The sequence below is a fragment of the Thermoflavimicrobium dichotomicum genome, assembly GCF_900114055.1.
Taxonomy (GTDB): Bacteria; Bacillota; Bacilli; order Thermoactinomycetales; family Thermoactinomycetaceae; genus Thermoflavimicrobium; species Thermoflavimicrobium dichotomicum.
This window is the reverse complement of record NZ_FORR01000003.1, coordinates 1-57,671: the sequence shown is the minus strand read 5'-3', so window position 1 is coordinate 57,671 and position 57,671 is coordinate 1. Positions and strand designations below refer to the sequence as shown.

At 42.0% G+C, this 57,671-nt stretch carries 50 protein-coding genes, 9 tRNA genes, 1 rRNA gene, 1 pseudogene and 1 riboswitch (1 of these 62 running past the window's edge); of the genes and pseudogenes, 12 read left to right on the top strand and 49 right to left on the bottom strand.

What is annotated here, in order from left to right; all coding sequences use genetic code 11:
- The 3 genes from BMZ78_RS04690 to BMZ78_RS04680 all read right to left on the bottom strand — a co-directional run.
- Positions 1–90 carry the beginning of a lysoplasmalogenase gene (locus BMZ78_RS04690; protein ID WP_093228393.1) on the bottom strand. Its footprint begins 543 nt before the window's first position, so only the first 90 of its 633 coding nucleotides appear in the window; the start codon lies at positions 88–90; the stop codon falls past the left edge of the window.
- Positions 91–225: 135 nt separating this feature from the next.
- Positions 226–1,263, bottom strand: a complete 1,038-nt coding sequence (gene cobT, locus BMZ78_RS04685) for a nicotinate-nucleotide--dimethylbenzimidazole phosphoribosyltransferase (protein ID WP_245739736.1) — start codon at positions 1,261–1,263, stop codon at positions 226–228.
- 130 nt (positions 1,264–1,393) lie between these two features.
- Positions 1,394–1,957, bottom strand: coding sequence for a biotin transporter BioY (locus BMZ78_RS04680; RefSeq protein ID WP_093228391.1), 564 nt, complete (start codon positions 1,955–1,957; stop codon positions 1,394–1,396).
- A gap of 196 nt (positions 1,958–2,153) precedes the next feature.
- Here BMZ78_RS04680 and BMZ78_RS04675 point away from each other — a divergent pair, with 196 nt between their 5' ends.
- The gene (locus BMZ78_RS04675) at positions 2,154–2,855 is read left to right on the top strand and encodes a S1C family serine protease (RefSeq protein WP_093228390.1); all 702 of its coding nucleotides are present in this window, start codon (positions 2,154–2,156) and stop codon (positions 2,853–2,855) included.
- 228 nt (positions 2,856–3,083) lie between these two features.
- Here BMZ78_RS04675 and BMZ78_RS04670 read toward each other — a convergent pair whose 3' ends face one another.
- The 6 genes from BMZ78_RS04670 to BMZ78_RS04650 all read right to left on the bottom strand — a co-directional run bounded on the left by BMZ78_RS04670 (position 3,084) and on the right by BMZ78_RS04650 (position 8,327).
- Positions 3,084–4,619 (bottom strand): MATE family efflux transporter, encoded by a 1,536-nt coding sequence (locus BMZ78_RS04670; protein ID WP_093228388.1) that lies wholly within the window; start codon positions 4,617–4,619, stop codon positions 3,084–3,086.
- Between the two features lie 215 nt (positions 4,620–4,834).
- A complete protein-coding gene (locus BMZ78_RS04665; protein ID WP_093228386.1) occupies positions 4,835–5,158 on the bottom strand; it encodes a spore coat protein GerQ in 324 nt (107 codons plus the stop codon).
- Positions 5,159–5,170: 12 nt separating this feature from the next.
- The gene (locus tag BMZ78_RS04660; RefSeq protein WP_093228385.1) at positions 5,171–5,599 is read right to left on the bottom strand and encodes a cell wall hydrolase; all 429 of its coding nucleotides are present in this window, start codon (positions 5,597–5,599) and stop codon (positions 5,171–5,173) included.
- A gap of 21 nt (positions 5,600–5,620) precedes the next feature.
- Positions 5,621–5,770 (bottom strand): hypothetical protein, encoded by a 150-nt coding sequence (locus BMZ78_RS18685; RefSeq protein ID WP_175482292.1) that lies wholly within the window; start codon positions 5,768–5,770, stop codon positions 5,621–5,623.
- 122 nt (positions 5,771–5,892) lie between these two features.
- Entirely contained in the window at positions 5,893–7,500 is a 1,608-nt protein-coding gene (locus BMZ78_RS04655) for an amidohydrolase (protein ID WP_093228383.1), read from the bottom strand.
- Positions 7,501–7,520: 20 nt separating this feature from the next.
- Complete coding sequence (locus BMZ78_RS04650) at positions 7,521–8,327, bottom strand: hypothetical protein (protein WP_093228381.1); 807 nt, start codon at positions 8,325–8,327, stop codon at positions 7,521–7,523.
- Positions 8,328–8,524: 197 nt separating this feature from the next.
- Between BMZ78_RS04650 and BMZ78_RS04645 the strand changes: the two genes are divergently transcribed.
- Complete coding sequence (locus tag BMZ78_RS04645) at positions 8,525–9,754, top strand: DNA polymerase IV (protein WP_093228379.1); 1,230 nt, start codon at positions 8,525–8,527, stop codon at positions 9,752–9,754.
- The gene (locus BMZ78_RS04640) at positions 9,751–10,095 is read left to right on the top strand and encodes a YolD-like family protein (protein ID WP_093228377.1); all 345 of its coding nucleotides are present in this window, start codon (positions 9,751–9,753) and stop codon (positions 10,093–10,095) included. Before BMZ78_RS04645 ends, BMZ78_RS04640 begins: the two co-directional genes overlap by 4 nt.
- Positions 10,096–10,259: 164 nt before the next feature.
- Here the strand turns inward: BMZ78_RS04640 and BMZ78_RS04635 are convergent, their stop codons facing one another.
- Positions 10,260–10,562, bottom strand: a complete 303-nt coding sequence (locus BMZ78_RS04635) for a hypothetical protein (protein WP_093228375.1) — start codon at positions 10,560–10,562, stop codon at positions 10,260–10,262.
- 292 nt (positions 10,563–10,854) lie between these two features.
- Here BMZ78_RS04635 and BMZ78_RS04630 point away from each other — a divergent pair, with 292 nt between their 5' ends.
- Entirely contained in the window at positions 10,855–12,177 is a 1,323-nt protein-coding gene (locus BMZ78_RS04630) for a helix-turn-helix domain-containing protein (protein ID WP_093228374.1), read from the top strand.
- Positions 12,178–12,537: 360 nt separating this feature from the next.
- On the opposite strand, the gene BMZ78_RS04625 is transcribed toward BMZ78_RS04630, so the two are convergent.
- From BMZ78_RS04625 to BMZ78_RS04580, 10 genes are all read right to left on the bottom strand, one after another.
- The gene (locus tag BMZ78_RS04625; protein WP_093228372.1) at positions 12,538–16,848 is read right to left on the bottom strand and encodes a PolC-type DNA polymerase III; all 4,311 of its coding nucleotides are present in this window, start codon (positions 16,846–16,848) and stop codon (positions 12,538–12,540) included.
- A gap of 283 nt (positions 16,849–17,131) precedes the next feature.
- A complete protein-coding gene (locus BMZ78_RS04620; RefSeq protein ID WP_093228370.1) occupies positions 17,132–17,617 on the bottom strand; it encodes a GNAT family N-acetyltransferase in 486 nt (161 codons plus the stop codon).
- A 346-nt stretch (positions 17,618–17,963) separates the two neighbouring features.
- On the bottom strand, positions 17,964–18,971 hold the full coding sequence (locus BMZ78_RS04615) for a fumarylacetoacetate hydrolase family protein (protein WP_425263915.1): 1,008 nt from the start codon (positions 18,969–18,971) through the stop codon (positions 17,964–17,966).
- A gap of 22 nt (positions 18,972–18,993) precedes the next feature.
- Entirely contained in the window at positions 18,994–20,118 is a 1,125-nt protein-coding gene (locus BMZ78_RS04610; protein WP_175482291.1) for an MGDG synthase family glycosyltransferase, read from the bottom strand.
- Positions 20,119–20,450: 332 nt separating this feature from the next.
- Entirely contained in the window at positions 20,451–20,726 is a 276-nt protein-coding gene (locus BMZ78_RS04605; protein WP_093228367.1) for a small, acid-soluble spore protein, alpha/beta type, read from the bottom strand.
- Positions 20,727–20,916: 190 nt separating this feature from the next.
- Positions 20,917–21,531, bottom strand: a complete 615-nt coding sequence (locus tag BMZ78_RS04600) for a superoxide dismutase (protein ID WP_093228365.1) — start codon at positions 21,529–21,531, stop codon at positions 20,917–20,919.
- A 98-nt stretch (positions 21,532–21,629) separates the two neighbouring features.
- On the bottom strand, positions 21,630–22,787 hold the full coding sequence (locus BMZ78_RS04595; protein WP_093228364.1) for an HAD family hydrolase: 1,158 nt from the start codon (positions 22,785–22,787) through the stop codon (positions 21,630–21,632).
- 624 nt (positions 22,788–23,411) lie between these two features.
- The gene (gene nadA, locus BMZ78_RS04590) at positions 23,412–24,518 is read right to left on the bottom strand and encodes a quinolinate synthase NadA (protein WP_093228362.1); all 1,107 of its coding nucleotides are present in this window, start codon (positions 24,516–24,518) and stop codon (positions 23,412–23,414) included.
- Complete coding sequence (gene nadC, locus BMZ78_RS04585; RefSeq protein ID WP_093228361.1) at positions 24,518–25,366, bottom strand: carboxylating nicotinate-nucleotide diphosphorylase; 849 nt, start codon at positions 25,364–25,366, stop codon at positions 24,518–24,520. Before nadC ends, nadA begins: the two co-directional genes overlap by 1 nt.
- An 11-nt stretch (positions 25,367–25,377) precedes the next feature.
- Positions 25,378–26,886, bottom strand: coding sequence for an L-aspartate oxidase (locus BMZ78_RS04580; protein WP_093228359.1), 1,509 nt, complete (start codon positions 26,884–26,886; stop codon positions 25,378–25,380).
- Between the two features lie 473 nt (positions 26,887–27,359).
- Here BMZ78_RS04580 and BMZ78_RS04570 point away from each other — a divergent pair, with 473 nt between their 5' ends.
- Positions 27,360–28,523: a cysteine desulfurase family protein gene (locus BMZ78_RS04570; protein ID WP_093228356.1), complete on the top strand. Its 1,164-nt coding sequence runs from the start codon at positions 27,360–27,362 to the stop codon at positions 28,521–28,523.
- A gap of 18 nt (positions 28,524–28,541) precedes the next feature.
- Complete coding sequence (locus BMZ78_RS04565; RefSeq protein ID WP_093228355.1) at positions 28,542–29,237, top strand: hypothetical protein; 696 nt, start codon at positions 28,542–28,544, stop codon at positions 29,235–29,237.
- Positions 29,238–29,282: 45 nt separating this feature from the next.
- Here the strand turns inward: BMZ78_RS04565 and BMZ78_RS04560 are convergent, their stop codons facing one another.
- On the bottom strand, positions 29,283–29,825 hold the full coding sequence (locus BMZ78_RS04560) for a helix-turn-helix domain-containing protein (protein ID WP_093228353.1): 543 nt from the start codon (positions 29,823–29,825) through the stop codon (positions 29,283–29,285).
- Positions 29,826–29,945: 120 nt separating this feature from the next.
- Between BMZ78_RS04560 and BMZ78_RS04555 the strand changes: the two genes are divergently transcribed.
- Positions 29,946–31,436 (top strand): L-lactate permease, encoded by a 1,491-nt coding sequence (locus BMZ78_RS04555; protein ID WP_175482290.1) that lies wholly within the window; start codon positions 29,946–29,948, stop codon positions 31,434–31,436.
- Positions 31,437–31,558: 122 nt separating this feature from the next.
- Here BMZ78_RS04555 and pepV read toward each other — a convergent pair whose 3' ends face one another.
- The gene (pepV, locus tag BMZ78_RS04550) at positions 31,559–32,974 is read right to left on the bottom strand and encodes a dipeptidase PepV (protein ID WP_093228350.1); all 1,416 of its coding nucleotides are present in this window, start codon (positions 32,972–32,974) and stop codon (positions 31,559–31,561) included.
- A gap of 405 nt (positions 32,975–33,379) precedes the next feature.
- Between pepV and BMZ78_RS04545 the strand changes: the two genes are divergently transcribed.
- Both BMZ78_RS04545 and BMZ78_RS04540 read left to right on the top strand, forming a co-directional pair.
- On the top strand, positions 33,380–34,285 hold the full coding sequence (locus BMZ78_RS04545; RefSeq protein WP_093228349.1) for a zinc dependent phospholipase C family protein: 906 nt from the start codon (positions 33,380–33,382) through the stop codon (positions 34,283–34,285).
- Positions 34,286–34,314: 29 nt separating this feature from the next.
- The gene (locus BMZ78_RS04540) at positions 34,315–35,325 is read left to right on the top strand and encodes an aldo/keto reductase (RefSeq protein ID WP_093228347.1); all 1,011 of its coding nucleotides are present in this window, start codon (positions 34,315–34,317) and stop codon (positions 35,323–35,325) included.
- 169 nt (positions 35,326–35,494) lie between these two features.
- Here BMZ78_RS04540 and BMZ78_RS04535 read toward each other — a convergent pair whose 3' ends face one another.
- The 9 genes and pseudogenes from BMZ78_RS04535 to BMZ78_RS04495 form a co-directional block, all read right to left on the bottom strand.
- Positions 35,495–36,682, bottom strand: coding sequence for a type III PLP-dependent enzyme (locus tag BMZ78_RS04535; protein ID WP_245739735.1), 1,188 nt, complete (start codon positions 36,680–36,682; stop codon positions 35,495–35,497).
- Positions 36,676–37,923: an MFS transporter gene (locus tag BMZ78_RS04530; RefSeq protein WP_093228346.1), complete on the bottom strand. Its 1,248-nt coding sequence runs from the start codon at positions 37,921–37,923 to the stop codon at positions 36,676–36,678. The genes BMZ78_RS04535 and BMZ78_RS04530 overlap by 7 nt, the downstream gene beginning before the upstream one ends.
- A gap of 4 nt (positions 37,924–37,927) precedes the next feature.
- Positions 37,928–39,994 carry an IucA/IucC family protein gene (locus BMZ78_RS04525; RefSeq protein WP_093228344.1) on the bottom strand — a complete coding sequence of 689 codons (2,067 nt, stop codon included), beginning with the start codon at positions 39,992–39,994 and terminating at the stop codon, positions 37,928–37,930.
- Positions 39,995–40,009: 15 nt separating this feature from the next.
- Positions 40,010–41,863 (bottom strand): IucA/IucC family protein, encoded by a 1,854-nt coding sequence (locus BMZ78_RS04520; protein WP_175482289.1) that lies wholly within the window; start codon positions 41,861–41,863, stop codon positions 40,010–40,012.
- A gap of 146 nt (positions 41,864–42,009) precedes the next feature.
- Entirely contained in the window at positions 42,010–43,005 is a 996-nt protein-coding gene (locus BMZ78_RS04515; protein ID WP_093228342.1) for an inorganic phosphate transporter, read from the bottom strand.
- Positions 42,998–43,621 (bottom strand): DUF47 domain-containing protein, encoded by a 624-nt coding sequence (locus BMZ78_RS04510; RefSeq protein ID WP_093228340.1) that lies wholly within the window; start codon positions 43,619–43,621, stop codon positions 42,998–43,000. The genes BMZ78_RS04515 and BMZ78_RS04510 overlap by 8 nt, the downstream gene beginning before the upstream one ends.
- A 262-nt stretch (positions 43,622–43,883) precedes the next feature.
- Positions 43,884–44,213, bottom strand: coding sequence for a hypothetical protein (locus tag BMZ78_RS04505; protein ID WP_093228339.1), 330 nt, complete (start codon positions 44,211–44,213; stop codon positions 43,884–43,886).
- Positions 44,214–44,219: 6 nt separating this feature from the next.
- Positions 44,220–45,722: a VWA domain-containing protein gene (locus tag BMZ78_RS04500; RefSeq protein WP_175482288.1), complete on the bottom strand. Its 1,503-nt coding sequence runs from the start codon at positions 45,720–45,722 to the stop codon at positions 44,220–44,222.
- A 223-nt stretch (positions 45,723–45,945) separates the two neighbouring features.
- Positions 45,946–46,889, bottom strand: a pseudogene (locus BMZ78_RS04495) (TrkH family potassium uptake protein).
- A gap of 106 nt (positions 46,890–46,995) precedes the next feature.
- Here BMZ78_RS04495 and mnmA point away from each other — a divergent pair.
- Positions 46,996–48,090: a tRNA 2-thiouridine(34) synthase MnmA gene (gene mnmA, locus BMZ78_RS04490; RefSeq protein ID WP_093228335.1), complete on the top strand. Its 1,095-nt coding sequence runs from the start codon at positions 46,996–46,998 to the stop codon at positions 48,088–48,090.
- 66 nt (positions 48,091–48,156) lie between these two features.
- Here mnmA and BMZ78_RS04485 read toward each other — a convergent pair whose 3' ends face one another.
- The 7 genes from BMZ78_RS04485 to BMZ78_RS04455 all read right to left on the bottom strand — a co-directional run bounded on the left by BMZ78_RS04485 (position 48,157) and on the right by BMZ78_RS04455 (position 51,123).
- The gene (locus BMZ78_RS04485) at positions 48,157–49,446 is read right to left on the bottom strand and encodes a nucleobase:cation symporter-2 family protein (protein ID WP_093228334.1); all 1,290 of its coding nucleotides are present in this window, start codon (positions 49,444–49,446) and stop codon (positions 48,157–48,159) included.
- Positions 49,447–49,466: 20 nt separating this feature from the next.
- Complete coding sequence (locus BMZ78_RS04480; protein WP_093228333.1) at positions 49,467–50,039, bottom strand: xanthine phosphoribosyltransferase; 573 nt, start codon at positions 50,037–50,039, stop codon at positions 49,467–49,469.
- An 86-nt stretch (positions 50,040–50,125) separates the two neighbouring features.
- A riboswitch (purine riboswitch) is annotated at positions 50,126–50,226 on the bottom strand.
- Positions 50,227–50,544: 318 nt separating this feature from the next.
- Positions 50,545–50,621: transfer RNA gene (locus BMZ78_RS04475), tRNA-Arg, on the bottom strand.
- A 92-nt stretch (positions 50,622–50,713) separates the two neighbouring features.
- Positions 50,714–50,790, bottom strand: a tRNA-Arg gene (locus BMZ78_RS04470).
- Between the two features lie 81 nt (positions 50,791–50,871).
- A tRNA-Arg gene (locus tag BMZ78_RS04465) sits at positions 50,872–50,948 on the bottom strand.
- Positions 50,949–50,951: 3 nt separating this feature from the next.
- A tRNA-Leu gene (locus tag BMZ78_RS04460) sits at positions 50,952–51,039 on the bottom strand.
- 10 nt (positions 51,040–51,049) lie between these two features.
- Positions 51,050–51,123: transfer RNA gene (locus BMZ78_RS04455), tRNA-Cys, on the bottom strand.
- 59 nt (positions 51,124–51,182) lie between these two features.
- Between BMZ78_RS04455 and BMZ78_RS04450 the strand changes: the two genes are divergently transcribed.
- The gene (locus BMZ78_RS04450; RefSeq protein ID WP_093228331.1) at positions 51,183–51,605 is read left to right on the top strand and encodes a YugN family protein; all 423 of its coding nucleotides are present in this window, start codon (positions 51,183–51,185) and stop codon (positions 51,603–51,605) included.
- 6 nt (positions 51,606–51,611) lie between these two features.
- Here the strand turns inward: BMZ78_RS04450 and BMZ78_RS04445 are convergent.
- From BMZ78_RS04445 to BMZ78_RS04405, 9 genes are all read right to left on the bottom strand, one after another.
- A tRNA-Trp gene (locus BMZ78_RS04445) sits at positions 51,612–51,685 on the bottom strand.
- Between the two features lie 9 nt (positions 51,686–51,694).
- Positions 51,695–51,770: transfer RNA gene (locus BMZ78_RS04440), tRNA-Thr, on the bottom strand.
- A 7-nt stretch (positions 51,771–51,777) separates the two neighbouring features.
- Positions 51,778–51,853 (bottom strand) — tRNA-Phe (locus BMZ78_RS04435).
- Between the two features lie 50 nt (positions 51,854–51,903).
- A tRNA-Ser gene (locus tag BMZ78_RS04430) sits at positions 51,904–51,998 on the bottom strand.
- A gap of 185 nt (positions 51,999–52,183) precedes the next feature.
- Positions 52,184–52,468, bottom strand: a complete 285-nt coding sequence (locus BMZ78_RS04425; RefSeq protein ID WP_093228330.1) for a hypothetical protein — start codon at positions 52,466–52,468, stop codon at positions 52,184–52,186.
- Positions 52,469–52,810: 342 nt separating this feature from the next.
- The gene (locus tag BMZ78_RS04420) at positions 52,811–53,326 is read right to left on the bottom strand and encodes a GAF domain-containing protein (RefSeq protein ID WP_093228329.1); all 516 of its coding nucleotides are present in this window, start codon (positions 53,324–53,326) and stop codon (positions 52,811–52,813) included.
- Positions 53,327–53,404: 78 nt separating this feature from the next.
- Positions 53,405–54,442: an S-adenosylmethionine:tRNA ribosyltransferase-isomerase gene (locus BMZ78_RS04415; RefSeq protein ID WP_093228327.1), complete on the bottom strand. Its 1,038-nt coding sequence runs from the start codon at positions 54,440–54,442 to the stop codon at positions 53,405–53,407.
- The gene (locus BMZ78_RS04410) at positions 54,439–55,164 is read right to left on the bottom strand and encodes an SDR family NAD(P)-dependent oxidoreductase (protein WP_093228326.1); all 726 of its coding nucleotides are present in this window, start codon (positions 55,162–55,164) and stop codon (positions 54,439–54,441) included. The genes BMZ78_RS04415 and BMZ78_RS04410 overlap by 4 nt, the downstream gene beginning before the upstream one ends.
- Before the next feature lie 239 nt (positions 55,165–55,403).
- Complete coding sequence (locus tag BMZ78_RS04405; RefSeq protein WP_093228324.1) at positions 55,404–55,712, bottom strand: hypothetical protein; 309 nt, start codon at positions 55,710–55,712, stop codon at positions 55,404–55,406.
- A gap of 239 nt (positions 55,713–55,951) precedes the next feature.
- On the opposite strand from BMZ78_RS04405, the gene BMZ78_RS04400 reads away from it, so the two are divergent.
- A complete protein-coding gene (locus tag BMZ78_RS04400) occupies positions 55,952–56,596 on the top strand; it encodes a hypothetical protein (protein ID WP_093228323.1) in 645 nt (214 codons plus the stop codon).
- A gap of 167 nt (positions 56,597–56,763) precedes the next feature.
- Here the strand turns inward: BMZ78_RS04400 and BMZ78_RS04395 are convergent, their stop codons facing one another.
- Together BMZ78_RS04395 and rrf are read right to left on the bottom strand one after the other, a co-directional pair.
- On the bottom strand, positions 56,764–57,264 hold the full coding sequence (locus BMZ78_RS04395) for a hypothetical protein (protein WP_093228321.1): 501 nt from the start codon (positions 57,262–57,264) through the stop codon (positions 56,764–56,766).
- Between the two features lie 164 nt (positions 57,265–57,428).
- A 5S ribosomal RNA gene (gene rrf / locus BMZ78_RS04390) occupies positions 57,429–57,545 on the bottom strand.
- Between the last annotated feature and the right edge of the window lie 126 nt (positions 57,546–57,671).

The following is a 57,671-nucleotide window of genomic DNA, read 5'->3' as shown; positions in this document are numbered from 1 at the left end:
TAAATACTTCCACCATGTCCATTCCTTTGCAACCGCTACCAAATAAGCGATTCCAGCGATCCCAACACACGCAGACAGAAATATCAGCATCGTATCCCTTTTCCTTTCCAGTCATCTATACTGAATGAATCGATGGTGGGGATCGTGGGTCACTCATGTAGGGCGAAGCCGATGAAACCAGACAGAAACGGATCCCCACACAGTCAAAATCCTGTTCACAACCTATCATTTGGGACTCGGTAAACCTAAATCCGCAAATGTAGCCATCTCCCGTACAATGGCAACAGCGGCATCAAACATGGGGAATGCCAGCGCTGCTCCGCTTGCCTCCCCCAAACGCAATCCAGCTTGAATGATCGGCTGCAAACCCAACGCATCCAATAACACAGCATGAGCGGGTTCGACAGATAAGTGGGAAGCAAATAAATAATTTCGTACCGATGGTTCCATTTTTACTGCCAGTAATGCAGCCACGGTAGAGATGACCCCATCGACCATCACAGGTATACCTGCTGCTGCCGCTCCTATATACACTCCCGCCATCCCAGCCACCTCCAGCCCGCCAAGTTGTGATAATACACGAAGTGGCTGATCGGGATTGGGCTGATGTCGCTCTAGAGCTGCCTCAATCACTTCTATTTTCTGTTGCAAGGCATGATCATTAATACCTGTTCCACGTCCTGCCAACTCACTAACGGACTTTTGTGTAAATACTGCTGCCAGGGCTGTGGCAATCGTGGTATTGCCGATCCCCATTTCTCCTACTGCCAGTAATTGCACGCCTTTTTGTTTTAGTTGTTCCACGACTTCGATTCCAACTTCGATAGCCTGGATCGTTTCCTCTTCCGTCATGGCTTCTTCTTCTGCAAAATGTCTTGTTCCCTTCCTGACTTTCTTATTGATTACCTGTTTTGGCACTTCAGACAGATAACTTCCTACATCTACCACATGAACTTCTGCTCCAGCTAAACGAGCCAATACATTAATGGCCGCTTTTCCCTGGACAAAGTTATGAATCATCAAACCGGTGACCTCTGGAGGATAAGCACTCACTCCTGAACGGGCCACTCCATGATCACCACACATAACAATCACAGCTTTACGAGATACATCTGGTATTTTCTTTCCCTGAATTCCAGCCAGGCGAATGGCTATCTGTTCCAGTTGTCCAAGACTTCCCAGTGGCTTTGTCAATTGATTGACATGCTTGGTGGTTTCTTCCATTGTTTCTACATGTAATGGTGGAATCTTTGGTAGCTTCACAAGAATACTCCTTATCTCTTAAATTTTTTACTCTATTCTAACACAAAAATATTTTCCTTTTGGATGAATGAAAAAACATCTGATCCTCTCTACAGAGAGGCCAGATGTTCGAAGAATTCACTATGATTCCTTATTTTTGCATCTGGAGTGTTGGCATTGCTTTATAAAGAGCCTTTACCACTGCTGTAGCTACAAATGCTTTCGCCAGATCTCCTGGTAAAAAGATCAGGAAAGCTCCCATAAACGCTTCATGGAGTGGCATGTGGGTTGCCGCAAGGAGCCAGGGAAAACCAATCGCATGCACTAAAATGATTCCACCAACAATATGGGCGACAGTTAGTTGCCATGCCTTGATCTGACCGCCTTTTCCCCATTTCTCAACCATCCAACCGATCAGAAAAGCAGCTACCGGCCAGCTAAACACATATCCACCTGTCGGGCCAAGCAAAACAGCCAAACCGCCTTTCCCTCCTGATAAAACAGGTGCACCTGCTGCGGCCAAGGCGACAAAAACCAGTAGACTGGCTGCTCCCCAGCGTGCTCCCAGGATCGAGCCAGCCAACATTAAAAATAAGGTCTGCAGTGTAATGGGAGCAGGGGTCAATGGAATACTTATTTGCCCTCCCACTGCCACTAAAGCAACAAATAAAGCAGCTAAAATCATATTTCGTAAAGATGAAGCCCTCGATTTCATAGAAAATAACCCCTTATTTAGAAGAATATACTTATAGGTTAAAAGCACAATTTATAATTGTCAACACATAAAACAACTTTAGTTTACATTCTGCTGTTAGGCAAAATGTTCAGGTATTTCGCCCTGTTCGGATCCACTCCCTCTTCATACGATATATCATTAATCAGATCGGATCTTTAGTGACAGGAGTGAAAACATGAACGGACGAAAAATGCGCCTCCGTACGAAAAATTACACCGCTGCTTCCCATCCAGTCAATCATTTTGTGTCTGTTGTCCGGCAAGTTCGGGATGGTGTCGTTTCTTTGCTTACGCAAAAATCTCCTCAGCCTCATTTCTTTCATGAAACCATTTGGAGCCAACTCTTCTCTAATCAAAAAAGCCCAGCTATTCGCCAATTTGGTTCAGGTTTCGTCGTTCATCCTGCTGGATATATCTTAACCAATGAACATGTAATTGCTGACGTGGATACCATTGCTGTCAAAGTATCAGGATATGATCAACTTTTTCCTGCCAAGATTGCGTGGTCTGACCCGAAAAGCGATCTGGCAATCATTCGCATTTATCCTCCCAATCGTCTCAAAGCTTTACCTCTTGGCACTTCTACTACCCTAGAAGTGGGAGAGTGGGTGATTGCCATGGGAAATCCTTTTGGACTTGAACAAACGGTCACAGTTGGCGTCGTGAGTGGCAAAAATCGTCCTCTGCAGGTAGGTGACCGTACTTATCAAAGCGTCATTCAAACGGATGCTGCCATCAATCCTGGAAACAGCGGCGGGCCACTGATCAACATGCTGGGAAAAGTAATCGGTATCAACACATTCGTTATTTATCCATCACAAAGTATTGGTTTCGCAATTCCGATCGAAAATGTGAAGCCGATTTTAGCCAAATTATAAAAAAACGGATTTATTATAGAATGAGTAGAGGATATTGAAAAAGTCGCCTTTTGGCGAAAGGGGGATCCTTGTCCATTTTCGCTTCTGTCGCTAAACCTAAGCAAAAGTCGCTCAATAGGAAAAGGATCCCCTAAGTTTGTCAACAATCTCAGTTTTTTTATCTGGATTATGGGTAATGAACAGGCCTTTAGACATGGGGATTGGTCAAGAATTCACTAATTACTGGTTTCACTTCGATCCCAGTTTCTCTCCGCTTCGATCCATAAACAAGCTTTTATGTTGTTTGGTTCGCCAGAACCAGCGATAATACGTATACTGTGCGAGTGCGGAACAAGTAAAGGCAATCGGATAGGCAGCCAAAATTCCTTCCAAGCCGATCACATGAGACAAGAAATAAGCAAGGGGAACCTGTACACACCAGATCGAAAGGATCCCGATCAGTGTTGGCCAAAAAACCGTTCCGCTTGAACGCATCATCCCTGCCAAAATAATGCTGTTGCCAAAAATGAGATAAGCCCATAAGACAAGAAAAAGCATTTTTTGTGCAACTTCCAGGGTAGCTTTTTCGGCCAGAAACAGTGAAAGCAGGGAATGACTAAAGAGATAAACAATCATGACCAATATTCCACCCATGATATAGTTCATCCACACCGCACTTTTCAATAAATCTTTCAAACGGTTCGGCTGTCCAGCACCGATCAGCTGAGAGCCAAAAATACCTGTGGCCATTCCCAGACTTAATGCCGGTAACTGTACATAGCTAATGATTTGGATCACGGCACCATAAGCAGCTGCAGCTTGTGCACCAAAACGATTGACAAACGAAACAACAGCGATCATCGATAACGAGACAAATACCATCTGAATGCCTGTTGGTATTCCTATTTTAATCATCAGCTTCAGAATTTGCAGATCCATGCGCAAGCTTTTAAAAACAGCAAGGTCCAAAGCCAAAATATGTTTTGTCTTATACAAATACACAAACAACAAGATCATGGAAATCAAAATCGCCATTGTATTGGCTAAAGCTACACCTCTCATGCCTAAAACGGGTATGCCAAACCATCCAAAAGCCAATACAGGACATAGCGCAATAGACAAAATCGTACTAATAACCAAAAAATAGAAAGGGGTTTTCGAATCACCTGTTCCTCGTAAAAAGGTTGTATAACTAATATAGATAAACTGAATGGGAAGTGAAATAAATAAAATCTGTGCGTAACTGCTTGCCAGATCCATTACACCTGGTGGAGTTTTGACGATTTGTAACAACTCACGGGTAAATAAAAGTCCAACTGCCGCCATCACCAATCCAAATAAAAAAGAAAATTTCAACGAAGTATTCACGGTTTCTTTTAATCGTTCGATTTGCCGACTGCCATATGCTTGTCCAATCAATACAGAACTCGCACTTCCCAAGCCAATGATCAAAGAAATAAGAAAGAAGACCATCGACATTACTGAACTGGCAGCAGCAAGCGTACTCTCTCCCAAACCTCTTCCCATAATCATCATACTGATGGTACTTCCCAGTGATTGCAGGGCATTACTTAAAATCATCGGAATCAGGAAAACGAACAGGGATCGCCAAATCGCTTGATTTTGCCTGAGCAAGTCTGACTGGGCGATTGGAGATTGCCCCTGCCTCGAATATCCTCCATTTTTCTCCTCTATCTCCTCTTTCGATGCATGGGTCTCTGCCACATCTACACTGGATACGCGCATTTTTTCTTCCTGTTGTCTTTCCTTGAAGTCACGCATCATTTTTGGCTCCTTCCTAATGGGAGTAACAAAAAGAAAAACCGGATATTCCGGTTCAAATCTCAACGATTTTATTTCCCATCGTTATGTAGTTACAAATAATGATTTGCTGATAAGATCCATATTCCCTGCTTTACTCAATATATTCTACTTTAAATATAAAAAAATAGACAATTTTAGTATACATTTTCCCCTGTCTTCCATCCATCTTTTTCTTGCTAATCCGTTTCTTTTATTACCGCTGGTTTATCCTCAAAAACAAAATAGTCAAGATTAATATTCAAAAACATATGATCTTTTCCTGTAACTTGGTCTCGTATGACAAAATAGTCACGTCCCACCGCTCGTAAAGTTCCTGTTATTTTTTTGGCATTCCATTGAGTATTTTCTTCAAAGGTAAGATAAACCGTCACTTTTCTCCCGATATTATTTTGCAAAAAATCCTCGGAAAACACCCTGTCGCGATCTCTTTGTTGCGACACTCCCATCTGTTGAGGTTGTGATTGTTGGGAGACATTAGCATAAGGATAATACCAATACATGTGCCTTTCCTCCTAATACAAGAAAATTTTTTTACAATCTCCATAAGATGGCGAATAAAAACAATGACTCTTATAACGTCCACTGTGAGGCTGACCAAACCATCTTGCTGGACAGTCCTCAACCGGTCTGAAAAACCACAAAGAATGTTTGCCTGGATGATAACGCTCTCCCTGCACGGCTCTTCTGGCGAGGCGAATATCGCGAGATCTGGCTCTCTGATAGAAATAAGGTTTTTGTACGGCTTCAAATCCCCCAGGCGATTGGAACACCATATCCCTAATCGTACGAATGCCTCTAAAATCGAGACAGTCACCCAAAACACGATTGACACCTACATTTCCTACCATCATCATTCCCAGTTTTCCTTCACCTTCTGCTTCTGCTCGCATTAATCTTGCCAATAATTTGATATGCTCAGGTGTATGACGGATGATTGCCATGGTATCACCTCTTGCTGATATTTATGTAAAAAAATAAAAAAAAGAACCAATCCATTGGATTCGTTCAGAGGCTATCTTGAAAATTTGGATACGTTTCTCTCGCGCTTCGGGATGGGTTCCTTTCTCCGTAACGACTTCTGTACCATCACAGCCAATCCATAAGGAACCCATCCCTCCGCTTTATAGAAAACCATCCCTCTGACGGTGTTGCCCGGCAACATGAGGGACTGTTGACAAACCGGGATATAACGGATACTTTGTCAACGGTCTCAGAACTAGCCCATTGGATTCGTTCAACTTCTTTGATAAGCAATCTGCCCATTTACGACTGTCATTAACGTTTGCGCTTCAAGCAATTCATTGGCCGGGGCAGAAAGAATATCCCGATCAAATACAGAGAAATCGGCCCACTTTCCAATAGAGATACTTCCCCGCTCATGTTCCTCTTCCGCAGCATAAGCACTTCCTTTGGTAAACAATAACAAGGCCTCAATCGCCGTTAACTTTTGCTCCGGGAAATAACCTAAATGCTCCCCTTGGTCCTCTGGATGCTTACGCGTCATCGCCGCATGCATGCCCCATAGTGGTTCAATGGGCTCAATCGGAGCATCACTTCCAGCCGCACAAGGTATACCTGCTTCCAATAATGTTTTCCATGCATAAGCATAACGTGCCCGTTCTTCGCCAATTCGCTCCAATACCCAAGGAAAATCACTAACCACAAATCGCGGCTGGATATCCACTACGATTTTCATGGCTTGTAACTGTTGAATTAGCTCTGGACGCAGGATCTGTCCATGAATCAACCGATGACGTAAACGTTTCTTTTTTTCACTCATTCGGTTCGCATACATTGCTTGAATCGTTTGTTCAGCTGCTTTGTCTCCAATCGCATGAACAGCAACAGGAAAACCACGATGAGCGGCTTGAGAGACCAATTCCTTTAATTCTTCTGGCTCATGAATCGCCAATCCATACTGATCAGGTGCATCTGCGTATGGCTGGGACAACCATGCCGTCCTTCCTCCCAGCGAGCCATCTGCAAAAATTTTAATGGCTCCCAAAGTGATCCACTCATTCCCAGCACGAAACGCTTCATTCAACTTCTCAATTTCTGGGAGAAAAGGATGATATAACAAATGGTGTGTTCTTAAATAGACTCCTTCCTCGACCAACTCATAAAAGATCCGCTTCATCTCAGACACACTGCCAATGTAGCGTAAATCTTCCGTATGTACAGCTGTCAGTCCACAAGCAAGAGCAGTTTTCATCGCTGTGCGAATGGTTTCTTTTTTTTCATCATAAGTTGGCTTGGGTTGAGCCTCAAAAAAAGATTGCGAAGCATTTTCATAAACCCAACCATTCCATTTACCAGACTCATCTTTTCCCAAAGCACCTGCACTTGTGCTGGCCTGCTGAACATATGGCTGCGCCTGTTTCCATGCCTGACTATTGGCCAGATGAACATGATGACAAATACGGGTGAGAAAAACAGGATGGCAAGGAGCTACTTCATCCAACTCAGCCAGCGTCGGCATACCCCCAACCATATTCTTCTCATCCCAACCACTTCCCAGGATCCACTCTCCTGTCTTGGCTCTTGCGACTCGCTCACGAATCGCTTGCAGCAGCTCCCCCTTTGAATGATAAAGACCTAAATCCAGCTTTCGCAGCTTCTCACCCAATAAAGACAAATGCATATGACTGTCCGCAAAACCTGGATACATATAGCTGCCTTGCAGATCGAACTTTGTTACCCCTGTTCGTCCTGCTTGCAGCAATAGATCTGCTTTATCTCCCATCGCAACGATCCGGCCATTTTCGACGTAAACAGCTTCGACTTGTGGATGATCCGGATCCAATGTAATGATCTGCCCACCATAAAAAATCGCCTTTTCCATCCACCGTCTCCTCTATTCTTCTATGTACACTGCCATAAGAATTTTCCAGCTGGTTGATGTGGGTCTGGATTTACAAACAGATAACCGATACCGGTATCACCAAAGCTAGCAAATTCTACATTGTATTTTCGTTCACCTGTCTTTTCATTTTCAATGATATAAACAACAAACGGCTGGCCTATTTCAGGCGAAACCTCATAAAAACGATATCCGTTCTTTTCCTGTTCTGCCAACTGCTTGTCCCCCTCAGGGATTTCCACAGTTAACCCTGAATCAAACTGTCCAGCAAAGTAATAAGGTTTTGGATACCCTTCTGGCCACTGAACCCATTCCGGGAAACCACCCAACTTGGTTGTTTCCAATCCTTCGGGCAGGTCTCCATCGATATACCATTGATGATACATATCTCCATCCAAAAAATGTTCCTGCCAATCCACTGGCACACCATCATCTTTTGCATTCCATTTTACTACTCGCGCTTCTGGCAAAATCCATGTTTTCTCTGATGGAGGAAGTGTAAGATGATCCTGTATTTGCTCCGGCTCCAGGATAATAACAGCATTTGCCCCACTTTCAGCTTCCCATGTGGCACAACCTTGCATGGATTCACACTGGAATAAATATAACACTCTGCCTTCTTTCCCCAATGGGAGCCGCTCAGGATGGTGCTGAAATTGAGCGAGCATGGTCATCGGCTCTCCACATTCGGCACAGATTGGCCAACGCTCAACAGGCAATCCCCAGGGAACCCCTCCGTATTGCTCGACAAATTGCTTCGGTTCAGGCAGAAAAGCACCTAACTGCAAATCAGGAACAAAATAACGCATCTACACTCCACCTCGCCTCAAGTTTTACATGCTTCCGTTTATTTTCGCTTATTTTCCACTTCGTGACAACACCATTTATTACTCCGTACACTTCTCATTTTACATCATTTCCCACTACTAATAGAACATGTATTCTCATATAATACAGTTGAAGGATAAGCAATCATACGTTCGCACTATCGGTGAGGTGAATAACAATGGATTCCATCATTTTGCTTGTGGATATTCAATCCTTTTATGCCAGTGTAGAAAAAGCTCATGATCCAACTCTTCAACATCTCCCTGTAGCCGTATCTGGAGATCCACAGCGCCGTAGTGGAATTATCTTGGCTGCTTGTCCTATTGCCAAATCGTATGGAATTCAAACAACCGATACCTTGTGGGAAGCAAAGAAAAAATGTCCTGAGCTTGTTGTAGTCCGTCCACGTATGCAAGTCTATCTCGATACCTCCATACAACTTACCCAAATTTTGGAACGATTTAGCGATCAAGTGGAACCCTATTCAATCGATGAACAGTTTATCGATATCAAAGGAAGCGAGAAGTTATTTGGCCCACCGCAAACCATCGCCAAAAAAATTCAAGAAACGATTCGTAACGAACTTCGCCTACATGCCCGAATTGGAATGGGTCCTAATAAAGTTCTTGCCAAAATGGCTTGCGATAACTTTGCCAAAAAACTGGAAAATGGGATCTTCTGGTTAACTCACCACAATATGAAACAATACCTTTGGCCCTTACCCATTGAAAGGATGTTTGGAGTGGGAAGGCGTATGTCCCGGCATTTACGGCAAATGGGGATTCGAACCATTGGCGAACTCGCCACTTTTCCTGTCGAACGTTTAAAAAAGCGCTGGGGCATCCATGGAAATGTTTTGTGGATGACGGCGAATGGAATTGATTTATCTCCTGTTTCACGAACTACTTTTTATCAACAAAAATCGATCGGTCATCATATAACACTGCCACGAGATTATCGTACAGCCGATGAAATTCGTGTGGTTTTGCTCGAACTCAGCGAAGAAGTATGCCGTCGTGCCCGAACTCAACACCTGATGGGGCAAACCATTCATGTTTCTTGCCGAGGAGCCAATTTTGACATTCCAACCGGTTTTCATCGTCAATCGACTCTACCTTATCCAACCAATCAAACGATGTTTGCTTTCCAACACGCATGGGATTTGTTTCTGCGACATTGGGATGAACAGCCGATTCGTTCACTTGGTATTCACTTGAGTAAATTGGTTTCGGATCACAAAATGCAGCTTCATCTCTTCGAACAAGAGAACAAACGCATGAAGATCGGCTACGTGATGGATGAGATCAAAAGACGTTTTGGTGACACTGCCATCTTACGCGCCATTTCACTGACTCCTGCTGGGCAAGCTCTGGATCGCGCCAAAAAGATCGGAGGTCACTACAAATGAGCATCTTATATCGCAAAAATATGTTATGGGAAGGAAGCCGGATGTTTCTACCCGAACATCGCGAGCAGCTGCTCAAACATTACAAACAGCAACAAACATTTACTCCACCCATCCTTACTGAAGAGGCCTGGCAAGAAATAAACCGTTTGATTCTGGAAGGCTTAGAGGGAGAATTTCCACTGCTCATTCAATATGTTGAGCACAAAAGACCTCAACAGTTTTGTGGTTTTATCGAAAAAATTGACCCCCATGAGCGATGGATCAAAGTAGTCAATGGACAGCTTATTCGTATCATCCATTTCGACCAAATCTATGGAGTAGAATCTCCATCCTCCGAATAAAAAAATACCTCCTATTCTCTAGGAGGTTACTACATTCATCCGCTTCAACAACAAAAGAATCAATCCAAAATACCAAGAATCATCCATTGAGACCAACCTTTAACTAATCAGAAGAAAAAGTCAGGAAAATTCCGCTCATAACCCATTTTCAAAAACAACACCCATCAGCTAAATACGTCATATACCTTGCCACTGATCAACGTAATATGATCTCCCATTTTCACCACCTGACCATCCAACAAACAAATCTCACATTCCTTATTGTCTGCCGTGGAAATTTTCACAACCAACTCATCTCTTCGAGTGGGGCTAAACTCCAGATTGGCAAAAGCAATCGCTTCATTTTCGTGATTAATGTGTTTATAGATCTCAGTGGTATACTCCACTTTATACTGAGGGTCTGACTGTACATGATTTATGAATGTATGTACCTCGAAAGGTGACCCCATCACACGCAACTTCAGCATCTGAAAATTCCCCCTTGGTAATTTTCTAAAACCAATTGCTTTAGTCATTATTATTATAATTTATTCAGAACATTTGGTAAATATATCAAATTTTTAAGTCCCATTCACGCATTCTGCAAATAAAACCTATAAATAAGCGAATTTCCCCCCTATTTGTACATTTTTGCAAAAATATTTTGCAAGAAATTTAATCCGGGAAATTTCGATAAAAAAAACACTTTTTTTTGCAGGAAATTTGTTTTCACTATCATATTACCTATATATAGCTTATGCAAATATGAGGTGACCACCTTTGAACTATTCTGATCGAAAAAAGTCAGGAGAAATGCTTCGCCGCATACGAAAAGATCAAGGTTTTACCATTGAGAATCTAGCAGATGATTATATATCCGCTTCAACGATCAGCAATATTGAACGGGGAAACCCCTATGTGAGTATAGAAAAAATTAATTACTATGCAAAAAAATTAGATGTTGGTTTAGAAGAACTATCTAATTTAACAACAGAAGAGAAGAAGAATGAAAAAAAATACCGCCTACAACTGATGTCGATTGAAAACATGATTGATTTGGTCGATCCCAATGCAGGACTTGCCAGATTACGACAATTGAACAGTGGTCACTTCTCATGTTGCCCTGGTATGATCAACTACCTGAAGGGAAAAAGTTACTACCGAAAAAACAAAGAAAAAGCGGAGACTTATTTCCTGAAAGCCATTCAACAGGTAGATCAGCATCCCAATCTGGAAAAATCCAATATCAAATCCATTTGCTACAACGAACTGGGTACTATCTACTTTTACAAAAATGAACTCGAACAAGCTCTTCATTACACACAAAAAGGAATAGATGCCTTTGTTCCCGATGGAGAACGAAGTTATGTAAAATCCATGCTACTGGCCAATAAAGCGATTTACCTTGAAGATTTAGGGCGATTGGAGGAGTCCATTCAAACCATTGAACAGCTGCGTTCCCAACCAGAAGAATTTAAAAGTACCAACAGTACCCTCAGTATTTATGTATTGCAGGCTCGCATCTATCATCGGAATAAACTTTATTCGCAAGCGATCGCCTGTACCGAAACCGGGATCGAACTTGCACGAATCAACCGCATGTATGAACGCTCTTCGGAGCTTTGGACATTACTTGGTAATATCCATTTCAGTTTGCAAAAGTTGGAAGAGGCTGAAATTTGCTACTTGACAGCTTTAGACATAAAAGAGAAAATCAGAAAAGAACATTTGTTAATTACTCCCTATACACAACTCGGACTTTTATACCTCGAACAAAACAAATATACACAAGCTCAACAAGCTTTGGAGGAAGCCGTTAAGATCGGCGAAAGAAGTGATCACATTCTCCCCTATATTGGTGCCTTAATCGCTCTCGGCAATTTTTACTTAAAGCAGAAAAAATACTACCAGGCGATCCAGCCTTTTGAGAAAGCCTTAACCTTGGCTCAAAAACACAATTCGACTGATCGTGAAGAAGAAATTGTGGTCAATCTATGTTACTGCTATGAACAAATTGGAGATATAGAGAAATTCCAAAATTACTCCAAGCGCTTGGTAAAAGTGAAGTTCCGTAATAATCAAAAAGGAATAGAATGCATTTAGAAATAAATGTATTCTTTTTTAAAGCCCATACATTCCATTTTTTCCCTATTTTGTATAAATAGCAATATTAAATTTCAGTTAAATTTTATTTATTAGAAAAATGATTCTATATTCTATTATGAAAAGGAGGTGAATGGATATGTTTTTCCGCATCCCAGATCCAACCACTGACTTCATTCCTGATCCAACCAACGACTAAGAATTTCTTTCACTCTTCAATCAAATCTTGGCCTTTTGTATTCTTTTCCCGTAAATGATTACATATATACGTATAAATCAAAAAATTAGACCATTTTCTCCTCTTTACTTGAGAGAAAATGGTCTTGCTTATTGCAAAAAAGAGGGGCATTTTTCCCCCTCTTAGAATAAAACCAGCTGATTACTTTGCGGTAATCCGTCCAAGCAACCCATGTTTTTTAAAATCTCAACTACGGTGCTGGATACTTTGGTTCGTGACTGAAAGTCATCAATCGATAGAAACTCCCCATCTTTACGTGCTTCCATCATATTGATCGCCGCACTCTCTCCGACTCCGGCGATGGAAGCAAAAGGCAAGATCAGACTATTGCCATCGATCACAAACTGTTTCGCATGCGATTTATATAAATCAACTTGTTTAAAGGTAAAGCCACGTGCATAAAATTCAAGGACAGATTCCAATACGGTAAGCAAGCCTTTTTCTTTTGGTGAAGCTGCATTTCCCTTTTCATTAATTTCTTTGATCAAACGTTTAACGTAGTCAGGACCTTTCATCACAATCTCCGCATCAAAGTCCCCCAGCAAACGATAGAAATAAGTCGCATAATAAGCAATCGGACGATGGACTTTAAACCATGCAATCCTTACAGCCATCATCACATAAGCAACCGCATGCGCTTTCGGGAACATGTACGCGATCTTGCGGCAAGAACCAATGTACCACTCTGGTACTCCGTGCTGCCTCATCAAATCGGCTTCTTCATCCGTCAAGCCTTTTCCTTTCCTCACCTTCTCCATAATCTTGAACGAATCTTTAGGCGGAACGCCCTTTAAAATCAGGTAGCGCATAATGTCATCCCGCGTACAGATCGCTTCGGACAAGGTACAGATCCCGTTTCGAATCAGCTCTTGAGCATTTCCCAACCATACATCGGTTCCATGCGACAGACCTGAAATCCGTACCAACTCTGAGAAAGTTTTCGGTTTGGTATCTTCAAGCATTTGCCGCACAAACTGGGTACCGAACTCTGGAATCCCTAATGTTCCAGTTTTTACGCCTCCAATCTCCTCGGGTGTCACACCTAGCGACTCTGTTCCGCTGAAGATCTTCATCACTTCTGGATCATCCATCGGAATCTCTTTGGGATCCACGCCAGTTAGATCCTGTAGCATTCGAATCGTAGTTGGATCCTGGTGTCCCAGAATGTCCAGTTTGAGGATACGACCACTAATCGCATTGTAGTCAAAGTGAGTAGTGCGTGTTCCTGATTTTACGTCATCTGCCGGATGTTGTACGGGAGTGAAATCGTATACTTCTTTATATTGCGGAATAACCATGAGACCACCTGGATGTTGTCCTGTGGTTCTCTTCACACCTGTACATCCTTGAACCAAACGATCAATCTCTGCCTGCCGCAAGCGGAGATTCATTTTTTCTTCATATTTCTTTACAAAGCCATAAGCTGTTTTTTCTTTAACTTTCGAAATGGTTCCGGCACGATAGATGTAGTCCTTACCAAACAGTTCTTCGGTATAGGCATGGGCACGGGCCTGATAATCGGAACCAAAGTTCAAGTCGATATCAGGTGTCTTATCTGCTTCAAACCCCAAGAAGGTTTCGAACGGAATGTCATGTCCGTCTTTGATCATCTTGGTGTCGCATTTGGGGCAATTTTTATCTGGTAAATCAAAGCCGGAATCATACGATCCATCCAATACAAATTCGCTATGTTTACAGTTCGGGCAACGCCAATGCGGCGGAAGTGGATTTACCTCTGTAATATCACTCATGGTCGCCACGAATGAAGATCCAACAGATCCCCGAGAACCTACCAGATAGCCATCTGAAAGGGATTTGGTTACCAGACGCTGCGAAATGAGATAAATCACGGCAAATCCGTGTTTAATAATACTGCTTAACTCCCGATCCAAACGTTTTTGTACCACTTCTGGCAATGGATCGCCATACCAATCATGTGCTTTTTTGTAACACATCTCTTCCAGCTCTTTATCAGCGCCTTCAATAACTGGAGTGGACAACCCATCCGGGAACGGCTTAATCCCCTCCTCAACCCAATCAGCAATCATGCGAGGTGCATGAATCACCACTTCTTTCGCTTTTTCTTCCCCTAAATAGGAGAACTCTTTTAACATCTCATCCGTTGTACGGAAATAAGCTTTGGGCAGTGGTGAAGAGTTACGGAAACCGTTTTGGTTTTGTACCAAAATCTCCCGATAAATCGCCTCGTGTTCATCCAGATAATGCGCATTGGATGTAGCGACGACCGGTTTTCCCAGTTTCTCGCCAATCTCTACCAGTAGACGATTGGCATCACGCAGCCGTTCCGGGCTTTCTACCAAGCCTTTTTCTACTAAATGCATATTCACTTCGACAGGTTGAATCTCCAAATAATCATAAAACTGGGCGACTTCCTCTACTTCTGCAGGTGATTTATTCAAAGCTGTCTCAAACAGTTCCCCTTTTTCACAGCCAGACCCAATAATCAATCCTTCTCGATGTTTGACAAGCTGACTACGTGGAATGCGAGGAACGCGATAAAAATAGTCCAAATGCGACATTGAAATGAGTTTGTACAGGTTTTTCATACCGGCTTGGTTTTTCACCAAAATAATGGCATGAAACGGACGCAAGCGACTGAGATCCCGATCACCCGTATTTTCGTTTAGTTGATGCAAATACTCAATGCCCTTATTCTCCACTGTTTCCAACAGCATCTTCCATAAAATATGTCCTGTCGTCTCGGCATCATAGATCGCCCGGTGATGCTGTTCAAGTGTCACGCCCAATTTATCTGCCAATGTATTCAAGCGATGGTTCTTCATGGATGGATACAAGAAGCGAGCCAATTCTAACGTATCGATGACAGGATTATTGACACGCTCTTTTCCAATCCGCTTCACTGCTTCTTGCAAAAAGCCCATATCAAAACGGGCGTTATGAGCAACCAATGTGCATCCTTCGATAAACTGTAAAAAGCGGCTAATCACATCGTCGATCTCTGGTGCATCTTTTAACATATCATCCGTAATGTGGGTCAACTCGATAATATGTTGGGATAATGGACGGTGTGGATTGGCAAATTCAGAAAAACGGTCCACAATTTCTCCATTCTTGATTTTCACAGCTGCCAACTCGATGATCACATCATGAACGACAGATAAACCTGTTGTTTCCACGTCAAACACGACATACGTGTCTTCCAGCAGTTTCCGTTCTTCTGCATTCATGGCGATGGGAACTCCATCGTCCACAATGTTGGCTTCCATCCCAAACAATACTTTGATACCATGCTCTTTTCCAGCTTTGTAAGCATCTGGGTATGCTTGTGCGACTCCATGATCCGTAATGGCAATAGCAGGATGTCCCCATTTCGCTGCCCGTTTGATAATCTGTTTGACATCGACTACGCCATCCATTGCCGACATGGAAGTATGACAATGAAGCTCAATCCGTTTCTCTTCAGCTGTATCCTTTCTCTCTTCTGGCTCGATTTCTACCAAATCGTTGATCATGAGTACCAAATCGCGTGCAAAGGTATCAAACTGCACGGAGCCACGGACTTTCAACCAATCTCCATCCTGAATTAACGAAAAAACTGCCGCCTGCTCTTTATCTCTGGCAAATATTTTACAAGAAATTGAATTGGTATAATCAGTCAAATTAAATGTCAACAACTGCCGACCGCTTTTTAATTCACGAACTTCTTTTTTGAAAACTTTTCCTTTGACTACAATCCGTTTTTCTTCTTCTGTGATTTGCGCAATCGGTACCGGATCTTCCTGAATGGAATAACCGATTTTTTTCTCCACAACCGCTGATGCTTCATCCTGTTCTGCTTTTTCGTCTGCTTTATACGCTGCTTCGGCTTGCTCTGTCAGTATTTGCTCTACAATTGCCTGCTCTTGTCTGGCTCGCATTTCCTGAAATTGTTCAAGCTGTTTTTCGCTTTCCGCTTTTGATTGACATGCCAATCGTACAGGTAATTCTTGTCCTGTAATCCATTTATAATATCTCGACACATATTGATCCAGTTGCCGTTGTTTGGCAAACTGTAAAACAGCTTCATTTGGAAACAAAATCTCGATCTGTGATTCATTGACAGTCCATTCTGCCTGGCCAAACCATGTAGCAACAGCTGGAGCGACATTTTCTTGAATCTGTTTTTGAATCAAATATTTATACTTTTGAACAACAATTTCATGCTCAACCCGGTCATAGTAAAACTGCACAACGACATGAATGGGTTTAAAATGCTTTCTTATCGTCATTTGAAACTCGTACCAAATTTCTGCTGGAATCGGTTCAGGAACATGGAGATGGATGAGCCACGAATGTTGATGAGGATTGACGACCACTCTTTGAATCCTTGCTTCTTGAAAGTAAGTGGACAGCCAATCTTGAGGCAAATTCGCCTCTTGAAATAGCCTTAATAACTTTTCCTGCTTAACCAATCACTCCAGCCCCCTATCATCCATCAATCTGACATCCATCGAGAATATAGCTATCCTATCATAGGAATCCGTTCCTCTCAACCAACAGATCACCCTAAAAAAGATAGAGAAAAACAGATTCGAAGATCAATCAAACATCTGATATCAGAACGCACTTTCTTCCAAATAAAAAATCGATCCTCCTTCAATGAGTGATGACCAAACTCATTGCCAGAAGAACCGATTTGTTCTATCTTTTTCTTATTTTATTCGATAGTTATAGAATCATGGAGATTCAAATCCATTATAAAGCACGTTGGAGCACTTCCAGATTTCCCGATTCACGTACCAATTTAAACTCCAGGCGTTCATAAAACTTCCGGGCTGGATTGGACTTCTTTACTGATAGAGACAATCCAGGAAATCCTTCCATTCGCGCCTGGTCGATGAGTCGCATCAATAAATCTCTTCCCAAGCCGGCATGCCGATATTCGGGTAAAACGGCAATCGTTACTTCAGGGATATTTGGTGCAACAAAACCATATCCGGGCCGATCCTCCGAAAACTGTCGAAACCAGGCCGCAGCAACCGGCTTTGACTCTTCAATCGACTCAATAATAAAGCCCAGATCACCTGGTTGCCCCCAATCATTTAAATAACGTTGAATCATTGGTTCTAATTCTTCTCTGGATACATCTTCAATTCCATGTGAATCTTTAAAAGCCAGATATAAAAATTCTTTTAATAGTGGAGCATCTGAGGGCTTAGCTATACGGAAAATATATCTCATAGAGAATCAACCCCTTGCTGAAAACTGCTTAACCCTGTAACTCAACAAATTTCATATCTTTTCAATTCGCCAAAAATAAAACGGAAACCTTTTCTTTATCTTTAACTTTCACGAATAAATATAAAACGAAACCTATTTCACAAAATGGTTAAAAATAATAGAAACTGAAAGCTTATACCATAAACGAAAAAATCACCTACATACAAGTATAAGCTTTGTTCCTTAACGATCGCTAAATAGAATCTAAACAGGAAATAAATTGATCGTATAATGGTTATCCGTCAGTCAATTAGAAAGAGTTGCATAATAAAACCCCCTTCGTTCATGGAAGAGGGCATATATGTATCTATTGAATTGGATTACGCAAGATCCCCAATCGTTCCACTTCTAACTCTACCACATCTCCAGGTTCCAACCAGCGATGAACTTCTACCCCCAATTCCAAAATACATCCTGTACCCACGGTACCAGAGCCAATGACATCTCCAGGGAACAATTCACACTCACTGGATGCTCTTTCGACCATCTGGGCAAAACTCCAATATAAATCCTTTAAATTTCCGGCTGAAAGTTGAACTCCATTTACTTTCGCGGTCATGGCCAGATCCCAATGCTCGCCCACACGTCGATCTTCCAGCTCATCCAATGTGACAAGATAAGGTCCCAGTGATGTCGCAAAATCTTTCCCCTTAGCCGGTCCAAGTCCCACTTCCATTTCTTTTTTTTGTACATCACGAGCACTCCAATCATTCATGATGCAAAATCCAACCATATATTCCCGTGCTTTTTCAGCAGGAATGTTTTTTCCTCGTTTCCCTATCACACAAGCAACTTCCAACTCAAAATCCAGCCATTTTGTATAAGATGGCCTTTTGATTCCTGCTTCTGGACCATAAATGGCATGATGGTTTGAGAAATAAAAGACAGGGATTTCATACCATTCAGGAATCATTTTCAGTCCTCTTCGAGCTCGTGATGTTTTTACATGTTGTTCAAAAGCATAAAAATCCCGTACGCTTTTGGGATTGGGGAGTGGAGCAAGCAAAGTCACTTCCTGAAGCGCTAAAGCAAGGCTTTCGCCTTCAACTGATAACGGTGACAAATCCATCCCATGAAATGAACTTACCACTTCTCGTAACATCGCAAGCTCATTTTCGCCCCGTTCCAATAATGTAAGCATGTCCGTAGGCAATAAATGCGGAAAAGACATCCTCTTATTCTCGATCAGCCACTTTTGTGCCAAAACCACATCCACAACCCATGAATCCTGAACCCAGCCAAGACGGGCAGCTGTCACTTGGTTGCTTTGAATATGCAAATCATCCATTGGCAAAACGTATGTAACCAGCTTCAACCAGATCGCTCCTCTCCGTACTTTATAATATTTGTACTTGCGAAGACTTTGGATTAAACGTAACATCAACAATTTTCTCCGCCGCATTTGGTGACATTAACAGCTCATACTGTTTAGGAGATAAATCACGGTTTAACCTTAGTGAGAAGAAGGCTTCGATTTGGTTCCGTATCGTTTCTGGATTTGTCTCTACAGCGAGTCGATGATGTAATAAATATTTTTGGTTGGCCTGTTCCTGTCCAGGAAAAGCTTCAAACAAAAACATGGGCAATTGTTTCGCAATCGCTTCACTAATGGTAACTCCACCTGGCTTTGTAACCAATAAATTAGCCGCTGACATCCAAAGGGGGATGTCCGAACGAAATGGCTCAATTCGAATATGCTTTCCATACCCACGCATTTTCAAGCGTTCATACAATTCCTGATTATTTCCTGTTAAGACCACAAACTGAAAATCGGTCAAAGGATTCAGTTCATCAACCAATTGCTCTAATGGGCCTAGTCCCATACCTCCACCCATTACCAATACAACAGGCCGATCCGACTCGAGGGAAAGCCGCTTTCGCGCTTCTCTCTGAGACATGGGCTTATAATAATCAGGATGAACAGGGATTCCTGTCTCAATGATTTGCACTCCTGTTTTCCATTTCAGTCTTTCCAATGTATCGCAGTTAAGCAGTTGTTTGGGGACACATAGAATATCGGGTACTCGACCAAACCAGATTGGATGAAGCTCGTAATCAGTAACTACCCCAACGCTTGGGATCCCCTCCCACTTGGGAGGCAACATCAATAAGGCAAAGGGATGGGTTGAAACAATATGTGTAGGTTGTATATCTTCAAACATCTGGTTGATTTTCTTGCGAATCGTCCAACCCATTTTCTCGATAAATTCACTCGAAACATAGCGAAAAACACGGGATTGATAAGTCCAGTCATACAAGTAATGATAAAAATTAGGAAATTTTGTTAACATACCTTGATAACCTGACTGCAAGAGAGGATGAAATTTCCCAGGGATCAGATGCAACAGGTCCAGGGTCTCTGCTTTCACATTGGACTTTGATTCAAATGTTTTTTCGAGTGTCTTGGCAACCATGTTATGCCCTGTACCAAAGCCCATGGAAAGCAGCAAGACTCGCTCCATTTCCAGTTCCCTCCCTTGTACCATACTATCCCCATTATACTGCTTTTCTGCTTCATATATTTTTAATCCCTCATTATTTTAACACATTTGCACCAGAAGTCCCCCTCTTCTTATGGGGATGCAGTTCGGTATTCCCTTTGTTAAGGCATTCGAGAGCCTATTTGAAAATATGGATACGTTTCTCCCATGTTTTGGGATGGGTTCCTTCCTCCGTGACGACTTCTGTACCATCGCAGTCATTCCGCAAGGAACCCACCCTCCATCTTATGAAAACAGAATACTTTTTCATCCCTCTGAATTCAACATAAGAGCCTGTTGGGTAGAATTATTCGCTATCGCCGGGATAATGCATCCAGGGACATCTGAACCAATTTTTTGACCAGCTGTCCACCAATGGCTCCACCGATTTTTCCCGCATCCTTCGCCTTCATATCTTCATTACCTTGTTGATTATAGAGAATACCCAACTGTTTGGCCATTTCCATTTTCATTTCCTCTGGGTTTTTGGCTTGGGTTCCAAGTGCTTGATTTATCAGCTTTACTTGTAATTGATCCAATTCCTGACGCGCTTCAGGGACGAGCGGTTGCCTTTTTTTACGCCTGGCCAAACTACAAACACCTCTCCTCCATTATCATTTTAAGCCTCTTTCTCCAGTTTCTGTTGAAACAGAACAACATATTCTTCCATATGGATCCAAGGTTTTCCCACTATTTTATTTCTCCTTTTTTCATAAGGGCGCAATACTCCATGCATAAAAAAACTCACCCCTTGTTTTGGGGTGAGTTCGGTGATCTGCATTAACCACGGGCTTGGAGATAGCGTTTGTTTACTTCTTCCCAGTTCACGATGTTCCAGAAAGCTTTGATGTAATCTGGGCGTTTGTTTTGGTATTTGAGATAGTATGCGTGTTCCCAAACGTCCAGACCCAGGAGAGGAGTAGCTCCTTCCATGAGAGGGCTGTCCTGGTTTGGAGTGCTGGTTACAGCCAGCTTGCCATCTTTATATACCAACCATGCCCATCCGCTACCGAAACGTTTAACCGCTGCATCTGTAAACTGTTCTTTAAATTTCTCGAAGCTGCCAAAGGTTTCATTGATCGCAGCTGCCAATTCTCCTGTTGGCTCACCGCCACCATTTGGGCTGAGAATTTGCCAGAACAAGGTATGGTTGGCATGTCCGCCACCATTATTGCGTACAGCAGTACGGATGCTTTCTGGCACTTGATCCAGGTTGGAAATGAGCTCTTCAACGGTTTTTTCAGCCAACTCAGCATGACCTTCAAGTGCAGCGTTCAAATTATTGACATAAGTAGCATGATGACGACCATGGTGAATTTCCATTGTTAGCGCATCAATATGTGGTTCCAAGGCATCTTTTGCATAAGGCAAAGCTGGTAATTCATGTTTGGCCATGTTACAACCCCTCCTATGTAGTCAATCATAATATATTCTTAATTTTATTATGCTAAAAAAACATTCCTTTAGTCAACTTATTTGTTTAAAAAATGTATTTACCGTGATGCAAGGTCGCCACTCACAATCTGGAGAATCTCTGTTACATCATTCAAAATATAGTCAGCGCCCAGCTCTTCAAATTTGGAGCGTGCTGCCTGTCCTGTCAGTCCGGTCAACGTAGCAGCAAAATGGCAACCCATTTTTCGCGCAGCGATCAGATCCGCCACAGAGTCTCCCACAATGAGGACTTCAGACCCATCTTGTATCGGTAAAGAAAGGGATAAACAGGTTTCATCACTCTGATCTCGTCCCAAGTATCCTTTGATATAAGTGAATGGCTCCGGCTTTCCGAGCGGAGCATGAGCAGGATGAGCACTTTCAGCAGCAACAACCTGTGAAGCTGTTACCACTCGATTGGAATCAAAGCAAGAATAAAAGCCCAGTTCCGTTAAAGGTACCACTGTTTCCAATTCGGTGCGTCCTGTACCGATTCCCAAAGTAATTCCTTTCTCTTTCAATTGTTTCAACACATCTTGAATTTGTCGAGGATCTGCCAGCGGTATCTCTTGACTCAAAAAACCTTTTTTTCCAGAACTATAAGGTATTTTTTGTTCAACCTGTTTATATAATTCATCTCCCAAATACCACTCTTGAAAAACAGATCTCCCTAATTCCCACAAAGCACTATTCCGTGAAAATACCTGAACTTTCACCCCAAACCATTCTTCGGCTAACTGATTCCAGTAAACCAGCAGTTCATGTTTATCAATTTCCTCCCGTCCATGAAACAAGGAGATAAATTGATCAAACTGCGGTGAAAATGAAAGGTTATGATTTTGTAATAATTTCTTTAACGCTTGTAACGAATGAGCATTTATTTCTCCTTGCAAAAACTGTTGCGCAACTTGTGGTTTTTGCTCAGCTATTTTCTTCAATATGAAAAGAAGCTGGGCAGAAAATATCATGTAAGCCATATCCCAGTTGGAATTAACCCCTCGCGTTTTCAACCAATCCAATATGCGATCCTGTTGAAAAACTTCCTGACGGATACGCTTGATCATTTCATCATCCGGTGACACCGTAAAGGATTCCGGAGACAAGCCTAGAAAGTGAGAAGCATTTAACATTTCCCAAACCGTTAAGGCAGTTGTATCAAAACACCTTTCTTCACTTAAAAAGACACCGTCAACATCGAACAAGATCATCTTGTACATAGCTAAAACCCTCTTTTCTTTTGACACTCTTTGGTCAATGTCCAGCTTTCATCATCAATTGTAAAATATATAGATAACCTTTTCTTGCGCTTTATTCTAGTAAAGGGAAGGAAAAATGACAAGTAAAAAATAAAAGAAATCGAGGTTGTTGGCAAACCCGGTTTTCCTTTTCCAGTTGAACAACTTCTTGCTCGTTTTTATAGAGCGGGAGTGATACGGAAAAGGAAAACTGGCATATAACAGAAACTTTGTCAACAAGCTGAAAAAAATCCATTTTTTATCTATTTGAAAACAGCACAAGAAAGTAGGTTCATTTAGATATGCTTTCTTCCACCCAAGACCAACCTGTACTACTTTCAATATCGGAATTTTTCCATTATCATTGAATGATACCCAACATGATAAGAAGCTTTCCCTCGATACTGAACCAACTTTTTAATATTTGCCACAGGCAAGAAGCCAAACCTCTAGTAATTCCATACTTTATTGTTAGCCAAGCTCTCAAATCATGTAAGATGTACTTTTCAGCTGTCTATCGTGCAATAGAAAAACCCAAACATAACATCTGATGATCTTCGATGCCAAGCTTGGGTTTTAAACTTCATCACTTGAATATGAAAAACTTTATTTTATTGCCAACATGCGATCCAGGGCCACTTTGGACCAATAGGCCGTTTCATCATCCACTTTTATTTGATTGATCGGTTCACCATCCAAAATGCTCTCCAATGCCCATAGCAGATGCGGGCGATCAATTCGGTTCATGGTTAAACACGGACACATGGTCGTACTTAGTAGCACAATCTTTTTATCCGGGTTTTCATTGGCCAAACGCTGCACCAAATTCACTTCTGTTCCTATCGCCCACTTACTTCCTGCTGGAGCCGATTCAACCGTTTTAATGATATACTCGGTCGAGCCGGAGTCATCAGCCAACTGCACCACTTCAAATGAACATTCCGGATGAACGATGACTTTCATTTCCGGGTCACGTTCACGGATTCGTTGAATTTGTTCAACGGTAAACTTCTGATGAACGGAACAATGCCCTTTCCATAAAATCATCTTGACTTCTTCGAGCGGACCACGCACTTCTTCAAAATCCCCTGCCTGCGGACTCCAAACAACCATTCGCTCCAGTGGAATTCCCATTTGATAGGCCGTATTGCGCCCGAGATGCTGATCAGGCAAAAACAAAATACGTTTCTTCTGCTTAAAAGCCCACTCCAATACACCCCGCGCATTGGAGGAGGTACAGGTCGTACCGCCATGCCGACCCACAAATGCTTTGATCGCAGCAGAAGAATTCACATAGGTAACGGGAATAACGGTATCACCGAACTCATTTTGGATGATGTCCCACGCTTCTTCCACTTCGTCGATTTCAGCCATATCCGCCATGGAACAGCCTGCTTTCAAGTCAGGAAGAATGACGATTTGGTGATCGGCTGCCAAGGTATCAGCAGTTTCAGCCATAAAATGAACGCCACAGAAAACAATGTATTTCGCTTCTTTTTGCTCTGCTCCAATTCTTGCCAATTTCAATGAATCTCCACGAAAATCCGCATACTGAATGACATCATCCCGTTGATAATGATGACCCAAAATAACGAGATCTTTTCCCAGCTTCTGTTTTGCCAGGCTGATTCTTTCATCAAGTTCCTCACTGGACAAATTCCGATAAGTCTCCGGCAGCAAATCCTGTACAAGTGTAGTCGTTTCCCATTCCATCACGTATCCCTCATTTCTGTTTCAAAATCCAAACCAATATCCAAAGCTTTCACAGAGTGAGTAAGCCAGCCGAGTGATACTGCGTCAACACCTGTTTCAGCAATCTCACGAACCGTTTCAGGGGTAATGCCTCCTGATGCTTCTGTCCATACTTTTCCATTAATCAACTGAACAGCCTGTTTTAAAGTTTCCACATCCATGTTATCTAACAAAATGGCGTCAATATCTAAAGTAAGCGCTTCTTTTACCTGCTCCAATGTGTCAGCCTCTACTTCAATCTGAACCATATGCCCTACATGCTTTCGAACCAGCTCCACCGCCCGCGATAAACTTCCTGCCATGGCAATATGATTATCTTTCAACATCACACCATGACTTAAACCAAAACGGTGATTGGTTCCGCCACCTACCCGAACGGCATACTTTTCCAAAATCCGCAAACCGGGAGTCGTTTTGCGTGTATCCAAGACCCGACAATGGAGACCTTCCAACTTTTTCACTAACTGTCTCGTGATGGTCGCAATCCCCGACATCCGTTGAATCAGATTTAAGGCCACTCTCTCTCCTGTTAAAATTGCCCGTGTCGAACCTGTGATTCGTGCAATCGCAGTCCCTTTTTCCACTTCTTCTCCCTCTTGCACCAAACAGGTTAACTCACTCGCAGGATCCAACTCTTGAAAGACAAGGCGAATGACAGGCAATCCCGCAATCACTCCAGGTTGCTTGGCCAAAAACAAGGCCGAGCTGCGATGACCTTCTGGTACCAGGGCATCTGTCGTTAAATCACCTGCTCCAATATCTTCGTTCAAAGCTTCACGAATAATCCGCTTTACCTGTATCCAATTCATCCTCATTACTCCTATATCACATAATGTTTGGTTGACCATTCTGCATTCGTTTCAGGATAATCATATCGATAGTGACCGCCACGGCTTTCTTGTCTCCATAAAGCCGAACGGATAATAATTTGTGCAGTAACTAACATATTGTGACATTCAAATAAACCGACTGGGATCTCCTCTTTCAACTGCTCAAGTTGTTTCAAACCTTTGAGTAAGCCGCTAGAAGTTCGAATAATGCCTGCATAATTCCACATGATTTCTTGGATACGTCTTTTCAACACAAACTCTTTTTGCTTATCTATGAACAAAGGAGGATGGTCTACTTTTTCCATCTCTAAAGATTGTGGAGCCAAAGAAGCCAATTTCTGAGCCACACGTTGGGCGAAAACAGTCCCTTCCAGCAAGGAATTGCTCGCCAAACGATTGGCTCCATGCACGCCAGTACAAGCGACCTCACCACAGGCAAATAACCGTGGGATGGTTGTTTGTCCATCCAGATCCGTACGAATACCTCCCATGATGAAATGAGCTGCTGGTGTGACAGGAATCCAATCTTTTGCTGGATCAATATCTCTAGCCAAACACTCTCGATAGATTTTAGGAAAGCGCTTAGCAAAACGGGAACCAAGACATGTAGCATCCAAATATACCCGCCTGCCTTCTTGCATCTCGCTGTAGATGGCGCGCGAGACCACATCACGGGGAGCCAGGTCCTTCCATTCATGATACCGTGACATAAAAGCTTCACCCGCATCATTGAGCAAAATGGCTCCTTCTCCTCGGACAGCTTCGGAAATCAGGAACATCGGGTTTTGCTCCACTGCCAAAGCAGTTGGATGAAATTGGATAAATTCCATATCGGTCAGTTTTGCTCCCGCACGATATGCCATGGCAAAACCATCACCTGTCGCCACCAGATCATTGGTTGTGTAACGATAAAGCTGGCCACAACCTCCTGTGGCTAAAACCACTCCTTTTCTCGCCAAAAAACAGGCAGGGCGATGTTCCAGGTCAAAGGTGAAGACTCCTTTACATACACCTTGATCCATGAACAAATCCACTACCATGGTATGCGTGACCATCTCGATCTGCTGCGACTCCTTAGCCCGCTTCAATAAAGAAGAAGTAATACCTGCCCCTGTCGAATCGCCCGACACATGTAAAATTCGGGATATGCTATGAGATCCTTCCCGTGCAAGTGCAAAATCACCATCTTCCTGGTCAAATGGAATCCCCCATTCAGCCAAGAGCTGGATGGTTTGTGGAGCCATATGGACCATCAGATCCACCGAAGCTGGATCACACAGTTCCGCTCCTGTCCGCAGTGTATCCTCACGATGCAACTCAGGAGAATCTCCTTCTCCTATGGCCGCTGCAATCCCCCCCTGGGCACGAAAAGAATTGCTTTCTTCCTGACGGGCTTTCGTAAGGATGATCACCTGTCCCGATGAACAAAGGGAAAGGGCCGTCATTAATCCGGCAATTCCACTTCCTACCACGATAAAATCGGTTTCTATTCGTGTCATCTTAGGATTCCTTTCACAAATTCTTAACAATTTGTATCAGTTTTATTTTCTCAGGAAAATGAGTAATGTCAACCATTAATTTTTTACTATCTATCCTGAAAATATGGATGCGTTACTCCAGCAGTTCGGGATGGGTTCCTTTCTCCGTGACAATTTCTGTACCATCACAGTCACTCCGTACGGTACCCATCCCTCCACTTTATGGAAAAATCCCTTTAATGGTGTTGCCCGGAAACATAAGGGTCTATCCTGCTTTTTCTCTTTCAGTCGCTGAACTTACATGGATAAACCGTATCACAAATTTCATCTTATCCTTTCCTTCTTTTCGCTATAATAATAAAAAGGAAAGAACCATACTCGTCTGCTTACCCACTGAAAAAAGAATGGTTCCTGCCATGTGATTAAATAAATACGTGATCGGGCAAAGCTAGATTTGATCAATGGATGAATGATGTTGGATGGAGGCAATGATCATGAAGTCATTATACCTTGATTATGGTGCGACAAGCCCTGTTCGCCCAGAAGTGCTGGATGCCATGCTTCCTTTTTTTCATAAAGAGTTCGGAAACCCTGGCAGCATTCATGACATGGGTACACGCCCTCATGCTGCAATCACTCATGCCCGAAAGCAAATCGCTGATGCGCTGGGTGCTTCTTCTTTGCGAGAAATTATTTTTACAAGCAGTGGAACAGAAGCAAACAATTTGGCGATCATCGGTGCTGCAAGAAATTGCCGAAAACAGAAAAAAGGAAATCATATTATTACCACAAAGATCGAACATCCCTCCGTACTTGAGGCTTGTCGCTATTTAGAGCGTGAAGGATTTCGTGTTACTTATCTCCCTGTCGATGAATGGGGTCAAGTACAAGTGGAAGATGTCAAACAGGCGCTAACGGATGAGACCATCCTGGTCAGTATCATGGCTGCAAATAATGAAGTAGGCACCATTCAGCCCATTAAAGAAATTGGGGCTGTATTAAAGGATACATCTGCCTTATTTCATACCGATGCAGTACAGTATTTCGGCAAAGTTCCTTTTACCGTTGAAGAACTGTGTGTCGATTTGCTATCCATCGGCAGTCATAAAATATACGGCCCAAAAGGGGTTGGGGCTTTATATATCCGTAAAGGAGTACGGATTGAGCCTCTATTATATGGCGGAGGTCAAGAACGCTCTTTACGTCCAAGTACGTTAAATACTCCGGCTATTATTGGATTTGGTGTTGCAAGTCAGCTTGCCAAAAAAGAAGTGGAGAAAGAGGCACAGCGACTTACCCAACTGCGTGACCTCTGTTGGAAACGGATTAAAGAAGGAATCGGTCAGGTAACACTGAATGGACATCCGTCTGAGCGTTTGCCCAATAATCTCAATCTCAGTTTCCATCAAGTCGAAGGCCAGGCGATCTTACTTGAACTCAACCGTGAACAAATTTATGTGTCCAGCGGCTCCGCTTGCAGTGCGGGAAAACATCAAGCTTCGCATGTACTCATGGCTATGGGGAAGAGTGAAGAAATAGCTTATCAAAGCCTACGGATCACTTTTGGAAAAGATACAACGGAAGAAGGAATTGATTTCTTTATTGAAAAATTGAAAAGCGTACTTGAGTATTTACGATCCTTAATTCCCGCTGAATAAAGGAGTTGGATGCCTTACATGATACCAATCAAAAAACAGCAACAACCAAGGAAACTGCTGAGACGATTAATGACGGGATGCTCTATTTTTGTTTTATCTTTCCTAGGTTGGATCGGTTTTATTTATCTGCAGCAAACAACGCATGCCGAACCTGATCAGGTTTATATCATGGGAACGATTGGGTCTTATGTCTTTGTTTTTATCTTCTTGCTGCTTTTGCTTTATTTTATCTTCTCCTTTGTAAAACTCCGATGCCAACCCGAACGACTGAAACGACGCTTTTATATCTTCGTCGCCTTCTACCTTATCGCCAGTCCTTTGGTTTTATTGTGCTTTGATAATTATCTGTTAGTGACTGCCAAAGGAATTCACTATAATCCATTTCTTACCGTGGAAGGAAACAAAATAAAAGAGTGGAATCAAATCGAAAAACTGGTTTTGGATTACGAAATCAAAAATATCCCGCCAAAAACACATGAAGACCTGCGTTTACGCTACATGCTTTACTTCAAAGATGGATCGACGGTGGATTTAAATAACGTAAACTCACCTTTATATAAAAAATCAGAGTTTATTACGATCCATCGGGTTTTGTTGAAATATAAAGTTCCGATCCAAATCATGCGTCCACTTCCTCCCTCTTTCCAGGACAAAGATTCATTTATTTATCAACTGTTTCACCAACAATATAGGCCAGATGATTCCAGACGATGAAAAAAGGCGACACCTGATTCGTTAAACGAATAGGTGTTGCCTTTTTTATGAAATCGCACTTGAGTCAATCACCAAGTAGTAAATACAATCACCCTTTCCGAAATTATAAAAGGAATGAGGCACATTCGCTTCAAACCAGATTGAATCTCCTTCATTCAACTCTACCCTTTGATCACCAAATTGAGCTTGAAGTGATCCTTTAGCCACCACAACGTGCTCAATAACACCCGATTTATGAGCAGGAAAAACACCCGTCGTCTTCCCTGCTGGCAGGACATTCAAAATAAACTCAATTCCTCTTGCCATGGATAACAAGTGCCGCTCAAAACCTGTTTCTGCATCACGGTACACCATTCGCTGCTCTTTTTTTGTCAGCCTATAATGTGTTTTTTCTTCCTCACCCAATAATTTTGACAAAGTGACTTCCAATGCCTCAGCAATCTGACAAGCCACTTGTACAGTCGGATTTTTTTCTTCTCGCTCAATTTTAGACAACATGGCACGACTGACCCCACTTCGTTCCGATAACTCCTGAAGTGACCAGCCTTTTTCCTTACGCATTTTATGAATATTCTTTCCCAATCTCATCGCTTCACCTCCTGATTTCTACTATAGTAGATATTTATCTTGAAAAAGGAACATACAGTAGAATATGATTACTATAGTAGAAATTATATACCATAGTAGATGAGAAAATGGAAGGTGAAGATGAATATGTTTTCTGTCCTCATTGCCCTTAGTCCGATCATCGCTGTACTTGTGGCGATTTTTCTCTTTCAACAACCTATTGTACGTGCTGGATGGATTGGATGCCTGACGGTTATATGGATAACTTTAAGTCCATCTTCTTTTCATCAACCATTTTCAAAACTTGAAGATTCCATAATCAAGGGAGGGTTAACTACCTCTGTCGTCGCCTATGTTTTATTTTTTGGAATCCTACTATTTCATTTACTTCAGGAAAAAGGCGTAATGAAATCATTTACAGCTTATTTAGCCCAGACTGTCAAGGATCCGATTCGTCAGGCACTCATATTGGCTGTCTGCCTTTCTCCATTAATTGAATCAGCCAGTGGTTTTGGACTTGGAGCCATTTTTATTCTTCCAATCATGATATCCTTACAGTTTACACCGCTTAAAGCTGTTCTGGTCTCATTGACCAGCTTAATGGCCGTTCCCTGGGGAGCTTTGGCTACAGGTACGGTTATTGGATCCCATCTGGTCCATATGCCCCTTAACCAACTGGGTACTGACAGCGCCATTCTCTCTATTCCACTTTTTATTTATTACACCTTTTTAATCGGTTATCTGGCTGATGGCTGGAATGGAATCCAACGTAGATGGGGAGAGATGTTGTGCGTTAGTGGAACACTATCCGGAGCAATATGGTTATTTAGCCATATTAGTGTCGAAATCGCTGGCATATTCGGTGCCTTAACCGCATTATGTGTGGAAATGGCTTGGATTCATGTAAGTACGAGGAAAAGGAAAGCAAATCGATCAACTGATCTGCAAACCCTTTCTTCACTATGGTTGGGTCTTAGCCCATATTTTTTACTCATTTTGCTTCTCTTGCTAACTCGAATGGTCCCAAAAGTGCAAAATATCTTGCTTTCAGTTGGCGTCATTGAAATTCCTGATATTTCATTCGCTTTACCAGTCTTTTATTCACCCGGTTTCTATTTGTTTCTCATCTGTCTATATACCATTTGGATCTTTCAAATCCGCTGGTCTACGATTCAAACGAGTATGATTCATACCTACCAGCGTTGGCAACCAGTCATCCTGTCTACTTTTTTATTTGTCACGATGGCAGAGATCATGTCCCAGTCAGGAATGATTGCCATTCTTTCACAAGTAGCCACAAAGACATTAGGTCAAGCTTTTTGGGTGATCTCTCCAGTGATCGGTGGACTTGGTGGATTTTTAACTGGAAGCAATACCGGCTCTAACTCCATGTTTATTCAACTACAAGTCCAAACAGCTCAACAACTATGTCTTTCCACATCTCTAATCGCAGCGGTACAAAACACCAGCTCTTCTCATTTAACCATGGTTCATCCTGCTCGCATTGCCTTAGGCATATCCATGGGACAATTAAAAGAAAAAGAAAATGAGGTGTTGGCAAAAATGAGTTGGGTGGGAATAGGGACTTTACTGATTTTAATCACAGAGCTATTCGTTGTCATGATGAGATGAAAGTAAAGGGGTGTTGGAAAAAGCCAAATTTCAACACATGAATGACCCCTGGCAACTTTTTTGTGTAAATGCCAGGGGTTCATCATTTTAATTATCCAATTCTGATCAGACATGTATGGCCGTTACTTCGCCAACTCATAAATCGCCTGTGCATAAATCGCCGTCGCCTTAAAGAGGTCTTCCAACTCAATAAACTCATCTTTTTGATGAGCCGTTTCTGGTTTGCCTGGGAATACGGGACCAAAGGCAACTCCTGTATCCAGGGTACGGGCATACGTGCCGCCACCAATCGCCATGAGCTCTGCCTTTTGACCTGTCTGCTCTTCATAAACACGAGCCAATGTTTGTACCAAGGGGTGCTCAGGCTCACAGAAGTGAGCAGGCTTATGATCAATATCAGTCAATCTCATGCCATAATTGGATACTTTTTCTTCAATCTCCGTCAGTATTTCACTGCTATTTCCTTTGATAGGATAACGTACATTGATTCGTACATAATGATCTTCCCGGTGTTTGTATTGGAAAACACCTGCATTTACTGTTAATTTGCCCACTCGGTCATCCTCTTGGGCAATCCCCAATTTTTCGCCAAAAAAGCTGTCCACAAATAAGTCATTAATCATTTGGATGTAACGGGCACCTTCAACATCCAGCTCTACTTCTTTCAAGAAACGAGCCAATTCCAGTGCTGCATTTAATCCCTTCTCTGGCTCCGAACCATGATGCGCACGTCCTTTCATGATGATTTTCAGATGATCATCGGCTTCTTCTGCAAATCCTTGAATCTGATGAGTCATTAAAAATTCCTGCACTTTCATTTTTAAATCAAACACATCTCCAGGTCCTGTTAACTTGGCCATCGCATAATCTGGAACCATATTCACTCGTTGTCCAGCCACAAATTCGTCCAATACCCATTCATATCCTTTTAATCGTGCCTGTTCTGAAGTCCCCATCACTTTCATATCCAGGAAACCTTTTTCTGCAATAATCAGGGGGAAATCGGCATCGGGTGTAAAGCCCATACCAGGCATTTCTTCCCGTTCAAAGTAATATTTCATACAGCGCCAATAACTTTCCTCGTCTCCACCTAAAATCAAACGAATCCGTTTGGAGACAGACAGTCCCAATTCCTTGATCATCTTCATCGCAAAATAAGCTGCCATAGCTGGGCCCTTATCATCGATGGCTCCTCGTGCATACAATTTTCCATCCCGGATCGAGGGGTCAAATGGGTGGGTTGTCCAGCCATCGCCAGCCGGAACGACATCAACATGTGCCAGTACTCCAATTAGCTCTTCTCCATGCCCATATTCAATATGCCCGGCATATCCATCCACATTGCGAGTACGAAAACCATCTCTTTCTCCCAAATCCAACATAAACTGTAGCGCCTCTGCAATTTTGGCGCCAAATGGTGCTCCACTACCGGCTGTCGATTCATCTAAAATACTTTCAATACTTAAAAATTTGACCAATTCTTCCACAAGTTGATCTTTTCTTTTATATACTTCATCTAGCCATTGCACTTGTGCCATAGATATTCCTCCACTCATAATCAAAATTCAAATCCGGTGTATCAGTTACTTCCCATATGTATCCATCTGGATCTCGAGAATTGAGAGTATTAGAGCTGGGAGCATACGGAAACATTTCGACAGGGTCATGAATCAGATCGGTTCTACTTAATTTAGAACCATTTCCCTACCGATTCTACCACTTCTTTAGTATCCGCTGTCAAACAGATATGCCGAGGGCCAATCGTATCTATTTTCAGAAGATAGTAGGGATCATCTTCTTCCATCCCATCAATCCACACTCATCAGATCCATTCCCATTCACGCCTCCAAAATTCAATGGGATGAATAACTTCTGCTTGACTTATTCTTTCCAATATAGCACGCTTACATTAAAAATGAAAATAGGAGAAAGGAGAAACGACTTTGCCTTATGCTTGGACCCATATCTTGTTTGGGCATGAGTTGATTCAACAAGCGAAACTCTCTCCTCCACAAAATCGATCTTTTTTTCAATTAGGTTGCCAAGGTCCTGATTTTTTCTTTTTTCATCGCTTCTGGCAATTTACCAAAAAGAAGACAGGTGAGAGGCTCGGCAATTTGTTTCATACCAAAAATTGTGGCCCTGTTTTGGTAGAATTCATTGAAGCAGCCAAAACTTATGCTGACTTGAGAGATTATGTGTTGGGTTTTATTACTCATTATATTCTCGATTATTCGACCCATCCTTATATTCATTATCGGGCAGGATACAAACGATTTAAACATCAAGAACTGGAAGTGATAATCGATACATTGATCGCTCTAGAACTTCGCAATCTGAAAACCTGGTCGACCCCTCTTGTTCCAGAAATCGATATTGGACATCTTCCATCTCATCTGGTCGATATCTTCTGGCAAATCACTCACCAATACTATTCAGACGGCAACCAAGAATGGAAACGCAACCATTATGATGAAGCCTATCAACATATGAAAAAAGCTTTTCAACTCTTCTTTGATCCTCAAGGGCTTAAATCATTTTTCACCTTTGGGCTTATTGCTCCTTTCCGACATAAAAAAAACATTCCCAATCGCGATTATCTAAACCTCAAACGAGAAAATTGGACACACCCAGCCATAAAGGAAGAAACATACACCGATAGTTTTTGGGATTTATGGGAAGCCGCCTTGCAAGATGGAAAAAGAATCTTGCCACGTGTAGTCCGCTATTGGGAAACAGGCGAAGAAACACGTGAATCCCTGTTACAATTAGTCGGTAACCGTTCCTATGATCATGGGAAGGATTGTTCACTGAACCTTGACAACGTTCTTTCAGACCCGATAGTCTAGTGTCATGGAAATGAAAGGGGGATTGTGGAATGGAATATACCCAACTGGGTACATCAGATCTTAAAGTATCACGCATCGGTCTGGGGACATGGGCGATTGGTGGCTGGCTCTGGGGCGGAACGGATGAAAAAGAGGCTATCAAAGCGATTCTATACGCTTTGGAATCAGGCATTAATCTAATCGATACGGCACCCATTTATGGATTTGGTCTGTCCGAAGAAATTTGTGGAAAAGCCATCCAGGAATATGGTCGCCGAGATCAAGTCATTATCGCCACCAAAGCGGGTCTTGAGTGGGATCAAGAAGAAAAAAGTTGGCGCAATTCGAGTCGAAAACGGATTTTGAAAGAGATCGATGACAGTTTACGCCGTCTACGCACGGACTATATCGATCTTTATCAAATTCATTGGCCCGACCCTGATACTCCCATCGAGGAAACGGCAGAAACTTTATACGAGTTATATCAGGCAGGTAAAATCCGTGCGATCGGCGTAAGCAATTTCAGCCCTGAGCAGATGGACGCATGGCGAAAAGTAGCTCCATTACATAGTAATCAACCTCAACTGAACCTGTTCCAATCTCATTTAAAAGATACCGTTTTCCGCTACTGCCATGAAAATCAAATCGGTACATTGACATGGGGAACACTTGCCCACGGTTTATTAACCGGAAAGTTTACAGCAGATGCTACTTTCCCCAAAGATGATCTACGGCATAATCACCCACTGTTTACCGGTGAACGTTTCAAACAGTATTTACAAGCCATTGAACGTCTAAAGGCATTTGCAAAAGAAAAAGGAAAATCGATCACCCAACTGGCCGTTCGTTGGGTACTTGACCAACCTGGGGTTACCTGTGCATTATGGGGAGCACGTCGTCCTGAACAATTGGAAGAAGCAGCAGGAACCGTCGGTTGGTCACTCACCAGCGAAGACTTGGCATACATGGATCAAATCCTGAAAGAAACAGTGCCGGTTCCTTATCAACCCCCAGCCAAATTCGGCCCTCCATCTCGTTCCGATTTAGGAATAAAGGCCTAACACCTTTTTCGGTGTTAGGCCATCTTGTTGACAAAGTATCCGTTATATGCCGGTTTTCCTTTTCCGTTTCACTCCCGTTGCTTAAAAACGAGCAAGAAGTCGTTCAACTGGAAAAGGAAAACCGGGTTTGTCAACAGCCTCGCCTAACACCTTATTCGGTGTTAGGCTTTTATTCCAGGAAAATCATTTCAGGATAAGGATGGCTGAGAAAATCATGATGAGAAATATCCCATCCATAAGCCCCTGCATATTGGAAAATGAAAATGTCACCCAATCGCAGTCGTTCCACCTTAACCTCTCTTGCCAGCACATCATTGGGGGTACAAAGTTCCCCTGCTACTGTCGCGGGTACTTGACTGATCTCCATCCGTGGAAAAGGGTAGGACCAATGGTCAATCGCCAACACAGCAAAAGGGTGACTATGCTTCCAGGCAGCTGGCAAACGAAAATGATGCGATCCACCACGAACGACAGCAAACCACTTTCCATGGTTTTGTTTGATATCCAACACTTCCACTGCATAATAACCGCACGCGGCAGTCAAAAAGCGGCCACACTCAAAATAGATGCCAGGGCATGGTTCCTTTTCTTTTAAGACCTGTTTCAACTGATTCGTAAAATCAGACCAGTGAAATTGCTGATCCACCTCGTTATAATTGACACCAATACCACCGCCTACATTCACAACCGACAATGGCACATCATAGTCCATCGCCCATTGTTGTGCTTTTTCGATGCATAACGAGACAAATCGAACATGAGCTTCTTCGTCCAGATTATTGGACATGGAATGAAAATGAAAGCCATGCAATTGAAGGAAAGACATTTCCTTTAATTTTTCCAGCACATTTGGGATCTGGCTTTCATCAATGCCAAATTGTGTTGCTTTTCCAGCCATTTGCAGTTGTCCACTCGGTAGCGGACTATGCAGATTCACCCGTAATAAAATCGAAACTTTTGCCTCCAAGGAACTGGCAATCTCGTGAAGCCGATATAATTCATGGAGACTTTCAACGTGAATATATCGCACCTTTTTTTCAATGGCGCCTCGTAATTCAGCATCAGTCTTGGCAGGTCCTCCAAAAATGAGAGGGATATTGGAATCAATTGCTCTTACCTTCTCGATTTCACCATAGGAGGCAACCTCAAATCCATCCACTAAAGGAGCCAGTGTTTCAATGATCTTGGCCTGGGAATTCGCCTTTACCGCATAAAACAACTGGCAACCATCAGGAAGTGACCTTTTCACCTGAATGACATGCTCCCGCAATGCGGAACAATCATACAGGTATGCACAAAACGGTTCTTTTGGATTCTTAAGTTTTTGCTCTAATATATAATTTTTTATTTTCAACAAGCTTCTCTATCCTTTCTACATGTAAAATCCCAAATTTGTCGCCAATAAACAGCTACAATCAATGAAATGAACATACAGCCCAATCCCATCAACAAACCAGCCCATAAAGCTCCAAATACATCTGCAACCAGGCTGATGATTAATGAGCCAAATGGAATAAGACCACGATCCATCATGGCGATGCTCACAATTCTTCCACGCAATTCATCAGGCACAACTGCTTGTATAGACACCCGGCTCATTGTTCGATAACACTGACCCATAAACCCAATAAAAAACATCATAATCACTGCTATCAGCAATGTATGTGCAAACATGAAGCAAGTAAGGAAAAAACCAAAGAAGAAAATGGAAAGAATCAATCGCTTGCCATCGGCCATCCACTTTCCGGTCGATAAGAAGGAAGAACAAAGAATGGCTCCCATACCTGAAGCTGACAAAAGCAAACCAAAGCCATCTGCATTTAACTGCATGAGATGCTTGGCAAACAGCGGCATCATGGAAGTATATGGAAAACCGAATATCATCGGTACAATTGCCAATATAAACAAGGATTGGACCACGGGATTAGATCGAATATATTGAACAGCTTCACTGATATCCTGTTTTAAATGAATGGATTTCATCTGAGCTGGGGAATCTTCTTCTCTCGGCATGATCAACAATGTCAAAATATAAACACCAATACTCCATGCATTTAACCAGAATAGATCACTTGCTTCATATTTTGTCAGTAAAAAGCCGGCAAGCGCTGGACCCATGATCCGGGATAAATTAAGTACCAATGCATTTAACGAGATCGCACTTGCCATATGCTGCTCTGAAACCAATGTCGTTATATAGGTATTGCGGATGGGTAAATCGATGGCTGAAAACAAGGAGCGAAGGGTAACAATCCCAGCCATCAACCAAAAACAGGAATCAAAGGGGATGAGTGCAAGTATACAGGTTAAAAGCAACACCACACATTGACAACGAACCAAAACCTTTCTCTGATTCCAACGATCTGCCATCACTCCGGCAGGAATACTGGCCAGAAAAACAGGGATCAGGCGGCATGCGTTGATCACAGCCAAATAAAAAGGAGAGTGAGTATACGCCAATACCGCCCAATTAAGCACGGTATAATCAATCCATTCACCAAGTCGAGAAAAGAAGTTTCCCCAAGTATAGATTCGATACGACTTATTCTTCAACGCGAATTTTGATTCTGATTTTCTTTTCTCAACTACAACTTTCATCTTTCTACATTTCCTTTTCTACAATATAAGCATAAAGTGGATTTGGGACCGAAACATAATGATATCCTTGTCCATCTTTCGTTAATCTCATCATTGTCAACGCCTTATGGGCTACTTTCTCCTGATAGAAATAGCATTGATCCTGTATCGCATCCAGGCGAACATCTGGATCTGTCATTAACTGAGTAAACACTCGATCGGTAACCTCAAACACAACTCGCCATAACTCTTGCTCTGAAATAGCAAAGTGTTGACATAATTGCACAATGAGTTCGCCAAGGTGATTCTGATATACAGTATAAAACACTTTATTGCGCATTTCGTCTTCCTGATCAGTTAAAGTCAGCGAACCAGGATAAAAATGGATATCAATCGCATATTTTTCTAACCTTTTTGAATAGATTCGCGCGCCTCCCCAGTCTCGGAAAAGCATCTTGACAGGCCGACCATTTCTAAATACAGGTATACTGTTTTGCAGATGTCCTTCCAATCCGATTCCATACTTCACCATCAAGGTTAAATAACCAGACAAAGTGATTTGGGCATATTCATACATAAGCTGTTTGGCTGCCCGAGATTTGTTTGGCTCCTTGATCGCTTGTGCATATAACTCGACAAGTTCACATAAAATGGGCTTATCCATACATGGCGATGGAGCATATAAAGCCGTTCCTACAATGGCTACTTCATCAGAAGCTACATGATCCTCCACAGGTTCCCGAAACACCGCAGTCAGATTGCGACTTTTCAATACTTGTTTGGAATTCAGATTAAATCCGGCCCACTCACAAATCGGGATAAAGTATCTCCTTAACTCCGGTTCACGCTTCATCACTTCCAGAATGCATTTGGAAAAGCGAGGAGCATTATTGGCCGTTTGTCTGGAAATCGAACGAACCGTTGAGGTCATTTGACTATGGACTGCCACTTTCACCGCCCATCTTCTGCGATCATGAAGAGGTTCTGGATGAATGGTACGGAAAGATGAACTGGCTTTACATGGCACATAATAATCAGTGATGGGAATGACCAGCTGTTGGGCCATTTCCTGTTCATACACAACAGGAATCACCCGTTTCATTTGCCAGGCATGAACGGGAATCAATACGTATTGGCTCAGATCAATTCCTTTTTTCTTTACATGATCCAATAAATCGGGATATTGGTCCAGCGTACAAGCATTGGGCTCCTCTTGTTTTTCCCAAACGGTCCATTCCACAATCTCTTTATGAACAGCCACGAAATAAAGCTGTGGAGAGCTTTGGCACTCAGGAGCATAGGCATATACGGCAGCCGGTTCCATATCCATCTTGGTTTTTGCACTTGGATGCAGATTGTGCCCTTCCATACAAAATTGCTCAAAAAAGAGATGACTGTCAAATTGACTCTGCTTTTCTTTTTGTTTTGACACCCATGTAACCAAATGATCAACTTCTTCATTGTCCATCTTATGTTTCAAACTCTTTTTTTTCTGATCCCAACAAACATAGGCAAGTGTTTGATTCGCACATGCATTTCTCAGTTCTTCTGCAAATTCAACCCATTTATATTCCCCGCAATGTTGAAATAAATAAATCCATTCTACAGGATGTTTTAAAGCCCGCAATTCGGTTGTTGTCACATAATAAATCGGTCCGTCAATGATATAGCGTCTAAAAGCAAACAGCCCCTGAACGGGAATGACCACCCAAGCTTTGTCATTCAATGCATAGACCTTGTAAATGATATTTTCCTTTAACCCCTGCTTGCTCAGTTTTTTTAATAAATGATGCCACTCCTGTTTCCAGATCGGAACATGAAAAGCATACACACGATCAATCACACGAAGATCAAAAGCTTGAGAAGACAGTCCTGCAATATCTTCTCTTAACATCGCAGAAACCAATGCTTTTAGTACCGTTTCTCTTCCTTTATCCAGATATTCCTTATACAAAGGAGCCAATGCTGGCTCTTGTTTTTCCAAAAACTCATAGACTTCCCTTTCGTATGTATCCCATTTTCCTGCCGATATGTTTTGATAAACGGATTCAAGTGGAGTCATTTTTTCCATTCTCTGTATCTCTACAGCCATCTTCTCCCAACTCCTTTATTCCTCTTCGATGACCAGGGGATTTTTCAATGGAGTATAAATATAATCTTGTGCGGCAGCCTGCATTCTCATGGCCAATAATGACTTGGTTTGAATAACAGGTTGCAATAACTCAGCCTGATCCTTTTTCACATTTGGATCCGTTTGATCCAATGCCTGTAGTACATGCTTCCGCACGATATTCCAAAAAGGCTGCTCAGGTGTTTGAAAATAAGAGCTCAACGTAAATATGATATCTCCCAGATGATTTTGGATCGCTGAATGGAAAAAGAGATGATACACTTCCTTCATGTCTTCACAAAAAACAGAGGTAAACTGGCATGCCGTCAGATCTAACTGTTTCTCTAATCGTTTGCGATCGATACGCACTCCACCAAGATCTCGAATAATAAATCGCTCAACTCTTCCTTTTCTGGTTACTACTAGACTGTTTTGCATATGTGCTTCCAAAGCGACCCCATATTTTTGCAGTAAATAAACAAGTGGAGTGAGGAATTGCTCGGTGTAATGATCCACGTATAAAAGAGCATGCTCCAAGGTAACGGGAGCTCTTTCGCCAACGTATTGTTGAATCAGGTCCAAAATCATGGGGGAACCTGTCAATGGATTTTGTGCTGTCAAGCTTGCTCCTACCCAAGCCATCTCGCCATCTTGCACAAATGTCTGTGGGTTCTCCCGCAATATAAAGGACAAGTTTCGTCCATAGGTTCCATCTGGATCTTTATCTTTCCGGAAATAGGCTCCCATCCATTCAGGTAACATCACCATTCGTTTAGACAGTTCCGGTTCTTGAGCCATGACCTGGTTAAATAAATGAGATAAATAGGGTCCATTTACCGTAATACCAGGGGAAACCGTTCGTACAGCACTCGTCGCTTGTACCCGTACCGGCAGCTTCACATGATATCCGCTATCCAATAAGGCCATTGTTCGAAAAGACAAAGTCGCCTTTGAGGACAATGAATAGGGTACTTCAATCCAGCCTTTTCTTTCCGCTCGATACAGCACAGGAAGAACATGCTGATACTGCCAAGGGTGTACAAAAAATAACTGATAGTCGTCCAGATCCTTTCCTTTCTCCGTACATGCCGATTTCATCACCGACAGTACTTCTGGATGCCATTTAAACATGGCATTGTGTAAATCAAAGCCTTTGGCTTTTGTCACTTCAACCTGTTCTTTAGGAATGAGGATCAGTTTTAATGGAACGACCTGGGCAAATTCGGGCGCATACTGTTGTACTTCCTGAACAGAAAGTCCCAGTTTGGTCTTGGTTCCTGGATGCAGGGGATGTCCTTCAATGATCAGGCTTTCTGAATACAAGCATTCATCCAGTCCTTTTTCTTTTTTCATCCATTGCAAGAGATCCCCAATATTTACATAATCATCATTATATTTCGTATATTGCTGGGCCATTTCTTTCAGCCAAGCACGCTTTTTTGTTTTTTCCTGATAAGCCAGCATGAGGTTGTCCCGGCTATTGACCAATTCGTTTTCTAACGACTTTGAAATCAACAAACCCACTTCTTCACGCACCCAAGCAATAAACGAAAGTAAGTCTTCCATCAGGGAAAGCTCACCATGATTTTGTATAAAGATCGGCAGGCAAATGGCAAATCGGGTGAAAGCACCTTCATGCCTTACCGGAACATAACACTTACTCTCCTGTTCACGATGATTCAGTTGAATGAGCCAATCCGTTGGACATTGACTCCTGATTTCCTCCACCAACTCTTTTTTATGACGTTTTCTCCATTGCCATGATGTTGGTAACAAAGATTCACGAATCATTGCATTAAATAAGCGCTGAATAATAGCAAGGTCTGCAGCTTTTTTTTCGTTTTTCATCATAAAGCATTCACCTTTGACATCGAGAATCATTATCAATGAAAATGTAAAAAAAGAACCAGAAAGTGAAAATGATTATCAAACCCATTTAACATATTAAGAGAAAGAGCAGATTTTGTCAATAAAAAAATGAGCCCCCATCAGGCTCACTATTTTTCTAACACCCGAAGAGCTAAATAAAATAAATAGCCCATTAAAGCTGTGCCTGGAAGAGTAAGAACCCATGCTGAAATGATTTTTCCAGCAACACTCCATCGTACACTCTTAATTCGTTCAGCTGCGCCTACCCCAATGATCGAACCCGTAATCGTGTGGGTTGTACTTACTGGAACCCCGATTTTGGCGATGGTGGCCAACAGCAAAGCCGCACTTGTTTCTGCTGCAAAACCATGAGGTGTTTCCAAGCGACTGAGGCGTGAGCCAATTGTTTGAATCACTTTCCAGCCACCTATGGCTGTACCTAATGCCATGGCCAAACCTGCTGAAAGCATAACCCAGAATGGAACTTTCATTTCTGATTGAATGCCTCCAGCTACTAAAGCCATTGTGATAATCCCCATCGCCTTTTGTGCATCGGAAGCTCCATGGCTAAAAGCCATAAATGCAGAAGAGAAAATTTGTAGGGGGCGGAAAATCCTTTTCACCTTGGATGGTGCTGTATCAGCAAAAATAACACGGATTAACTTCATCACCAGAAAAGCAAGCAATCCGCCTAACAATGGAGAAACAATAAGCGCAATAAGAATAGTAATGATTCCTTTTATTTTTAGAATGGCAAAGCCTTTATAAGCAACAGCTGCCCCCACTAAGCTTCCAATCAAAGCATGCGAAGAACTGGTCGGAAGTCCCATCAATACCGTAACAACGTTCCAAATAATCACGGAAAGCAATGCAGCAACCAAAACCACATTGCTAATCACTTTTGGGTCAACAATATCTTTTCCGATCGTTTTGGCCACTTCGGTTGAAAAAAATGCTCCTGCCAAATTAAGTACAGCTGCCATGATAATCGCTTTTGTTGGTGATAAAGTTCGCGTTCCAACTACTGTAGCAATCGCATTCGCAGTATCATGCCATCCATTTGTAAAATCAAAGATGAGGGCAAGAGCAATCACAAATATCATTAACCATATTGGATCAGGCATACTTCATGACCACACCTTCCATGACGTTTATCAGATCCTCAAACGTATCCGTTACTCTTTCCAACTTTTCATATATCTCTTTCATCTTGATGAACTCAAGAACATTTAGATCCTGTGTGGCCAACATTTCTGCAATCCCTTCGCGCATCAAGCGATCGCCCTCATTCTCCAATACATTAATCTCAATGGAGATTTTACGGATCTTCGCAAAATCCCTCTTTTCCAAAGCAATAAAAGCCTCTTGAATATAGGTAGCACATTTCTCCAATACTTCGGCAAATTTCACAAGATAAGGAGTAGAGTGACCCACATGCAAGTAAACAAAACGAGCAGCACAGGCTTCAATGCCATCCAGAATATCATCCAGATTCATTGCCAGCTCCAGAATATCCTCACGATCCAATGGAGTAACAAATGTCTGGTTTAATTCCCGAATAATCAAATGAGTGTACTCATCTCCCTTAGACTCCAGTTCTTTGATTTTATCTGCATACTTTTCTTTTTCTTCGAGCGTCTCAACATTTTCACGGAACAACTGCACAGCTTCCAGAATATTGGATGTAGCGTCAACAAGGGTTTGGTAAAACAAACGATCTTTAGAACGATTGAAAAACAATGGAAATTCCTCCTGACATCAACAGTTTTCTTCGCCTAAATAATAATACTGCGCAATAAAAAAGTTGAAAATACCTTGACGAAAACTTAAATATAGATTAACTCATTCTTAATAAAAACTTTACAATAAAAGTAGATATTTTCTCTTGACAAAAATAAGTATATGCCTCGTTATGGCTAAAGTATCCTGTTTCAGCCATATGCCCCCAATCAGTTATAAAAAAAAAGAGCGTTTGACATTATTTTTGTCAAACGCTCCAAAATTAAGCATGAACACTATGAGAAATATAGGCTCCTTCAATGTGCAAGAACAATAAATTCAAATCGCAAATGCAGCTTGATATCTCATTTAACTCGTCGGTTAACTGAAAAAACACTTCATCTTCATCGGCTTCTTTCAGTTCCTCATACTTTTTCATATATTCTTTTTCGAAAGATTTGATTCGATCAGGAATTTGGGAGCAAATTTCCTGACATTTGAGTTCAAATTCTTCTTGTACCTGTTTCGGTAATTGCTCATATTCGACATGGAGATAAGGTCGATCAATTTTTAAACGTGGATCAAACTTAATCTCATAAGGCATCTCTGGCATTGCTCTTCACTCCGATAAGCTTTCCTCAGTGTCTGTGGGGGTAGTCTCATTTTCTACCTGTACTTGCTCCGTTCGATCCTCTATTGTATGCTCGCTTAACAATGTATCTTTATGTTTGTTAAACTCTTCAACAGGTTTACCGGTTTGCTTCCACTCTTCTTCTAACTGATCCACACTCGACTTCCATTCATTGTCTAACTCAGTTCCAACCGTTTTCCACTGTTCATCCATATAATCGCCAACCTGTTTAAAGCGACTGTCAATCCACTCTCCAACCTTTTTCCATTCCTCAGTGGTTACTTTTTGTAAATCCTTGATATAATTGTTCGCTTCACCAAGTCGTTCGTACTCGAGATTTAATTTTTCAATCACACCTTGATAATGTTCTTTTAGCATTTTATTGTCCGCTTGATAGCTTTGTGTAATTTTTTCGAGTGCTTGTAATTGCCAAGGTGCATTCATGCGATGGATCTCTTTTTGATAAGCAAATAACGCTTTGCGCAGATCATTGCTGGTGGTGACCCGATAATAGGCACCGCCTGCAATATTTGCCGTTTTTTTCAACTCTACTTCATTAGATGGATCCACTTTCACTCCAAGAATGTTGAAACTGGCGATCTTGTCAGAGGAACGAACCTCTTCCGCTTCGCGAACGGGATCTCCTCCACATTGATCTACCTGATCCGTAATGAGCAGAACGATATTCTTTTCATCCGATGATGAATTTGCCAATCCTTCATAAGTAGAACGAATGGCTTGAGCCAGTGGACTGTAGCTCGATGATCCGTTCACTCTGCTCATCGCGGTGGCAAATTTTACAGCATCGAAGGACTGCTTCGAATAAACAGTTTCTGGACGCTGACAGGTAGAAGTCTGCCCTAATGATGATGTACTTCCCTGATGGCCAAATACATGGATCGATAGGGTTGTATCCTTGGGCAAAGAAGCGGCAAACTGAGCTAAAGCCAGCTTCGCTGCCTGGAGTTTGCTGTTTCCATCGATTCGGTTTTGCATCGATTCACTTCCATTGATAAGGACAATCACATTGGCCTTTTTGGATGAAGCATTTTTGGTTTTTGACTTCAGGCTATTCAACTGTGCTTGATAATTTGGATTGAGCTGTTCAAAAAACTTATCGTCGATTTTATAGTTTTCGCCTACCAAACCAAGCAGATAGGCATAGATTTGTTCTTCAGACATTCCTTTTGGCATTTGAGCCAATGCTTGCAGTACTTTGGTTTTATTATACTTTTCCCCAGCATATCTTCCTTTGCCATCATCTTTTAAAATGTTCTTTAAATCGGTGGCCGGAGCTGGTGGAAGCAGATTTTTTTCCTCGCCTGTTTTCTCTGGCTTTTTATGTTGTTGGGAACTTACTTTGGTTTCTACTTTTTCTACATTATTCCCTGTCGTCTGCTGAATTTTCTCAATTACAGTTGAACAACCACTCAATAAAGGGAAAGTACCCATCATCAAAGCAAGCAATGTAACACTTACTCTGTATTTCATAGAAACCTGCCTCTCAATTCTCTTTTCTTCATGACTTTTCAGCATGTTGCTCTAAAACTCTCGCCTCCAAATATTCTATGCATGTGTTACAATTCCTTGCTTACCATCTTCAGGAAAAAGATTCCAGCCCAATCTTTTTCCTATATATAATTTTATTTTAGAACGATTTATCAATCCAATACAATAGAACAGATTTGGACATCTCATGATAATTCCTATCATTCTACCCAATAATTGGTTTTTCTTCCGGATATTTATAAGGGATTTGAGATCTTGTTTTCGCTAAGGCTAATACAATGGTGATTGGTCCCACTCTCCCCACAAACATGGTAAAAATAATCAACATTTTGCCAACAGGGGTCAAATGAGGTGTCAATCCCATTATCCCACTGTACCAAACGCTGAAACCGTTTCAAACATGGCTGTAAGTATATCGACCCGCTCTGTAATTGTCAATAGAAGAGTGATGATGATGACATAAGTCAGAGCTGCCACTGTGACTGATAAAGCTTTGTATACTAAATAGCTGGGAATTCGCCTGCGAAAGGCTACCACATCTTTCCTGCCTCGAATCATGTTCCACACAGCCAACAAAATACTCGCCAAGGTAGTCGTTTTAATGCCTCCACCTGTAAAGCTTGGTGAAGCACCTACAAACATCAGCAAAATCATGATAAAGAGTGCAGCGGAATACATTTCTCCAATATTGATGGTGTTAAATCCAGCTGTACGTGTGGATACGGACTGAAACCAGGACGCCAGGATTTTGCCATCCAGACCCAGTGGCTGAAGAGTAGCTGGATTGGACCATTCGATTAATAAAATGAGCAAGGTCCCACCAACAAGTAAAATAGCGGTCGTAGTTAACACCAGCTTTGTATGCAAACTTACCTTTTTGGTCTGGCGATACTGAACAATTTCACGGATGACTACAAAGCCGATTCCTCCCAATATGATTGTGGCCATATCTACCACCACCAATCCTGTTACACATACAGCAGATGTAGCAGTAAATAAAGCATCTAAAAAAGAAACATGATTCCCTGGTTCTGCGGAGACAGGCAATGTCAGCAAACAGGCTCCAATCAAAATCGTCAAGGCAAAACCGATCACTAATACTTGGGGTGGGGGCAGTTTATTCAGGATAGAAAATCTTCCTTTAACCATCCATTATTTCCTTTCACTCATTTTCTTGATAAAGTTCGATTATATGGTTTAGATTATAATAAAGACATAAGAGGTAACAAGAAAATGAAATAAATGATTGGGACTGATGAACATGGAAAATAAAAATATACGAGTCGTGGTAGGGATGTCAGGCGGTGTAGACTCATCTGTTACTGCCTGGCTTCTTAAAAAACAAGGTTATGAGGTAATAGGCCTCTTTATGAAAAACTGGGATGATACGGATGAATTCGGCAACTGCACAGCCACCGAAGACTTTGAAGATGTTCGACGGGTTTGTGCTCAAATCGGTATTCCCTATTACTCTGTTAACTTTGAAAAAGAGTATATGGAAAAAGTATTTCAATACTTCCTGGATGAATATCGGCAGGGTCGAACTCCGAACCCTGATATTTTGTGCAACCGGGAGATCAAGTTCGGTGACTTTTTAAATAAAGCCAAACAGCTCGGTGCTGATTATATTGCTACTGGTCATTATGCCCAAATCAAAGAAATAAATGGTCAAAAATATTTGGTACGAGGCGCTGATCCCAATAAAGATCAAACTTATTTTCTCTATGCTGTCAAAAAGGAACATTTATTCCAATCCATGTTTCCAGTCGGTCACTTGACCAAACAGGAAGTAAGGGAAATAGCGGCAGAACTCCAACTGGCCACTGCCAGAAAAAAAGACAGTACAGGAATCTGTTTTATTGGTGCAAAGAACTTTCGAGAATTTTTAAGTCACTATCTCCCAGCACAACCAGGTGAAATTCGCACACTTGATGACAAAAAAATCGGGACACACAACGGCTTAATGTATTATACGTTGGGACAACGACAAGGTTTGGGTATTGGCGGAATTGGCACAGGAGAGCCTTGGTTCGTTGTAAAAAAAGATGTCAAAAACAATATTCTTTACGTTGCGCAAGGTCACAATCACCCTGCCTTGTTTTCCCGCAGTTTAATCGCCACCCATATCAACTGGCTGGGTGTTGAATATCCAACTCAGCCTTTCTCCTGTACAGCAAAGTGCCGTTATCGCCAAAAAGACCAGGAAGCATTGGTAACGCCTCAGGCCGATGGCACATTCCTTGTCGAATTCAAAGAACCTCAACGTGCTGTCACACCAGGGCAGTCCGTTGTCTTGTACGATGGGGAAATCTGCCTCGGTGGTGGCATTATTGACCAAACCTTTGCTTAAAAAGCAAACAGGGTTCCTTGTTGTTCATTGGACAAGGAACCCCTTTGTTTTATCTTTATCCATTTTCTACTGAAGCTGTAGCAAGCTGTCTTTTTTGCTTCGCTTTACATTAAAAATCAAATGAAGCACGATCGCTGTAATACTTCCAGCAATAATGCCATTATCTGTAAAGATATGCAAACCAGGCGGCAATAACTTGAACAAATCAGGGGCAATTGTTACACCCAGGCCAATCCCCACTGAGCAAGCAATGATCAGCAAATTTTCATGGCGATTGAGATCCACAGTCCCCAGCATTTTAATGCCGTAGGAAACCACCATTCCAAACATCGCTACCATGGCTCCACCTAAAACTGCGGTTGGAATTAATGTGGTCAATGCTGCCACTTTCGGAATAAAACTGAGAGTGGCGAGAATGAGAACCGCTGTAAAAATGACATCTCGCGTTTTTACTTTCGTTAACTGAACCAGTCCAACATTTTGCGAATAAGTGGTATATGGGAATGAATTGAGAAATCCGCCCACTAGCACAGCCAATCCTTCAGCTCGGTATCCACGTGTCAAATCTTCTTCACTCAACTCTTGATCGCAAATCTTGCCCAATGCCAGAAAAACGCCTGTGGACTCCACGATACTAACCATCGCAACCAAAATCATCGTTAAAATGGCTGATAGGTTAAAAGTAGGAACTCCGAAGTAAAAGGGGTGAACCATATGGAACCAAGAAGCTTCCAGCACTGGACGGATATCTACTTTCCCCATGCAGGCAGCTGCCAAAGTCCCCACAATCAGCCCCAGTAAAACTGAAATGGAACGTAGAAAACCAGTCGCAAATCGATTCATGAGAATAATAAAGATGAGTACACCAAATGAAAGGAGTAGATGATAGGGTTGTCCAAAATCAGGGCTTCCTTTACCGCCCCCCATATCATAGATGGCAACCGGAATCAATGTTAAACCAATTACCGTTACCACTGAACCGGTCACAACAGGAGAAAAAAATTTCAGCAACTTACCGAAAAAACCAGCGAAAATGATGACAAATAGCCCCGCAACGATAATCGCTCCATAAATGGCTGTGATTCCATACTGATTTCCAATCGCAATCATCGGTCCTACAGCCGTAAATGTACAACCCAAAACAACAGGCAGCCCAATCCCTGCATAACGATTCTTCCAAATCTGCAAGAAGGTAGCGAGTCCACATCCGAGTAGATCAATCGCGATCAGGTAGGCCAATTGTTCGGTATTCAATTTCAATGCCTTTCCTACAATTAATGGTACAATAACTGCCCCTGTATACATGGCTAATACATGCTGTAATCCAAGTGAAAACACTCTACTCAATCGTCGCATCCATTCTCCCTCCTTTCTTTTTACTCGGCAAATTGGATTTGGTTTTGATGAAGAGAAGCAATCCGTGCCAGTGATTCTACCCTAAACCCTGCTTCTTTCAGTTTGTTAACACCGTTTTGAAACGATTTTTCAATCACAATTCCTATTCCTACTACTGTCGCTCCTGCTTTTTCTACCAGGCGACATAAACCAAGACTCGCTTCTCCACGAGCCAAGAAATCGTCAATAATCAGTACACGATCTCCAGAGACCAGAAACTGCTTGGAAATGGTGATTTCATTGGTGGACTGTTTCGTAAAAGAATAAACCTTTTCGACATAAATATCATTTTTCAATGTAAGCGATTTTTGTTTACGGGCAAAGATAACAGGAACTCCCAATTCACGGGCTGTAATCAGTGCAGGTGCAATTCCAGACGATTCGATCGTCAAGACTTTGGTAATCTTCTCTTCAGCAAAGCGTCTAGCAAATTCTGTGCCGATATGCTCCATTAAAACGGGATCTATCTGATGATTTAAAAAACTGTCCACTTTTAACACTTCATCAGATAATACAACCCCTTCTTCAAGAATTTTCTTTTTCAACGCTTCCATAATTGCCTCCTTAAAATAAAAAAACTCGAGAAGTACTTGACTCCCGAGTGAAGAACACACTTTTTACGCAAAAAGGAAAAAAAAGGTAAAAAGGTAGCCTCACTCGTAGTCTAATCATTTCCGGTGATTAGGTAGAAACTTGCGAGCCAATTCCCGCAATTATACGAGTTACTCATTGTTCTATATGATTTTGTTTATAGATTATAGCGTATAAAGAGAAAAGAATAAAGAGGAAAATTAACCATCTCCGAATATTTTTTTGAAGTACGTATAATATTGTTCGTTTTTTTACCTTACAAGCAGCCCACATCCACCTTGAATGAATCGTTTCGACCATAAAAACAGAAAATCGACAATACTGCTTTTCATCGGAAATGGTAAAAAAGGGAATATGATATTACAGACAAGCGAGTAAGGAAGGAGAAGCGAGGCACATCTTCGATGAAAGCCAGCTGTATCAGTCACAAATGTAAAAAACCTTACCCTGCTTTGGGTAAGGTCTTACTGGTGTGCCCTGGAAGATTCGAACTCCCGACCTTCTGATCCGTAGTCAGACGCTCTGTCCAGCTGAGCTAAGGGCACATATTCTGAATTTCAGCCAGGCAAACTTATCTGGTTCTGTTTTTATCATGATTCAATTATAAAGACAAGCTAAGCAGAAGCCCACATCCTTTTGGCGTGCCCTGGAAGATTCGAACTCCCGACCTTCTGATCCGTAGTCAGACGCTCTGTCCAGCTGAGCTAAGGGCACATATTCGATTTTCAGCCAGGCAATTCAACAGCCTGCCTATTTATTTGGATGTATGGGCTCTTACTTAGCTTGTCTTTTTTCTGGCGTGCCCTGGAAGATTCGAACTCCCGACCTTCTGATCCGTAGTCAGACGCTCTATCCAGCTGAGCTAAGGGCACATATGGTGCGGACGAAGGGACTTGAACCCCCACAGTCTTAACGACCACAAGAACCTGAATCTTGCGCGTCTGCCAATTCCGCCACGTCCGCACAAAATAAATGGAGGCGGCACCCGGATTCGAACCGGGGATAAAGGTTTTGCAGACCTCTGCCTTACCACTTGGCTATGCCGCCATGTTCATGTATAAAATCAATGATATATCACAAACTATTCCAGAGAAAGGAGAATTCATGTGATTCCACTTCATTCATCGATCGAAGGTTTCCAGTCTGCATTTAAGGAAATGAATCAAATCCTCAATAATGAAGGTTTTTCATTGGGAGGGGGATATAAATATGACCATGGATACTTTGATCATCCCCTGGATTGGGAAGAAGACCATGGATACCGCTATTATTTGCGTATCCCCGCCTATGCTCAAAATGGAGACCTGGATCAACCAGAAACCAAAGTAAAACTAGGAAGACCTTTTGTCATTAAGCACGAGTTTTTGACAGGAAATGATCCAACATCCAATAGTGGTTTTCTCACTGGAACGATCAGTCAATTTAGCAAACCCATTCCTGCAGAAGACCACCATATCAGTCAACATTGGATCAATCGTGCTCAATCATTATTACGTCAGTTAGAACAAAAACTCACACCCAAAAATTAATGGGCTTGGCAGGGGCGGTAGGAATCGAACCCACACTGGAGGTTTTGGAGACCTCTGTTCTGCCATTAAACTACGCCCCTAGAATAAAATGGTGCTGGTGAGAGGACTTGAACCCCCAACCTACTGATTACAAGTCAGTTGCTCTACCCATTGAGCTACACCAGCATATCCATGGTGGTTCGGGACGGAATCGAACCGCCGACACGAGGATTTTCAGTCCTCTGCTCTACCGACTGAGCTACCGAACCTCATTATATCATTTTAATATACTACATGTCAAGCATTTTATTTTCAAGTATGGCGGAGAGAGAGGGATTCGAACCCTCGAGACGGGGTTTTTCCCGCCTACACGATTTCCAATCGTGCTCCTTCGACCAACTCGGACATCTCTCCGCGTCCTGTCATTCATTTATGATCTGTCAGTTACTCACTGTCGTCTCGTGAATCGGACATTTAATATAATACTAAGGACCACCTTTCTTGTCAACACTAAATTAAATAAAATTATTTTCTGACATTCAAGGAACCCGTAAATAAAAACTACTGACCCCCCTAGTGTCAGTAGCTTATTCATTCCCTTAAACAGGGATTACAATCAACAGGATAAACGATAAAAAGATAAAAACAATTCCACTAATGACAATGGCTACTTTCGCCAAACGCCTTTTTTCCGATTTGAGACCAATAAACCCCAATCCAATGGATACAGCAATTAAAGCCAATAAAATCCCTGGATGAATTTTTTCAGATACAAAAATGATAAAGATGGCACTAAATAAAAATAGAATGGATAAAACCAGAGAAATGACTGCAAAAATGTTTTTTGATGAATCTGGTTGCTTTTCAGGCTGGAGAAAACTCAATCTTCTTCACCTTCTCTCCTACTTCATTATAGAATGCGAGCGTAAAAACCCCTAGCTTACAGCTATGTGGATGAGAGCGAGCGTCGGACAGCCAAGAATCCCCTTCGTTACGCATAGGGAGTAGTCAAACCCATAGTAATATCTTCAATTATACAACAGCAAGATGGATTTCATCCCCTTACTCGTGATTGTCGAATGAATTAATAAGTTATAGATATCCTATTTTGTATTGTTTCCCTCTATGCTATTTTTCAATCCTCTGCAAATGAAAAAAGCTGCTAAACATAAACAGTTCGGCAGCTTTTTTCATTATTGACGACACGTGACAGCATACAAAAACGACTACGCGAAACAGGAGCCATTTAAAATCGGTGACCAATCTGTATGTGATAACACAATCGCTACATAGGCTTCTAAATATTTTTGATCCACTTGATCAAAACGTTTTTCAACAGGACTGTCAATATCAAGCACACCCACTATTTTTCCATCGATCCGAAGTGGAATCACGATCTCTGAACGACTCGCTGCATCACAAGCTATATGTCCTGGAAATGCCAGAACATCTTCAACAACCATCGTCTGTTCTTTCGCAACAGCTGTCCCACAAACACCTTTTCCAACCGGAATTCGTACACAAGCTGGTTTCCCCTGAAATGGCCCTAAAACTAACTCACCATCTTTCATCAGATAATAACCAGCCCAATTGATATCTGGCAAAACATGAAAAAGATGGGAAGCCGTATTCGCCAAGTTGGCAAGCCAATCCGTTTCACCTTCTAATAAAGCCTCGCATTGCTTCAGCATTTGTTCATAATTTGCTTCTTTGTTTCCTTTAGCCTGTTCGAAAACAAACATATTTGAACCTCCTGCACTCTCTTACATGCCAATCCATACAATGAAATGATACCCTTTTCGATCCCGAGTGAGAAGTGACTATGTTGAAATCGGTAAAATCAGGTGTAAATCCCCAAATTCGTGCCACAAATATTGCTGTTGAATGGCTTCGTCATACATCTGTTTCAATTGATGGGATTCTACAAAGGCCGTTAACAAATCCAAATGAGAGGCTTCTGGTTCATGAAATCCTGTAAGTAACCCATCAACCAATTGCAATGAATAATGAGAGTGGATATAAAGACGAGTCCAACCTTTGGTGCTCATGCATTGACCAGTGGGACTCACTGCACTTTCTAACGCACGTACAACCGTCGTTCCAACCGCAATCACTCTTCCTCCGGACTGTTTGGCCTGATTCACCAACGTGGCCGTACGATCTGGAATCATATATTCTTCCCCGTTTTCTTCCGGGTTTACCTGATTCCCCAAAAAATAACTAAGCCCCGTATGCAAAAGCAAAAACGCAATCGAAATTCCTTTCTGTTTCAACCGAAACAACATTTCCCAAGTAAAGGCACGACCTGCCGAAGGAAGCTCCACAGAGCCTGGGAAACTCCCATAAACCGTTTGATAGTATTCGAGTTGCCATGGATTTTGAACATATTCATAACGAATAGGCTGTCCCAAAGCATAAATTTGTTCAAATAAAAAGGCTCCACTTAAAGAGAATCGCATTTCAATCAAGGCAAATCCTGAACGTACACGAATGACCTCTGCAAAGAGCTTGGTTGAGAAATAAAAGAAATCTCCCTTTTTAACCCCTTCCGTTATAACTAACGCCTGCCATATTCTTTCATCCAGGCGATGTGCTAAGCGAATCTCCACTTTGTCGGAGAGAAGCTGCCCTTGACGATACCATTTGCCGTAAAGTAAAGCAGGTATGGTTCGACTTGCATTCAGCACAAGTACATCGCCTGAACGTAAAAACTGAGGAAGTTGATGAAAAGAAGTATGAATGGATTCTCCAGTATGCTTGTCTGAAACCATGAGCCGTACTTGATCCCGCCTGATCCCCCTACGTTCGGGCGGAGTGGAGGCATGAAGAGCAGTCGGCAGATGAAAAGTGATACTCATCCCTGTTGCCCCTCCTTTACAAAATCCTGCGCCTTGAATCTCATTCCATTGATATGTTTGGACTGATCAGAAGCCAAGTACAGAAACACATCCACCACTTGATTGGGATCAGCCAATTCATAGTCGCAATTCGGAACTGCTTGTCTATGCATTTCCGTATCCATCTCACCGGGATCCACCATATTCACACGTACTCCCGTTCCATCTACTTCATCAGCCCAAGTTTGTGTCATTCCCTCTAACGCAAACTTTGAAATCCCATAAGCTCCCCATCCTGCATATCCGATATTTCCCGCTTCAGAGGTTACATTGATAATGGAGCCTGTTTCTCTAGTCAACATATGGCCCAGCACTCGGCGTGTAACCAGGAAGGGCCCTACCGTGTTCACACGCAATACTTCAACAAAATCCTCTTCCGGATAGTCTAGCAAATAGGGGCCAGGACTTGGTCCAAAGATCGAAGCGTTATTGATTAAAACATCAATCCGTCCAAATTCCACCTCAGCTGTTCCAACAAATCGCTCCACATCTTCAGCAATGGACATATCTCCTGCCACAGCCAATACCTTTACTCCCAATTTTTCTGCTTCATCTTTCACTTTCATCAATGCTTCTTCTCCACGTGCCGAAATCGCAAGCTGATATCCTTCCTTCGCAAATGCCAAAGCCAACGCTTTTCCCAATCCCCGAGAAGCCCCTGTAATCATTACAACTTTATCCATTTTTCCCCTCTCCTTTTTTGGCATCTATATGACGGTATATAACATATACCCTTTTTCATACTTATTAAACATATATATTTAATAAGTAGATAAATTAAAAACATGGACCATTTGTGTAGGTCCATGTCAAGATCATGAATAAATCAGGGATTCCTGTTCTTTACTCCTGTCAGAAAAAGAATCCCTGACTTCCAACATACTCACATCCATTTTTATGAACAGCATCCTTCTCCTTGCGATTAACTGGGGAATTGGGAATATACGCTGGACAGTGTAATCAAGGTATATAACAAGATGACAATGGGTGCAATAAATACAAGGCCGTTCAAAACGATCCCTACAAGTGCCCATTTTCTCTGCTCTGATTTGAGTGCAATGATCCCTAAAATCAGGCCAACCAAGCCAAGTCCCATCCCGATTTTCCATTCGACAAAGAGAGCCACTAAAGCGATGAATCCTGCAACTAACGAGCTGATTGCCAGCACATTCTTTCCTTTTGGAGATTGTTCTGGCAGAATCTCTTCTACTTTCCTTTTCCTCGCCTCCATTTCCCCCTACTTCCTTTCTCACTTTTCCTATATTTCCAATCCAAATTCGCCTCTATCTTTATATCTTCATAGTAAATGACAAGATGTTTTCAAATCAATTACATAATCTGTAATGGAAGTAAATCGTTTGAAAAAGAAAAAATATTGAAACAATATCAACTCTCCCCTATACTTAAAGAAGTATTCCAATGTTCATTTGATAAAATAAACAAAAAATATAAATACATCCGGAGGAGACAATGAAAAAATTGCTTTTACTGTCAACTTGTCTTCTTTTTACCGCAGTGAGTGGCTGTGGGCTGCTTCCTGCAGAAAAACAGCAAATCACTGTAGAATCTCCTGAAAAACAGGATGGCTCTTCCAAGTCTAATAAAGAGACTGAAAACACAAATATTCAAGTACAGGTACCCATTCAAATTCAAAACAATAACCCTACCAACGTTCAGCAATCAACACCACCTTCTTCTTCACAAGGGACAACTTCACCTCCACCTGTCTCTGGGCCTGTTTCTTTTAAAAAGCACGATTTTGATAAAGAAGGAACAGGCTATATCCCTCCCAGACAACCAACAGGTGGGATCTGGTTCTATACCAAAGAAGACCATCCCGGTGATATTGCCAGAGAGTTTAACTGGGATACTACCGATGTCCTGCACTTTCAAATCAGTGATCCAAAATATATCGGTTACTTACCAGAACCGACCAAGGTTGAAATTGTAAACGGAAATAGTGTACGGATTACTGTAAAAATGGTGTATGACGCCGATTATGCCAAATATAAAATGGCTCCTAGACGATACCTGGAAATTCCTCGCGGCATCATCAATAAAACCATGCAAATGTTTGTTGTATCCAATACAGGCGAGCCTCTTCAGACATTTTAATATAACCGATTGAGATGGATGTTTGAGGGATATAACATGCATACAAAAACCGAAGCTTTCTTAAACTGGATGGCTTCGGTTTTTTGTTCATTTTGAATGATGGAGATCTTTGTTTCTGTTGGCAAAAAAACTCCTGCCTCCAAGCGTTGGTGCAGGCGCTGGGATATTCATTTTGTACGTAATGTTTCACCTGTATCTTTCTCGACAATAAACTTCATATCTTCATTCAGTTTTCCTTTTTCTACTTCAATGTACATTCTGGGGGCATCTGTTTCCTTTTGAAATGGATCAGTTCCTTTTTCTAATTTCACAATCACCCGTACCGTTTTTTCATCCATCAATTGTATATTCAACGGTGTAGCACTGTATCCATTATACTTTGAATCACTAATCTGAATGTGTAATACATCCGTTTGATCCCAATTGAACTCTTGATCAATATCACCCGCATGTTTTTCTTTGGTATAAAGCCAAATACCGCCTGTGCTACGACGTGGAGGAACATATGAATCAAAAAAGTGCAGTTTAAAGCGGATTTCCGGATATGTTTTATTCAGGCTCACAGCTTTTGGGTGCACCTCTTTTTCTTGATCCTTCGATGGAAGTAATCCACAACCTACTAATGAGAGCATCCATATCAATATCACTAATGTTTTTGCTTTTCTCATAAATGCCTCCTGAAATATCCTCTTTAAAAATAAAAAATATATTGACAAAATGTTCATATTTATGATCTATGATCTATCATACCAAACTGGATCCTATTTTTTTAGCTTTTCTTCTTTAAAAAACAACAAAGCCCTCCAATCCATTTGGAGGACTTTGTCTTGTTGCCTGGCAACGACCTACTCTCCCAGGGGTCTTCACCCCAAGTACCATCGGCGCTGGAGGGCTTAACTTCCGTGTTCGGGATGGGAACGGGTGGGTCCCCTCCGCTATCATCACCAGACGTATTTGGTTTTGGGTGTGTGGAACACACCTTGAAAATTAGATAGGAAATGAAGTGTTCACCGAGTGAGTGATTGAGGTTAAGCCCTCGACCGATTCGTATCCGTCAGCTAAACGCATTGCTGCG

Excerpts from the sequence above, each read along its gene's own strand:
- BMZ78_RS04415 (WP_093228327.1), bottom strand. The coding sequence starts at position 54,442 with ATGAGTATCACTTTTCATCTGCCGACTGCTCTTCATGCCTCCACTCCG.
- BMZ78_RS04620 (WP_093228370.1), bottom strand. The coding sequence starts at position 17,617 with ATGAGATATATTTTCCGTATAGCTAAGCCCTCAGATGCTCCACTATTA.
- BMZ78_RS04670 (WP_093228388.1), bottom strand. The coding sequence starts at position 4,619 with ATGATGCGTGACTTCAAGGAAAGACAACAGGAAGAAAAAATGCGCGTA.
- BMZ78_RS04570 (WP_093228356.1), top strand. The coding sequence starts at position 27,360 with ATGAAGTCATTATACCTTGATTATGGTGCGACAAGCCCTGTTCGCCCA.
- BMZ78_RS04680 (WP_093228391.1), bottom strand. The coding sequence starts at position 1,957 with ATGAAATCGAGGGCTTCATCTTTACGAAATATGATTTTAGCTGCTTTA.
- BMZ78_RS04655 (WP_093228383.1), bottom strand. The coding sequence starts at position 7,500 with ATGGAAAAGGCGATTTTTTATGGTGGGCAGATCATTACATTGGATCCG.
- BMZ78_RS04555 (WP_175482290.1), top strand. The coding sequence starts at position 29,946 with ATGAATATGTTTTCTGTCCTCATTGCCCTTAGTCCGATCATCGCTGTA.
- BMZ78_RS04675 (WP_093228390.1), top strand. The coding sequence starts at position 2,154 with ATGAACGGACGAAAAATGCGCCTCCGTACGAAAAATTACACCGCTGCT.
- BMZ78_RS04565 (WP_093228355.1), top strand. The coding sequence starts at position 28,542 with ATGATACCAATCAAAAAACAGCAACAACCAAGGAAACTGCTGAGACGA.
- nadC (WP_093228361.1), bottom strand. The coding sequence starts at position 25,366 with ATGAATTGGATACAGGTAAAGCGGATTATTCGTGAAGCTTTGAACGAA.
- BMZ78_RS04505 (WP_093228339.1), bottom strand. The coding sequence starts at position 44,213 with ATGCCAGAGATGCCTTATGAGATTAAGTTTGATCCACGTTTAAAAATT.
- BMZ78_RS04515 (WP_093228342.1), bottom strand. The coding sequence starts at position 43,005 with ATGCCTGATCCAATATGGTTAATGATATTTGTGATTGCTCTTGCCCTC.
- BMZ78_RS04405 (WP_093228324.1), bottom strand. The coding sequence starts at position 55,712 with ATGGAGGCGAGGAAAAGGAAAGTAGAAGAGATTCTGCCAGAACAATCT.
- BMZ78_RS04660 (WP_093228385.1), bottom strand. The coding sequence starts at position 5,599 with ATGGCAATCATCCGTCATACACCTGAGCATATCAAATTATTGGCAAGA.
- BMZ78_RS04525 (WP_093228344.1), bottom strand. The coding sequence starts at position 39,994 with ATGGCTGTAGAGATACAGAGAATGGAAAAAATGACTCCACTTGAATCC.
- BMZ78_RS18685 (WP_175482292.1), bottom strand. The coding sequence starts at position 5,770 with ATGGGTTCCTTATGGATTGGCTGTGATGGTACAGAAGTCGTTACGGAG.
- BMZ78_RS04500 (WP_175482288.1), bottom strand. The coding sequence starts at position 45,722 with ATGAAATACAGAGTAAGTGTTACATTGCTTGCTTTGATGATGGGTACT.
- BMZ78_RS04530 (WP_093228346.1), bottom strand. The coding sequence starts at position 37,923 with ATGAAAGTTGTAGTTGAGAAAAGAAAATCAGAATCAAAATTCGCGTTG.
- BMZ78_RS04400 (WP_093228323.1), top strand. The coding sequence starts at position 55,952 with ATGAAAAAATTGCTTTTACTGTCAACTTGTCTTCTTTTTACCGCAGTG.
- BMZ78_RS04580 (WP_093228359.1), bottom strand. The coding sequence starts at position 26,886 with ATGACACGAATAGAAACCGATTTTATCGTGGTAGGAAGTGGAATTGCC.
- pepV (WP_093228350.1), bottom strand. The coding sequence starts at position 32,974 with ATGGCACAAGTGCAATGGCTAGATGAAGTATATAAAAGAAAAGATCAA.
- BMZ78_RS04420 (WP_093228329.1), bottom strand. The coding sequence starts at position 53,326 with ATGTTTGTTTTCGAACAGGCTAAAGGAAACAAAGAAGCAAATTATGAA.
- BMZ78_RS04665 (WP_093228386.1), bottom strand. The coding sequence starts at position 5,158 with ATGTATTGGTATTATCCTTATGCTAATGTCTCCCAACAATCACAACCT.
- BMZ78_RS04610 (WP_175482291.1), bottom strand. The coding sequence starts at position 20,118 with ATGGAGCGAGTCTTGCTGCTTTCCATGGGCTTTGGTACAGGGCATAAC.
- mnmA (WP_093228335.1), top strand. The coding sequence starts at position 46,996 with ATGAACATGGAAAATAAAAATATACGAGTCGTGGTAGGGATGTCAGGC.
- BMZ78_RS04640 (WP_093228377.1), top strand. The coding sequence starts at position 9,751 with ATGAGCATCTTATATCGCAAAAATATGTTATGGGAAGGAAGCCGGATG.
- BMZ78_RS04480 (WP_093228333.1), bottom strand. The coding sequence starts at position 50,039 with ATGGAAGCGTTGAAAAAGAAAATTCTTGAAGAAGGGGTTGTATTATCT.
- BMZ78_RS04410 (WP_093228326.1), bottom strand. The coding sequence starts at position 55,164 with ATGGATAAAGTTGTAATGATTACAGGGGCTTCTCGGGGATTGGGAAAA.
- BMZ78_RS04485 (WP_093228334.1), bottom strand. The coding sequence starts at position 49,446 with ATGCGACGATTGAGTAGAGTGTTTTCACTTGGATTACAGCATGTATTA.
- BMZ78_RS04645 (WP_093228379.1), top strand. The coding sequence starts at position 8,525 with ATGGATTCCATCATTTTGCTTGTGGATATTCAATCCTTTTATGCCAGT.
- BMZ78_RS04540 (WP_093228347.1), top strand. The coding sequence starts at position 34,315 with ATGGAATATACCCAACTGGGTACATCAGATCTTAAAGTATCACGCATC.
- BMZ78_RS04635 (WP_093228375.1), bottom strand. The coding sequence starts at position 10,562 with ATGCTGAAGTTGCGTGTGATGGGGTCACCTTTCGAGGTACATACATTC.
- BMZ78_RS04600 (WP_093228365.1), bottom strand. The coding sequence starts at position 21,531 with ATGGCCAAACATGAATTACCAGCTTTGCCTTATGCAAAAGATGCCTTG.
- BMZ78_RS04595 (WP_093228364.1), bottom strand. The coding sequence starts at position 22,787 with ATGTACAAGATGATCTTGTTCGATGTTGACGGTGTCTTTTTAAGTGAA.
- BMZ78_RS04520 (WP_175482289.1), bottom strand. The coding sequence starts at position 41,863 with ATGATGAAAAACGAAAAAAAAGCTGCAGACCTTGCTATTATTCAGCGC.
- nadA (WP_093228362.1), bottom strand. The coding sequence starts at position 24,518 with ATGGAATGGGAAACGACTACACTTGTACAGGATTTGCTGCCGGAGACT.
- BMZ78_RS04650 (WP_093228381.1), bottom strand. The coding sequence starts at position 8,327 with ATGCGTTATTTTGTTCCTGATTTGCAGTTAGGTGCTTTTCTGCCTGAA.
- BMZ78_RS04560 (WP_093228353.1), bottom strand. The coding sequence starts at position 29,825 with ATGAGATTGGGAAAGAATATTCATAAAATGCGTAAGGAAAAAGGCTGG.
- BMZ78_RS04395 (WP_093228321.1), bottom strand. The coding sequence starts at position 57,264 with ATGAGAAAAGCAAAAACATTAGTGATATTGATATGGATGCTCTCATTA.